The 43,447-nt window shown below is 54.9% G+C and carries 43 protein-coding genes and 1 pseudogene (1 of these 44 running past the window's edge); 31 read left to right on the plus strand and 13 right to left on the minus strand.

Annotated elements, in window-relative coordinates:
- Together QSV34_RS09560 and QSV34_RS09565 are read right to left on the minus strand one after the other, a co-directional pair.
- Positions 1-12 carry the beginning of an antibiotic biosynthesis monooxygenase family protein gene (locus QSV34_RS09560; protein ID WP_289154131.1) on the minus strand. It extends 336 nt beyond the left edge of the window, so only the first 12 of its 348 coding nucleotides appear in the window; its start codon is at positions 10-12; its stop codon lies off the left edge, out of view.
- Positions 13-278: 266 nt separating this feature from the next.
- Positions 279-1,628 carry a sodium-dependent transporter gene (locus QSV34_RS09565; protein WP_289154133.1) on the minus strand — a complete coding sequence of 450 codons (1,350 nt, stop codon included), beginning with the start codon at positions 1,626-1,628 and terminating at the stop codon, positions 279-281.
- 162 nt (positions 1,629-1,790) lie between these two features.
- Here QSV34_RS09565 and QSV34_RS09570 point away from each other — a divergent pair, with 162 nt between their 5' ends.
- From QSV34_RS09570 to QSV34_RS09595, 6 genes are all read left to right on the plus strand, one after another.
- Positions 1,791-3,443, plus strand: a complete 1,653-nt coding sequence (locus tag QSV34_RS09570; RefSeq protein WP_289154136.1) for an acetolactate synthase large subunit — start codon at positions 1,791-1,793, stop codon at positions 3,441-3,443.
- Positions 3,444-3,582: 139 nt separating this feature from the next.
- Positions 3,583-5,010: an aldehyde dehydrogenase family protein gene (locus tag QSV34_RS09575; RefSeq protein ID WP_289154139.1), complete on the plus strand. Its 1,428-nt coding sequence runs from the start codon at positions 3,583-3,585 to the stop codon at positions 5,008-5,010.
- Between the two features lie 85 nt (positions 5,011-5,095).
- Positions 5,096-5,920 carry an HDOD domain-containing protein gene (locus QSV34_RS09580; RefSeq protein ID WP_289154141.1) on the plus strand — a complete coding sequence of 275 codons (825 nt, stop codon included), beginning with the start codon at positions 5,096-5,098 and terminating at the stop codon, positions 5,918-5,920.
- Between the two features lie 55 nt (positions 5,921-5,975).
- Positions 5,976-6,395 carry a hypothetical protein gene (locus tag QSV34_RS09585; protein ID WP_289154142.1) on the plus strand — a complete coding sequence of 140 codons (420 nt, stop codon included), beginning with the start codon at positions 5,976-5,978 and terminating at the stop codon, positions 6,393-6,395.
- A gap of 146 nt (positions 6,396-6,541) precedes the next feature.
- A complete protein-coding gene (gene relB, locus QSV34_RS09590) occupies positions 6,542-6,754 on the plus strand; it encodes a type II toxin-antitoxin system RelB family antitoxin (RefSeq protein WP_289154143.1) in 213 nt (70 codons plus the stop codon).
- On the plus strand, positions 6,738-7,004 hold the full coding sequence (locus QSV34_RS09595; protein WP_289154145.1) for a type II toxin-antitoxin system RelE family toxin: 267 nt from the start codon (positions 6,738-6,740) through the stop codon (positions 7,002-7,004). The genes relB and QSV34_RS09595 overlap by 17 nt, the downstream gene beginning before the upstream one ends.
- Before the next feature lie 28 nt (positions 7,005-7,032).
- Here QSV34_RS09595 and QSV34_RS09600 read toward each other — a convergent pair whose 3' ends face one another.
- From QSV34_RS09600 to QSV34_RS09615, 4 genes are all read right to left on the minus strand, one after another.
- Positions 7,033-8,778 (minus strand): bifunctional lysophospholipid acyltransferase family protein/GNAT family N-acetyltransferase, encoded by a 1,746-nt coding sequence (locus QSV34_RS09600; protein WP_289154148.1) that lies wholly within the window; start codon positions 8,776-8,778, stop codon positions 7,033-7,035.
- Positions 8,779-8,934: 156 nt separating this feature from the next.
- Entirely contained in the window at positions 8,935-10,056 is a 1,122-nt protein-coding gene (locus QSV34_RS09605; protein WP_289154149.1) for an ATP-grasp domain-containing protein, read from the minus strand.
- Entirely contained in the window at positions 10,053-10,826 is a 774-nt protein-coding gene (locus QSV34_RS09610) for an NRDE family protein (RefSeq protein ID WP_289154151.1), read from the minus strand. Before QSV34_RS09610 ends, QSV34_RS09605 begins: the two co-directional genes overlap by 4 nt.
- Entirely contained in the window at positions 10,814-11,356 is a 543-nt protein-coding gene (locus QSV34_RS09615; RefSeq protein ID WP_289154153.1) for a DinB family protein, read from the minus strand. Before QSV34_RS09615 ends, QSV34_RS09610 begins: the two co-directional genes overlap by 13 nt.
- A 183-nt stretch (positions 11,357-11,539) precedes the next feature.
- Here QSV34_RS09615 and QSV34_RS09620 point away from each other — a divergent pair, with 183 nt between their 5' ends.
- The 7 genes from QSV34_RS09620 (at position 11,540) to QSV34_RS09650 (ending at position 18,373) form a co-directional block, all read left to right on the plus strand.
- Complete coding sequence (locus QSV34_RS09620) at positions 11,540-12,004, plus strand: hypothetical protein (protein WP_289154156.1); 465 nt, start codon at positions 11,540-11,542, stop codon at positions 12,002-12,004.
- An 86-nt stretch (positions 12,005-12,090) separates the two neighbouring features.
- Entirely contained in the window at positions 12,091-12,258 is a 168-nt protein-coding gene (locus tag QSV34_RS09625; protein WP_289154158.1) for a hemin uptake protein HemP, read from the plus strand.
- Between the two features lie 67 nt (positions 12,259-12,325).
- Positions 12,326-14,527: a TonB-dependent hemoglobin/transferrin/lactoferrin family receptor gene (locus QSV34_RS09630; protein ID WP_289154161.1), complete on the plus strand. Its 2,202-nt coding sequence runs from the start codon at positions 12,326-12,328 to the stop codon at positions 14,525-14,527.
- An 18-nt stretch (positions 14,528-14,545) separates the two neighbouring features.
- A complete protein-coding gene (locus QSV34_RS09635) occupies positions 14,546-15,679 on the plus strand; it encodes a hemin-degrading factor (RefSeq protein WP_289154164.1) in 1,134 nt (377 codons plus the stop codon).
- Positions 15,667-16,530, plus strand: a complete 864-nt coding sequence (locus QSV34_RS09640) for a heme/hemin ABC transporter substrate-binding protein (RefSeq protein WP_289154166.1) — start codon at positions 15,667-15,669, stop codon at positions 16,528-16,530. The genes QSV34_RS09635 and QSV34_RS09640 overlap by 13 nt, the downstream gene beginning before the upstream one ends.
- On the plus strand, positions 16,523-17,569 hold the full coding sequence (locus QSV34_RS09645; protein WP_289154168.1) for a FecCD family ABC transporter permease: 1,047 nt from the start codon (positions 16,523-16,525) through the stop codon (positions 17,567-17,569). Before QSV34_RS09640 ends, QSV34_RS09645 begins: the two co-directional genes overlap by 8 nt.
- 15 nt (positions 17,570-17,584) lie before the next feature.
- Complete coding sequence (locus QSV34_RS09650) at positions 17,585-18,373, plus strand: heme ABC transporter ATP-binding protein (protein WP_289154169.1); 789 nt, start codon at positions 17,585-17,587, stop codon at positions 18,371-18,373.
- 134 nt (positions 18,374-18,507) lie between these two features.
- On the opposite strand, the gene argF is transcribed toward QSV34_RS09650, so the two are convergent.
- Together argF and QSV34_RS09660 are read right to left on the minus strand one after the other, a co-directional pair.
- Complete coding sequence (gene argF / locus QSV34_RS09655) at positions 18,508-19,425, minus strand: ornithine carbamoyltransferase (protein WP_289154171.1); 918 nt, start codon at positions 19,423-19,425, stop codon at positions 18,508-18,510.
- Positions 19,422-20,597, minus strand: a complete 1,176-nt coding sequence (locus QSV34_RS09660; protein WP_289154173.1) for an acetylornithine transaminase — start codon at positions 20,595-20,597, stop codon at positions 19,422-19,424. The genes argF and QSV34_RS09660 overlap by 4 nt, the downstream gene beginning before the upstream one ends.
- 227 nt (positions 20,598-20,824) lie before the next feature.
- On the opposite strand from QSV34_RS09660, the gene grxD reads away from it, so the two are divergent.
- The 4 genes from grxD to QSV34_RS09680 all read left to right on the plus strand — a co-directional run bounded on the left by grxD (position 20,825) and on the right by QSV34_RS09680 (position 23,154).
- Complete coding sequence (grxD, locus tag QSV34_RS09665; RefSeq protein WP_289154174.1) at positions 20,825-21,160, plus strand: Grx4 family monothiol glutaredoxin; 336 nt, start codon at positions 20,825-20,827, stop codon at positions 21,158-21,160.
- Positions 21,161-21,293: 133 nt separating this feature from the next.
- Positions 21,294-21,896 (plus strand): peroxiredoxin, encoded by a 603-nt coding sequence (locus tag QSV34_RS09670; protein ID WP_289154176.1) that lies wholly within the window; start codon positions 21,294-21,296, stop codon positions 21,894-21,896.
- A 275-nt stretch (positions 21,897-22,171) separates the two neighbouring features.
- On the plus strand, positions 22,172-22,897 hold the full coding sequence (locus tag QSV34_RS09675; protein ID WP_289154177.1) for an AAA family ATPase: 726 nt from the start codon (positions 22,172-22,174) through the stop codon (positions 22,895-22,897).
- Between the two features lie 2 nt (positions 22,898-22,899).
- Positions 22,900-23,154, plus strand: a complete 255-nt coding sequence (locus tag QSV34_RS09680; protein ID WP_289154178.1) for a hypothetical protein — start codon at positions 22,900-22,902, stop codon at positions 23,152-23,154.
- 38 nt (positions 23,155-23,192) lie between these two features.
- Here the strand turns inward: QSV34_RS09680 and QSV34_RS09685 are convergent, their stop codons facing one another.
- Entirely contained in the window at positions 23,193-24,077 is an 885-nt protein-coding gene (locus QSV34_RS09685; RefSeq protein ID WP_289154179.1) for a helix-turn-helix domain-containing protein, read from the minus strand.
- Between the two features lie 238 nt (positions 24,078-24,315).
- Between QSV34_RS09685 and QSV34_RS09690 the strand changes: the two genes are divergently transcribed.
- Positions 24,316-25,233 carry an alpha/beta hydrolase gene (locus QSV34_RS09690; protein WP_289154181.1) on the plus strand — a complete coding sequence of 306 codons (918 nt, stop codon included), beginning with the start codon at positions 24,316-24,318 and terminating at the stop codon, positions 25,231-25,233.
- Positions 25,234-25,327: 94 nt separating this feature from the next.
- Positions 25,328-26,221 carry a nuclear transport factor 2 family protein gene (locus QSV34_RS09695; protein ID WP_289154183.1) on the plus strand — a complete coding sequence of 298 codons (894 nt, stop codon included), beginning with the start codon at positions 25,328-25,330 and terminating at the stop codon, positions 26,219-26,221.
- A 121-nt stretch (positions 26,222-26,342) separates the two neighbouring features.
- On the opposite strand, the gene QSV34_RS09700 is transcribed toward QSV34_RS09695, so the two are convergent.
- From QSV34_RS09700 to pyrC, 3 genes are all read right to left on the minus strand, one after another.
- On the minus strand, positions 26,343-28,649 hold the full coding sequence (locus QSV34_RS09700) for an NADP-dependent malic enzyme (RefSeq protein ID WP_289154185.1): 2,307 nt from the start codon (positions 28,647-28,649) through the stop codon (positions 26,343-26,345).
- A 466-nt stretch (positions 28,650-29,115) separates the two neighbouring features.
- Positions 29,116-29,736 carry a ribonuclease T gene (gene rnt / locus QSV34_RS09705; protein WP_289154187.1) on the minus strand — a complete coding sequence of 207 codons (621 nt, stop codon included), beginning with the start codon at positions 29,734-29,736 and terminating at the stop codon, positions 29,116-29,118.
- 286 nt (positions 29,737-30,022) lie between these two features.
- Entirely contained in the window at positions 30,023-31,057 is a 1,035-nt protein-coding gene (pyrC, locus tag QSV34_RS09710; protein WP_289154189.1) for a dihydroorotase, read from the minus strand.
- A 405-nt stretch (positions 31,058-31,462) separates the two neighbouring features.
- On the opposite strand from pyrC, the gene ccoN reads away from it, so the two are divergent.
- From ccoN to QSV34_RS09770, 12 genes and pseudogenes are all read left to right on the plus strand, one after another.
- Positions 31,463-32,938: a cytochrome-c oxidase, cbb3-type subunit I gene (gene ccoN, locus QSV34_RS09715; protein WP_289154190.1), complete on the plus strand. Its 1,476-nt coding sequence runs from the start codon at positions 31,463-31,465 to the stop codon at positions 32,936-32,938.
- Positions 32,907-33,560: a cytochrome-c oxidase, cbb3-type subunit II gene (ccoO, locus tag QSV34_RS09720; protein WP_502929009.1), complete on the plus strand. Its 654-nt coding sequence runs from the start codon at positions 32,907-32,909 to the stop codon at positions 33,558-33,560. Before ccoN ends, ccoO begins: the two co-directional genes overlap by 32 nt.
- 16 nt (positions 33,561-33,576) lie before the next feature.
- The gene (locus tag QSV34_RS09725; protein ID WP_289154193.1) at positions 33,577-33,759 is read left to right on the plus strand and encodes a cbb3-type cytochrome oxidase subunit 3; all 183 of its coding nucleotides are present in this window, start codon (positions 33,577-33,579) and stop codon (positions 33,757-33,759) included.
- A complete protein-coding gene (ccoP, locus tag QSV34_RS09730; RefSeq protein WP_289154195.1) occupies positions 33,759-34,673 on the plus strand; it encodes a cytochrome-c oxidase, cbb3-type subunit III in 915 nt (304 codons plus the stop codon). Before QSV34_RS09725 ends, ccoP begins: the two co-directional genes overlap by 1 nt.
- A 147-nt stretch (positions 34,674-34,820) precedes the next feature.
- Positions 34,821-36,239, plus strand: a complete 1,419-nt coding sequence (ccoG, locus tag QSV34_RS09735; RefSeq protein ID WP_289154197.1) for a cytochrome c oxidase accessory protein CcoG — start codon at positions 34,821-34,823, stop codon at positions 36,237-36,239.
- A 43-nt stretch (positions 36,240-36,282) separates the two neighbouring features.
- A complete protein-coding gene (locus QSV34_RS09740) occupies positions 36,283-36,825 on the plus strand; it encodes a FixH family protein (RefSeq protein ID WP_289154199.1) in 543 nt (180 codons plus the stop codon).
- Between the two features lie 10 nt (positions 36,826-36,835).
- Positions 36,836-39,241 carry a heavy metal translocating P-type ATPase gene (locus QSV34_RS09745; RefSeq protein ID WP_289154201.1) on the plus strand — a complete coding sequence of 802 codons (2,406 nt, stop codon included), beginning with the start codon at positions 36,836-36,838 and terminating at the stop codon, positions 39,239-39,241.
- A 118-nt stretch (positions 39,242-39,359) separates the two neighbouring features.
- A complete protein-coding gene (gene ccoS, locus QSV34_RS09750; RefSeq protein WP_289154203.1) occupies positions 39,360-39,521 on the plus strand; it encodes a cbb3-type cytochrome oxidase assembly protein CcoS in 162 nt (53 codons plus the stop codon).
- 46 nt (positions 39,522-39,567) lie between these two features.
- Complete coding sequence (locus QSV34_RS09755; protein WP_289154205.1) at positions 39,568-40,296, plus strand: sulfite exporter TauE/SafE family protein; 729 nt, start codon at positions 39,568-39,570, stop codon at positions 40,294-40,296.
- Between the two features lie 309 nt (positions 40,297-40,605).
- On the plus strand, positions 40,606-41,208 hold the full coding sequence (locus QSV34_RS09760; RefSeq protein WP_289154207.1) for a Yip1 family protein: 603 nt from the start codon (positions 40,606-40,608) through the stop codon (positions 41,206-41,208).
- 118 nt (positions 41,209-41,326) lie between these two features.
- Positions 41,327-41,710 (plus strand): lactoylglutathione lyase, encoded by a 384-nt coding sequence (gene gloA / locus QSV34_RS09765; protein WP_289154209.1) that lies wholly within the window; start codon positions 41,327-41,329, stop codon positions 41,708-41,710.
- A gap of 25 nt (positions 41,711-41,735) precedes the next feature.
- Positions 41,736-43,055, plus strand: a pseudogene (locus QSV34_RS09770) (YdgA family protein).
- A gap of 222 nt (positions 43,056-43,277) precedes the next feature.
- On the opposite strand, the gene QSV34_RS09775 reads toward QSV34_RS09770, so the two are convergent.
- A partial coding sequence (locus tag QSV34_RS09775) for a transposase (RefSeq protein WP_289151995.1) occupies positions 43,278-43,447 on the minus strand: 170 nt, incomplete at its 5' end.

Genomic DNA, 43,447 nt, shown 5'->3' on the forward strand with positions numbered 1-43,447 from the left:
GGCGTAGGTCATAGGGGGCGTTCTCAATTAGAGAGCTGTTGCTGCTGGAGCCCATTTTTTCTCTCAGCAAGGCACCGTGAGTGCCTTGTAGTTACTCTACATAAGCGAACGGTAACACCGCTGAGGGGAAAAATGGGCCCAGCCCTTCGGGTTGCGCCTGAAATGGCGCCATACTGTGTTATTCGTCGCTCATTTGGAATGACCAAACCACTCTCCTCATGCCTTGCCTGGCACCATTTCAGGCACAACAGCAATAACTCTCTAATTGAGAACGCCCCCTAGGCCCTCAGGCTATTGATAAAGGTGACGGCGATCAGCAGCGGGCAGACGTAGCGCACGTAGCCTGGCCAGATTTTCCAGAACAGGGTTTGCTCGGCCTGTTCCATACCCTGTTTAATTTCTTCCAGCACCTTATTGCGGTGCATCACCCAGCCGGCAAACAGGCACAGCACAATGCCCAGCAGCGGCTGGCTGTATTTGGTGGTCAGATCCACCACAAAACCAAAGGCCGCATCGCCGCCGAGAACGATAAGCGTACTGATGGCAAAAATGGCGCCGCCAATCAGCCAGGCGGCTTTCGGGCGTGGTTGGTTGTGGTTTTCCACCGTGTAGGCCACCGGTACTTCCAGCATGGAGATGGATGAGGTGAGGGCGGCGATGGTCATCAAGGCAAAAAATGCGAAACCAATAAACTGGCCGGTTCCCCCCATGGTGTCAAACAGGGCGGGAAGGGTCTGGAAAATCAGCCCTGGCCCGGCAACCAGGTCGCCGTTGCTGAAAATTTCCACACCGTTATTTTGCGCCACAAACATGGCGGGGATTATCAGCAGGCCGGCCATAAAGGCGATGCCGGTATCCACCACAGTAACAATGGCTCCTAGCTGGGGCAGGTTTTCCTGTTTGCTGATGTAGGAACCGTAGATCAGCATGGTGCCCACACCCAGGGAGAGGGAAAAGAACGCCTGACCCATGGCTTCTACCATGATGGTGGGGTTGGTGATCTGGGAAAAGTCCGGGTTGAGGTACAGCGCCAGGCCATCTGCAGCACCGTCTTGCAGCAGCACGTAAACAATCAGTGCCCCCAATAACAACAACAGGGATGGCATCAATCGACTGGACCACTTTTCAATGCCTTTTTCCACGCCGCGGCTGATCACCCAGATAGTAGCCAGAGCAAACAGCAGGGTAAAAAACAGGCTGCGGCTGGCGCTGCTTTCCACCAGCCAGCGGGCGGCGCCATCGCAGCCCAGGGCGGTGGCCACCGGCTCCGCCAGGTGAGCGATCATCCAGCCAGCGACGATGCTGTAAAAACTCAGGATCAGGCTGGCTATCAGCACTGCGTACAGCCCAGTAAATTTTCCGACGGTACGTGCACGATTGCTGCCAGCTATCTCACTGAGTGCGCCCACCATATTGGAGCGGGTGTGGCGGCCAATGACCAGTTCTGCCATCAGTGCCGGATAGGCGAGTACAAAAGCCAGCACGAAGTACAGCAGCACAAAGGCGCCACCACCGTTTTCCGCAGTATTGGTAGGGAAACCCCACACATTGCCGAGCCCCACTGCCGATCCGGCAGCGGCCATAATGAATCCAAAACGCGAAGAAAACTGGCCTCTTGCTGCTGCCATGGTCTACCCTCAAGATAATAGTTTTGCCGTATCATACCTATTCCGGGTAGGGGCCAACAGTTGAAAATAACTTTTAACAATGTTTACTGGTCAACTGTTGTGCAGGTTCTATGGCCATCCAAACGTCTTTCACATAACCACAGATAATTAAGAGAGCAACCCATGAAAGCATCCGACTTGTTTGTTAAATGCCTGGAAGAAGAAGGCATCGAGTACATTTTTGGTGTTCCCGGTGAGGAAAACGCCGACTTTATGATGTCTCTGGAACAGAGCGATCAAATTCGTTTTATTCTCACTCGCCACGAACAGGGTGCGGCTTTTATGGCGGAAATTTACGGGCGCCTGACTGGCGACCCCGCAGGCTGCCTGGGTACTTTGGGGCCGGGTGCCACTAACCTCATTACCGGTGTTGCCGACTCCAATATGGACCGTGCACCCATGCTGGTGCTCACTGGCCAGGGTGCTTCCACCCGCTTGCACAAAGAGTCCCACCAGGTGATGGATGTGGTGGGTATGTTCGAGCCAGTCACCAAATGGGCCACCCAGGTAATCCATGCCGACAGCATTCCGGAGATTACCCGCAAGGCGGTGCGCTTGGCGCGCACTGAAAAACCCGGCGCTGTGCACGTAGAGCTGCCGGAAGATATCGCCAAATGGGAAACCGACAAGAAGCCTCTGGCGGTGAAAAAATTCCGCCGCTCGGTGCCGGACGACAAAGCCATCGACCGCGCGTTTGAAAAGATCAAAAGTGCCAAGCGGCCACTGATTGTTGCCGGCAACGGCTGTATTCGCCGCCGTGCCAGCAAACAGCTGCGTATGCTCTGCGAAAAAACCGGTATCGGCGTGGTCAGCACGTTTATGGCCAAAGGCTGTGTGGACATGGATGCGGATTACTGCCTGTACACCATCGGCCTTGGCGCCAAGGATATTGTCTCCTGTGCGGTAGATGCTGCCGACCTGGTGATTACCATCGGCTACGATATGGTGGAATACCACCCGAGCCTGTGGAACCCGGACGGCGACAAGGAAATTGTGCACATCGACTTCCTGCCCGCCGAGATCGATGAGAGCTATCACCCGGAAGTAGAAGTAGTGGGCGATCTGGCCCACGCCCTGTGGATGCTCAATGAGCGAGTGGATGCCGCTGGTGCCCTGGAATTTGATCTTGACCAGCAAAAAGCCGTGCGTCGCGACATGTGGGCTGAATTTACCGCCCACAAAGACGACGACACCGAGAATTCAATTCGCCCTCAGAAGGTTCTCTGGGATTGCCGTCAAGTGATGGGGCCAGACGATATTCTGCTGTCCGACGTGGGCGCCCACAAAATGTGGATCGCTCGCCATTACCAGTGTCACGAACCCAATACCTGCCTGATTCCCAACGGCTTCTGCTCCATGGGCTTTGCTCTGCCGGGCGCCATCGCCGCTGCCCTGGTACACCCGGACAAGCGCATCCTCGCCATTTCCGGCGATGCCGGTTTTATGATGAATGTGCAGGAGATGGAAACCGCCCGCCGCCTCAACTGCAACCTGGTGGCCATGGTGTGGGAAGACAACGCCTACGGCCTGATTGCCTGGAAGCAGGAAAACGAATTCGGCAAACACACCGAACTGGATTTCGGCAACCCCGACTGGATTCAACTGGCCAATGCGTTTGGCTGGCACGGCCACTTTGTTGCCAACAGCCGCGACCTGGCCAGCTCCCTGGAAGCGGCCTTTAACGAACAGGGGCCAAGCCTGGTGGTGGTGCCTATCGATTATCGCGAGAACGGCATTTTGACCGAGCGGTTGGGTAAGGTGACTTGCTCGATTTGATCGAACAGGTCACTCCTGACTTTCCCTATGTCATCCTGAGGGAGCGTAGCGACCGTGAGGATCTCAGAGCCTTCAAGTGGTGAGATCCTCACGTCGGCTTCGCCTCCTCAGGATGACAATATTGAAGTAGATATTCCCTATGACTGACCACTTCCCCCCAATGATCCACGGCGCCACCGACAAGGGAGAGTCGTTGTCCGTTTCCTCCCCCTACAGCGGCGAGCACATTGCCACGGTGGCCCTGGCCGATGAACAGCAAGTGGAGCTGGCCCTGAATACTGCCTACGCCCTGTTTCGAGACCGCGACCAGTGGTTGCCGTTACAGCGGCGGGTGGAAATATTGGAAGCCACGGCGGTACTGATGGCCGAGCAGTTTGATGAACTGGCCAACGGCGCTGCCGAAGAAGGAGGCAAGCCGCTGCTGGATTCACGGGTGGAAGTGCAGCGGGCCATCGATGGGGTCAAACTCTGTGTGGAACACATTGCCCAGCATGCCGGTGGCGTGGTGCCGATGCCACTGGCAGATCGCATGGCCTTTACCCAGAAAGAACCCATTGGCGTGGTGGTGGCGGTCAGCGCCTTCAACCACCCCCTTAACCTGATTGTCCACCAGGTGGGCCCGGCCATTGCGGCGGGATGCCCGGTGATTGTTAAACCGGCTCAGGATACGCCACTGTCCTGTTTGCGTTTTGTGGAATTACTGCACCGGTCGGGTTTGCCGGAGCAGTGGTGCCAGGTGGCGATACCCAATTCCCTGGAATTGGCCACCGCTCTGGTAAGCGACAGGCGAGTGGGTTTCTTTTCGTTTATTGGCAGCGCCAGAGTGGGCTGGATGTTGCGCGGCAAACTGGCTCCCGGTACCCGGTGCGCTCTTGAGCACGGCGGCGCGGCGCCGGTTATCGTCGACGCCAGTGCCGACTTGGGCAAGTTGATTCCGGCGCTGTTAAAAGGGGGCTTTTACCACGCTGGCCAGGTGTGTGTGTCGGTGCAGCGGGTGTATGTGCCCAACGCGCTGTTGCAGAAAGTCGCTGAACAATTGGCTAAAGGCGCCTCCAAACTGGCGGTGGGCGACCCGCTGGCGGATGCCACCGAAGTGGGGCCGTTGATTCGCGCTGCCGAAGTAGAACGGGTTCACCAATGGGTTCAGGAAGCCGAGCAGCAGGGTGCGAAATTGAAAGTGGGCGGCCGTATATTGGGCAATAATTGCTACGCCCCCACTGTGCTGGTCAACCCGCCGGACGATGCCCAGGTGAGCACCCAGGAAGTGTTTGGCCCGGTGGTGTGCCTGTACGGCTACGACAAACTGGACGACGCCATTCGCCGCGCTAATAGCCTGGATGTGGCCTTCCAGGCGGCGGTATTCAGTCAGGATATCGACCGCGCCATGACTATCTGCCACTGGCTGGATGCCTCAGCGGTGATGATTAACGAACACACCGCCTTTCGTCACGATGGGATGCCGTTCGCGGGGCTGCGCCACTCTGGGCTTGGCGTGGGTGGCATAGGTCACACTATTGATGAAATGCAGATCGATAAAATGACAGTGATGCGCGTCACATCACACTGATTTTTCCAGCGCTGCTTCGTAGTCCGTTGCTTTATGGCTGTGCTAATCTAGCGAAATAATAATTAACAACAACGGATTGCCTGCCATGACCATCGACGAAATTTTTAAACGGGTTCAGCAACTGCCTCCCGGATTACCGCAAATCGCCCAGGAAATTCTGCTGGCGTTTGAAAACAATGCGGATGTAGACCTCAAAGTCATCGCTGACAAAATCTCCCAAGATCAGGTCATCGCCGCCAAAGTGCTGCGCCTGGCCAACTCCGCCTACTTTGGCGGTGCCCGCAATGTGGCCACCCTAGACCAGGCGGTGGTGTTACTGGGTATGTCGGCACTGCGCACCCTGGTGGTGGCATCCAGCGCCACTGGCATGTTCCCGGATATGCCCGGCTTCGATAAAGAGACTTTCTGGAAACACAGCTTCCAGGTGGCAAGCCTCTGCCAAAAACTGGCAAAAATCGCCGGGCTGGACGCCAACGTCGCCTTTATGTGCGGCATGCTGCACCGCATTGGCGACCTGCTGATTCGCATGGCCAACCCGTCATTGAGTGCCGACATCGATAGCTACGAAGAAATGGGCGCCTGCCGTGCCGAAAGCCAGAAAAATCTGATGGGTCTGGACTACGCCGAAGTGGGCGAAGCCCTGGCGCAACGCTGGGACTTCCCGGAAGTCATCCAGCACACCATCGCCCACCAACTGGAACCGCAACATTACGAAGGCGAAGAAAACTACGCCGCGCTGTTGGCCGTAGCCGATCACCTGCTGTGTTCAGTGGCGAAAGAGCTGGATGAAAGCGATGAAGAATACTACCCGGAAGCGGCGGCCAGATTGTTGGCGTTGTCACGAGATAAAGTGTTGGATCGGTTGGAAGAGGTGATGGAGGCTAGTGGGGAAGAGTTGGCGGTGGTTTGAGTTATTGATTATCCTACACCTATTGCTCATCAATCACTCTATCAAGGAAGATTTTATGAAAATTATTGCTCTGGGTTTTTCATTATTTTTAATGCAAGTTTTCCCCATGGGATGGGTAAGAGCTGTGCTGCCTTTAGGGGAGCTATTTTCCGGACTACCCAAATACATCCAGTACTTTACAAATTTAGCCATAGTGTTGGCCCTCCTTGGGACAGTAGTATTTTTCTTTTTGAGGCAATGTGAAAAAAGGTACAGATTGCCCGAAACCGTCCCTGGCCTGAAATGGATGGTGTTAGGCATTGGTCTCTATTGTTTATATGTACTTGTTTGGTCCATTGCCGCGTCTATACTTGGTGGTGGCTCTACATTTGTTTTCCTGCAATTTGCCAAGTACTTGCTAGTCCCGTCTAAAGTTTGTCTCCTGATAGGTTCTATTAAGGTCTTGCTGGCGTATCAGATTGCCAAGGTGGCCTAGTAGATATTGTCATCGCGAGCGTAGCGTGGCGATCTAACGACTTCGCTTTTAGGCGATCTACTATTTAAGAGTCATTGGATTACTTTACTTGAGCTACCCAACTGTTATGCTATACGTGTTTTACATGTATAGCAAAAGAGGTTGTCATGTTAGCTATTCGATTACCCAAAGACGTTGAGGATCGCCTGACGCAGCTTGCCAACAGAACTGGTCGCACCAAAACATTCTATGCACGGGAAGCTATTCTGGAGCATTTGGATGAGATGGAAGAAAGGTATCTGGCTATCAGCCGTTTGGAAAACCCCGGCAAGCGCTGGACATTAGACGAGATGGAGCAAGATATTGACCTGGAAGGTTGAATTTGACGATGCGGCCGCAAAGGAGTTGCGCAAACTCGACCGCCAAGCCCAAAAAGAAATCCTACGCTACTTTCGTGAGCGCATTACCACCGATGAAGATCCCCGCCGATTTGGTAAGCCTCTGTCCCGTGACTTGGCAGGGCTATGGCGCTACCGGGTTCGCAACTACCGAATGATCTGCCAGATTAAAGATGATGTTCTTGTGGTATTGGTGCTGACCGTTGGCCACCGCCGGGATGTTTACGGTTAACTGCCTGTCGCAATGACGGCTAAAGAAACTACTCTTCAGCCTGCCACTTCTCCATAAACCCTTTCGCCCCCTCTTTACCCAAATAGCGCTTTAAATACTTGCTGGGCATTTTGCGCATATCCACCAGAATGAGCCCGTCCAGTGAGTCGTTAAACACTTTGTTTACCGAAAAGCAGACAAACTTGCCGTTCAGGGACAGGTAGTGGCGCAGCAGGGTAGGCAGGCCTTTGTCTGGGTCGCAGCGGCCCACCAGTTTGTTGAGGGCGGAAACGTGTTTCAGAGATTTCAGCATCGCCTGTGACCAGGGCTTTTTCGACACTTTCAACGGCACAATGGGGTTTACGTCTTCCATGTACTCCTGATCCGCAGGGAATGCGGTAACCATGCTCTCGGCGATCAGTGCGCGGGCGAAGTTGGAGTATTCGCGGGAGATGCTCACCGCACCAAACAGGGTGTGGTATTGCGGGTTCTTTGCCACATATGCACCAATGCCTCGCCACAGTAAATCCAGCACCATGGGGTGGCGCTGGTATTCTGGGTAGACAAAGGAGCGGCCCATTTCCAGTGAACAACCCACTTTGTCCAGGTATTCGCGATCAAAGTTGAACAGGGTGCGAGCGTACAAAGCATCCATGCCATGTTCGTCGGCAATGGAGTGGGGATGGCCAATACGGTAGCCACCGGCAATGCGCTGTTCGTTTTTGTCCCAGATAAACAGGTGCAGGTAGTTGGGGTCGAAGCGGTCGGTGTCGATGGAGTTGCCGGTACCTTCGCCCACATCCCGGAAAGTGACTTCCCTGGCGATACCAATTTCCGTCATTACCGGGCCCAGGCGATCGTAGGGCACACAGTACACATCGAATGTATCGCTTTCGATCAGGCGAAATTCCGTCAGGGTTTGCAGGTGTTGATGGGCTTCACCGCCGGGTTCGGGGATTTTTGCAAACGTCAGGCCGGAAGGAGCGCTGGCGCGTTCGTATTGCAGGTTGAGAAAGTCCGTGGCCAGGCGCAGGTAGTCGGTAATGGCGCGCTCGTTTTCAAGGTGGCGCACTTCCGCCGGGGTAATGGGCTCGCCAATGGTCAGCGACAGAGTGCTGTTCTGCTTGTTGGTCAGCTCGCGGGGCAGCATGGCGGTGCGCAGTTTCGGGTGAATCAGGCCCAGTGAGTAAAACAGTTTGCTGTTGTAGCCACCCACGTGGATGGGCAGGCAGGTAGCGCCGCTGCGTTGCAGCAGTTTGCCCGCCAGGCGATTCCAGGGCTGGTCTTCAATACGGCGGTTGCGCACGTTGATGGCAGACACTTTGCCCGCCGGGAACATCAGCAGAGCGCCGCCTTCTTCCAGGTGGCGAGACACCTGGCGAATGCCGCGAATGTTTTCACGGGCGGCGTTTTCCGACAGCACGTTAACGCCCACAAAGATGGATTGAAATTCCGGGATGCGGGTAAGCAGTTCGTTGGTCAGTACTTTGATGTCCGGGCGAATAGCCATCAGCAGTTTGGTGATGGCAATACCTTCCAGACCACCCAGGGGGTGGTTGGCGACAATCAACAGAGGGCCGCTGCGGGGAATTTGCTCCAGGCTCTGTTCGCCGCCGGGGGTGTGCAGGCGAATGCCAAGGTAGTTGAGGGCAAAATCCAGGAATTCCTGGGTGTCGGCATTCTCCGGGCGCTGCTCGTAACAGGCCGCCAGGCGGTGCAGGCCAAGAATGCGCTCCACGGCAACCGCCATGGGGCGGCTTTTCAGGGCAATGCGAAACGGGTTGGTTGCAGTCATAGTGCGTTAACTCGCTTTCGGTTTATTTCTACTTTGTCATTGCGAGGAGTCTTTCCGTTTAAGGAAGGGCGACGCGGCAATCTCGTGACTTGGGCACTTTGTAGATGGAGATCGCCGCGCTGCGCTCGCGATGACGGTAATTCAATCTGTTTCCGGTCAATCTGTCTCAGGGTAGTGCTTCACCAGTGCCCGCTCATGTTGCCACGCTTTCCACAGCGCCAGAATACCCGGAGCAGGGAAGCCTCGCTGGCGGTTTTTGGCGCCGATGCGAAACAGTGAGCTGTACTGGAACAATAGTGCTTTCCAGGCGTCTCTGAGCTTGGCGCCACTGTCCCAGATGTGCAGTGATTCGGAACTGGCACCATTGATTTCAACAATTTCCAGGTCTTCACCGCGGGTCAGGCTGTCGGTATCGCGAAACTTGATATCCAGCCGGCCGTAATAAAACTCCGGCAACCCGCCGAGGATATCGTCCAATTTTTGCCGTAATGTGTCAGTGATGTACTCGCTGCCGTCGCGAAACACCGCTCCCCGGCAGTGGCTGGCGGAAAACACCAAGCGGTAGGGCTCGCCAGCGGCAATGACTTTGTCCAGCATCTCCCGGTGGCGTTCTTCATACAGGTGTTGCAGCTGACCGGCGCGAGGGTCGTTGGCCATCAATTCTGCCAGAGTGCTGCGACCGTCACCGGTTACGTAGGGGGTGTACTTCAGTGCCAGGGAAATGATTTCGCCCTGGGGTTGGTCAGGGTGACGAATGTAGAAAACCCCGGCTTCCGGCTCCCAGTTGGCCAGCTTCTGCAACATAAAGGTGCCACCCTGAGGATAGCTGCGCAGGTAGTCGGCCAATTCATCGTCGGTTTCCAGCAGGCATACGCCAGCACCGCGGCAGCCGAGATCCGGCTTGCCGACCAGAGGCAGTTGCAGGTCTTGCTCGACAAGACGTTTGTGAATATCCGCCAGATCGCTTTCAAAGTGCGCACCTGTGCGATGGGTAATAAACGGCAGGATATAGCGCTGACTTTCCACAGAAGCGGACGCCATCAGGTCGCTTTTGGAAAACCCCACCATGCCAGACATTTCCACGTTGGGGTTGGCAACCAGAGGCAGCGACAGGGAGCGATAGCGGATGGCCAGCCCCAGCCACTGAAAAATCACCGGCAGGTACACCAGCCAGGTGGGCCAGAACTCAAAATGTGATACCGCCTTGTCGCTGTGTTCCAGCTGCGGCATGCCTGGGGCCGTGTGACTGCTTTGTGACGATTGCGATGCGCTGTTCATGAGGCCAACGCACAGGCGCCATTGGTGGTCATGGTTTCCGCACTGGCTCTGTCCAGTTGCAGCGGTGCCGACAGTGGATTGCGGCAGGGGCTACCGTCGGCGTAGCGGATCGATACCTGATTGGGGTTCACTTCCACCACACACTGGCTCACGGTTTTGGCGTCGGCCCGGTGCATGCAGGGGGCGTGGGCCGGTGAGGGCGGTGGTAGGTGGGCGGATGCCTCGGCATCGTGGCAATCGTGGAAGGCCAACAGCTGTTGCAGATTTCGCGGGGCGCTGCGCAGGAACAGTTCGCGGCGATAATCACACACTTCCTGAGTTCGATAGGACGAGGAGGTGAGCGGGATTTCCGGCAAATGGCGAGTCAGGCTGACGGCGTCCCAGCGGTACTGCACCGGGCGCTGATTGGCTTCCATCAGCACCAGATCGAAGCCCCGGTAGTGGCTGGTGTTCAGTTGCTTAACAATCACTTCCGCCTCAGCAATGCTGCGACAGCCGGTTAACATCAGCACGATTTCACCGCGGCTGTGCACGTCGTCGCTGGGTGCACGATCGGCGGCGTAATAGTTGAGCAGGCAGGCCGTAAGGCCGTGCTCGTTCACCTGCAGCCAGCTGCCGCCAGCGTCAGTGTCCGTAGGAGACAGGTACAGGCTGCCGTCGTCAGCGGTTTTCAGCGCCGGGGGCAGGGCCCGCTGGCGGCTGTTGAGCTCGTCGCGATTAAATACCAGGCTATAGCTGTCCTGGTGCTGTATCCAGCTCAGCGTGCACATGCCTGTTCACTCCGGTATTTAAGGGTCGCGGGGGCAAAGCCGAAGTCGCTGCCGACCGTTTTGTCCTGTAAACGCATAATCAGTGCCATCAACGAGTGATGGTGGGTGGTGTGACCGTGAAGGAACACCAGTTCGCGGCCCAGGGTGGAATCCTGAGGCAAGGGGCTGCTATCCACACTGACGTTGATGATGGCTTTCACTGGGGTATCCATGCCTGGCAGTTGCTTGAGACCGTCGATAATACGGCCAACGGTGGCCTTGGCGTGGTCGCGGTTGGTCTCCACTTCCGGGTCGCGGTTGCGGTTGTCGTAATTCACTTCACCGCTGTCCACGCCCGCCAGCAACATCAGGTAGTGATCCAGTATGTGGCGGGTGTGGGCACCAAGGGAGGAGCTGTAATAGGGCTCGCGGGTGGCGGTGTAGGTTTGATCGTCCAGATCACTGATGATCGTGCGCAGGCTGTGCAGGATCAGAATGTTTTGATCAACCAAAATGTCTTGTTGTTGATTTTTCAGCAAAATAACTCGCATTGGCGGGCGATGCCCGCAGTTTTATTGCAGATGTTAAGCCTGTTCGACTCACGGCCTTGCAAATAATTCCATGGCAAAAAAACGGCGCACATTATACCTGTTGACCATTTCAGGTGCGACCGGGCGATTCAGTGCCACAGATAGTACACTGTAAAGAAATATCGACGTTTGACTGAGGTCATTATGAACAAAAAACTGGAATGGGTTCTGGTGGCGTTTATCGCCTTTGTATTTATCCAGTCGCTGTTTTTCAAGTTTGCCGAGTTGTTTGGCAACGAAGCGCCCTATGTGACGGTGTATATCTTCCAGCAGGTGGGTGACTGGATGATCAATGACCTGGGGCTACAGGCCATTGGCGAGGGCTTTAAGGCCAATGGTGGCCTGGTGATCGGCCTCACGGAACTGTTGGCCAGCATCCTGCTGATTATTACCGCTACCCGGTTTTACGGGGCGCTACTGGCGCTGGGGGTGATGTCCGGTGCCATTTTCTTCCATGTGTTAACGCCGTTGGGGTTGTTCCCCCCGTTGGAACCCTGTGCGGAGGGCGCTGATTGCCCGCGGGAATACGCACTTTTCTTTATGGCCTGTGGGGTGTGGTTGAGCGCCGCCTGGTTGGCCTGGATGCGGCGACCAGGGAATGTTGTCTGATCTGTGAGTAAAAAGTTATATCCGAGGGTTGACCTTTAAATTTTTATTGATAATAATTCTCATTATCAATATTGAAGAGGCTCACCATGGACATCGATTCAACCCACTCCCAAGCTAGGCAACTGCAAATTAAAAGTAATATCGTGTCCAGTGATGACTTGCTGGGCAATTCCGTCGTCATCATGATTCGCCATGGTGGCCACTTCTACCAATTGCGCAAAACCAAGCAGAACAAATTGATTCTCACCAAATAATTCCATTTTCTTCAATCAGCCACCCACCTTTGTGAGGCAGCTATTAAAACCCACCGAGAGAGGTTTTATGAGCTGTTCAATCACAGGGGTGGCCGCCTTGGCTGCCTTTACTTCTACACTATTTTCTACGGCAGTACAGGCTGACTCCAGCCCTGCGACAGAAGCTGGCCCCAGCAATGACACTGCGCTTTATGAAGAGGTGATAACCACTGCCACTCGCTTGAATCGAGGCGCTTCGGATGTGGCTGGAACCATATCGGTATTTTCCAAAGACGACATCGAACGGGAACTGGTGGCAGAGCTGGCGGATGTGGTGCGTTATCAGCCCGGCGTGTCCGTTGCCAATTCTCAGCGCGGTGGTAATCAGGGCTTTGTGATTCGCGGTATTGGCGGGGTACGAGTGCTCAACCTGGTGGATGGTATTCGCAGTGTCGACAATTATTTCTCCAACGGCCGTGACCTGTTTGAAACCGATGATCTGACCTCCGTGGAAATTATCCGTGGGCCGGCGTCTGCGCTCTACGGGGCTGATGCCTTGGGTGGGGTGGTGTTGCTCAATACCAAAGATCCGGAAGACTATTTGAGTCAAGATGAACAGCGCTACTTTGCCGCCAACTTTTCCAGTGACCAGTCCAGGGACGAGGGCAAGGTTGGCCTTGTGGGAGCTGCACAAGGGCGTTGGGGTGCCGGGCTGCTGCAATACACTCGGCGCCAGTTTTCCGAGCAGGAACTCAACAGCAGCGCCCGTTTCGACCCTCTGGAAGGTGTTAGCGATAACCTGTTGGTGAGATGGTCGCTGCCAACCGGTGACAATCACCGTGTGGTAGTGGCACTGGACAGCTTTCACGAGCGCAATGATTTTGAACTGGACTCTCAAGAAGTCAGAGGTGTTATCGAAGCCACTGGTGAGGATCGAAAACAGCGTAACCGTTTCAGTGTTGCTCACAATTGGACGCTGCAAAGCAGCTTGGCGGACAGCCTGGATACTCGTTTCTACTGGCAAGACAGCGAGGGTTTGCAAACTACTCGCCAGCGTCGCACCGGCTTTTCATTCGCCTCTGCCCCCACGGGCACCCCTGTACTGAGGGTTAGCGATTTTGAATTCAATCAGCAGGTACAGGGACTCGACCTGGTGGCGCACAAAGGGTTTAGCCAGGGGAATATTCAGCACACCGTGGTCTACGGTTTTACCTATGAAACTCTGGACACCGAGCGCCCTCGCAGCCGCACCGAAACCAATCTGACTACCGGTCAGCAAACCACCGATATCATTGCTTTTCCTTTCGCGCCTGCCGAAAGTTTTCCCAATAAAACCTTCCCGGATACCGAATCTACCCGCTGGGGACTGTACGGCCAGAATGAAATTGTCTTTGGCGACAGTGGCCTTACCGTGATTCCGGCGTTGCGTTATGACGCTCACAAGCTCACCGCCGACAGTCGTGGGGTGGTGGATACCAGCGCCTTGGGTGGTCGCCTGGCGCCATTGGATGAAGGTGAGCTGTCGTTGAATTTTGGCGCGCTCTACGCCCTTAACGATAACCTGACATTGTCCGTGCAGTACGCAGAGGGTTTTCGACCGCCCAACTACAGCGATGCCAACCAGTCGTTCGTCAATCGTGCCTTTGGCTACGCCGTGATTCCCAACCCCAACCTACAGCCAGAAACCAGCAAGGGCATTGAGGTCGGCTTAAAAGCCCGCTTTGACCAGGGTTTCGTGGATTTTGCCCTCTACCAAAACGACTACCGCAATTTTATCGACTCCGGTTTTTTGCGGGTAGATCAGGGTATTCGAGTTTTTCAGAACCGCAATATCGACTCGGTGGAGATACGCGGTGCTGAACTCAATGGCCAATGGTACCTGGCAGAAAGCTGGTCTTTGCGTGGCAGCCTGGCCTATGCCAGGGGCGACAACCACACAGAAGCCGCGCCCCTGGATTCCGTTGATCCGCTCAATGGGGTGCTGGGCCTGTCTTATGCCGAGCCCACCGGTTTATGGGGAGTTGAAACCCGCGTCAGTGCAGCCACTCGCCAGAAGCGCTTGGCAGATGATGGCAATACGGCGGGGGCTGGCTATGGCGTGGTGGATCTGATTGGCCACTATCAATTGGCCGACAACACCCTGCTGCGCATCGGTGCCTTCAATGTGTTCGACAAAGCCTATGCCCAGTGGAATGACCTGCGTGGCGTTGATGCCAGTGATGCCTCTGCCATCGCGTTAGCTCAACAGAGTGGTCGCCAATTACGTGCCAGTGTACGCGTGGAATTTTAATTTTCAGGAGATGGAACCGTGACAAGATCAGCCACAGCACAAACAGTTAAACAAAAGCCTGAATTTGAACGCTTGCAGCAGCAATACAAGGAATTGAAGCATCAGCAGCCGAAACTGCGGCCACGCAATGCCGCTGCGGTATTGCAGGTGTCAGAGGCAGAATTGTTGGCCTGCCGAGGGGATATCAACGCAGTGCGTCTCAGCGAGGACTGGCCCGGCATTCTTTCAGACGTGGCTGAGCTTGGCGACGTTATGGCACTCACACGTAATCAATACTGTGTTCACGAGCGTCACGGGGTGTACCACAACCTGTCCTTTTTCGGCTCTGAAAATGATGAAAAAGGCGAAAGCCCAACAATGGGTATGGCGCTCAACCCGGACATCGATTTGCGCTTGTTTCTCAGCCGTTGGTGTTTCGGTTTTGCGGTAACAGAGCCTCTGGAATTTGGAGAGCGCTACAGTTTGCAGTTTTTTGACCCCCAGGGTGTGGCGCTCCACAAGATTTACCTCACCGCCGCCAGCGATCTGTCGGCCTATCACCGACTGGTGTCTCGCCATCGAGCAGAGAGGCCACTGTGGCCTGATGTGTTGCCAGCAAAGCAACAGACACCCAGTAACGCGCCGACGGTGGTGGATATTTCCGCATTGGAACAGGACTGGCGCGCCCTTACCGATGTGCACCAGTTTTTCCCGATGTTGCGCAAGCACAAGGTGGAACGCCTGACCGCGCTGCAGCTTATGCCAGTGGATTTGGCCAATCAGGTGCCGTTGGGAACAGTGCAGGTGGCCCTGCAACAAGCGGCCTGCAAAGGCTGCGACATTATGGTGTTCGTTAGTAATCACGGCTGCGTGCAAATCCACACCGGTTCGGTAAACAACCTGCGTCAGGTAGGGCAATGGTTCAACGTATTGGATGAGCGCTTTAACCTGCATCTGGATGCCAGTGGTATTGATCAATGCTGGGTGACACGCAAACCCAGTAAAGACGGAGTCATTACCGCCATTGAAGCCTACGATGCCAATGGTGAGCTGGTGGTGCAATTGTTTGGCAGGCGCCAGCAGGGTGAGCCTGAGTTGGCGTTGTGGCGGGATATTGTGGTGGCCTGTGAGTGTGCCCTCAGCCCGGAAGGGGATTTCAGTTGCGCCAGTTAAGTTTCCCCTCATTGCTGATTGGTCTGCTGACTATGGCGGGTCAGGCATTTGCGGATTGCCCAGGGCGAGTGGTTAGCATTGGCGGCGATATTACCGAGATTGTCTACGCCCTGGAGCAAGAACATTGCCTGGTGGCTACGGACACCACCAGTGTTTACCCCGCCAAAACCGATGAACTGCCCAAGGTGGGATACCTGCGTGCTCTTTCAGTCGAGGGCATTGCCAGCCTGAAACCGGATTTGGTGATTGCCAGTGACAACGCCGGCCCGGCCACTATCTGGCCTCAACTGCAGACAGCGGGTATTCCGGTGGTTCGGGTAACGGCGCAGACCTCGTTGTCGGCGGTTGAGCAGAAAATTGAACAAGTGGCCGCTGCCTTTGGCATTTCCCAGCGCGGTGAACAGTTGGCAAATTCGTTTCGCAAGAGATTGCAGAGTACAGACGCAGTGCCTGGTAGGAATACCATGCCAGATTCGCCACAGGTGTTGTTTATTCTCGGCCACGGCGGTGGCACTCCCATGGTGGCAGGAGAGGACACCTCGGCGGCCACCATTATTCAGCTGGCCGGTGGCCGCAATGCCTTCTCGGGTTTTTCCGGTTACAAACCCATGACCGCCGAAGCGGTAGTACAGGCCAATCCAGATATTATTGTGGTGACTTCTCAGGGGCAGAAACAGTTGGGGGGAGTGACAGGTGTGTTAAATCTTCCCGGTATTAAGCTGACTGAGGCCGGTAAAAACCGTCGTGTGCTGGATTACGACGCTCTCTTGTTACTGGGTTTTGGTTTGCGCACACCCAGCGTTCTGGCGCAGATAAAAGCCGATTTTCAGGAGAGCGCTGAGGGTGAATAACGGCTCTGGTGCTTTGTTCTTTGCGCCACTTAAGAAAATGCCCGCACAGGGTGTGGCTGTCACACTGTTGTTATTGGCTGCAGTGCTGGCGCTGTTTAATGGCTCCATGTCTTTACCCTTCCAGGCGCTGCTTAGTGGCTCAAGTGACGGTCAGAGCTTTGCCATAGAGCAAGCGGTGCTCTGGCATATTCGCCTGCCCAGAGTAGTGCTGGCGATACTGGTTGGTGGCAGCCTGGCCTATGCGGGTGCCGCCATCCAGGGGTTGTTTCGCAACCCGCTGGCGGAGCCGGGGCTGATTGGTGTCGCCAGTGGCAGTGCACTGGCGGTAGGCCTTTATATTGTTTTCCTCGATGGCGTGTTGTCCGGCTATTGGGCGCTGTACGGCCTCAATCTGTTTGCTTTTGCCGGGGGCTGCATTGCCAGCTTTCTGGTGCTTAAAGTGGTGCGTCATTGGGCCGCCGGGTCGGTGACGGTGCTCTTGTTGGTGGGGTTGGCATTTAATGCCATCACCATGTCTGGCAACGGTTTACTGACTTTTATCAGCGATGATCAACAACTGCGCACCATGACCTTCTGGACGATGGGCAGTTTGGGGCGGTCAGAGTGGGGATCGGTAGTCGCCAGTGCCACGCTGATGATTCCGGCCCTGTTTTGGCTGCGCCGCTATGGGGTTGCTCTCAACCTGATGCAACTGGGGGAGCGGGAAACTGAGTACAGTGGTTTTGATGTGCGCCGTATCCAGCGTAACGTGATAGTGGCGAGCGCGGTTTTGGTGGGCGCGGCGGTGGCTGCTGCAGGCATTATCGGTTTTGTGGGCTTGATCGTCCCCCATCTGGTACGCCTGGTGTGGGGAGCAAACCATCGTACTTTGCTGCCGCTGTCCTTTCTATTGGGGGGCGCGTTGCTGGTGTTTGCAGATACCGGCGCCCGTACGTTGATCTCCCCGGCCGAATTGCCAGTAGGGGTGGTGACCAGTTTGCTCGGTGGGCCATTTTTTCTGTGGCTGTTGATTTCCCAATTTCGCAAAAACCGCTTGTAATCAGGAGGCAATAATATGATTGCGCTAAAAGACGTGGGTGTTTCTGTGGGCGGCAAAGATTTACTGACTTCCGTGTGGGCGGAGTTGCCGCGAAATGCGTTGACTGCCATTATCGGCCCCAATGGCGCGGGCAAAAGTACGTTGTTGAATGCAATGGCAGGAGGCATTTCACCCACCAGTGGCAGCGTGGCCTTCGACGGTTTTCGGCTCGCCAATATGCGTCGTTTTGAATTGGCTCAGCGTCGCGCGGTGTTATCGCAAAACCTGGAGTTGCCATTTCCACTCAAGGTAGAGGAAGTGGTGGCATTGGGGCGCGCGCTAAAAGCGGATACGGAAGTTCAGCAGCAAAGGGTTATCGCTGCGGCTCTTGAACGGGCGCGGGCCAGTGAGTTGGCCGAACGGGTATTCAGTACTCTTTCTGGTGGTGAGCGCCAACGCGTACACTTTGCACGGGTACTGGCGCAACTGTGGGAGCCTATTGAGCGAGGTGAGCCGGCAACTTTATTGTTGGACGAACCCACCAGCGCCATGGACATGCATCATCAACACCTGCTTTTGGAGCAATTGCAGAAATTGGCGCGCAATGGGCTAACGGTTTGTTGCGTGTTGCACGATCTCAATTTGGCAGCATTGTTTGCGGACCATGTATGGGCCCTGAAAAACGGCCGCTTACACGCCAGTGGGCCAACAGATGAGGTGTTTGATGACCGCCTGTTGAGCGATATCTACGAAATGCCCCTTGTAACCATCAACCACCCGCAGCGAGCCAGCCAGGTAGTGGTGGCTTATGCCATGACGGGGTGATGGTTAGTATCAAAAAAATGCTTGTCATTGCGAGGCCGAAGGCCGCGGCAATCTCGTTCAAATTGGCAGTGTGCTGATGGAGATTGCCACGGCTTTCAGCCTCGCAATGACGGCGAGTAATAGGCAGCAGAGGTTTACTGTAACAAAAACTCCATCAACGCCTTCTGGGCGTGCAGTCGATTTTCGGCCTCATCCCACACCACGGAAATATTACCGTCTTCAATCAATTCGCTGGACACTTCCATATCCCGGTAAGCGGGCAGGCAGTGCATAAACAGGGCGTCATTGGCGGCCAGTGACATCAGGTCGTGATCTACCATATAGCCTGCAAACGCCTGCTCGCGAGCTTTTTTCTCGTCTTCCTGGCCCATGGAGGCCCAGGTATCGGTAACCACTAAATCAGCGCCAGCCACGGCTTGTTTGGGGTCGCGGGTGAGTTGGATGCGAGCGGCGTGTTTTTCCAACAGTTCGCTGTTGGGCTCGTAACCCTCGGGGCAAGCGATATTCAGTTGAAAGTCCAGCAGGTCAGCGGCGTTGATGTAGGAGTGGCACATATTGTTGCCATCACCCACCCAGGCGACGGTTTTGCCTTGCAGAGAGCCACGGTGCTCGGTGTAGGTTTGAATATCCGCCAGCAGCTGACAGGGGTGGTAATCGTCGGTCAGGGCATTGATCACCGGCACCTGCGAGTATTCCGCAAAACGTTCCACCTTGGCGTGTTCGAAGGTTCGGATCATCACGATATCGGTCATGCGAGAGATAACCCGGGCGGAATCTTCAACAGGCTCGCCGCGCCCCAGTTGGGTGTCGTTGGAAGACAGAAACAGGGCGCTGCCTCCCAGCTGCGCCATGCCCGCTTCAAAGGAGGCTCGGGTGCGAGTGGAGGATTTTTCAAAAATCATCGCCAACACTTTTCCTTCTAAGGGCTTGCCAGCGGTGCCCGCGCGATGCTGGGCTTTCATTTCAATGGCGCGCTCGATAATACGCTGCAGTTCATCCCGGTTAAGGTCTTGCAGGGTCAGGAAATGGCGTGGTTTGGTTGTGAGCGTCATGATGAAAACTCCTCAATCAGGGTAACCAGGGTATCGACCAGCAAGCTGGCTTCGTTGTCTGTCAGGTTCAGTGGTGGCAGCAGGCGTATAACTCGCTCTGCAGTAACGGTAATCAACAGTCCTTTTGCAGCGGCAGCAGCGACCAGCTGGGCGCAAGGGTGGGTCAGCTCTATGCCGATCATCAAGCCTTTGCCGCGTACTTCAACAAAGTGAGGGCATTGGCTCAGGCGTTCTCGCAGTTGATGTTGCAGCTGTTCACCGAGCTGTGCGGCGCGCTCTGCCAGGTTATCTTTTTGCAACGTGTCCACTACGGCTAAACCGACGCTGCAAGCCAGTGGATTGCCACCAAAAGTGGAGCCATGGCTGCCCGGTTGCATCAGCTGTGAAGCCTTGCCAGAGGCCATGCAAACACCAATAGGTACGCCGTTACCAAGCCCTTTGGCGGTGGTCAGTACATCCGGAAGGATGTCCGCGTGTTGGTAAGCAAAGTACTTGCCGGTACGGCCATTGCCGGTTTGAATTTCATCCAGCATCAACAGCAGGTCGTGGTTGTCACACAAGGTGCGCAATTGTTTCAGGTAATCGTCATTTGGCGTGTGAATACCGCCTTCTCCCTGAATGGGCTCCACCAGTACAGCAACGATGTTGGGGTTGCTTTTAACCGCAGCTTCCACGGCATCCGCGTCGCCAAATGGCACTCGTACAAAGCCGTCCAGGCAGGGGGTAAAGCCCAGCTGTACTTTGGGGTTACCAGTGGCGGTGAGTGTAGCCATGGTGCGGCCGTGAAAGGCGTTGTCCATCACCACGATGGTGGGCACGGCAATGCCTTTGTTGTTGCCGTGCAGGCGCGCCAGTTTAATGGCGGCTTCGTTGGCTTCGGCACCGGAGTTGGCAAAAAACATATTGTCCATGCTGGATAGGGCGCGCAGCTTTTCCGCCAACTGCTCTTGAGGTTGCAGGTTGTACAGGTTGGAGGCGTGAACTAAAGTGGCCGCTTGTTCAGACAGGGCCGCTGTCACCGCTGGGTGCGCGTGGCCCAGGCCGCACACGGCAATGCCGGAGATGGCATCCAGGTATTTTTTGCCCTGGTCGTCCCACAGCCAGCTGCCGCTGCCTTTGGTAACGGTGATGGCGCGGGTGCCGTAGTTGTTCATTAATGCATTGCTCGCCACGCTGGACTCCTGTGAGCGGGAAAACCGCACATCATATAACAGTGCAGCAAGCGGTGGAATGGTGGATACGGTGTAGAAATACTCCGGGCTGGGTAGGGTTTGCTGTAGGCAAATAGTCTTGAAAAACTTGTGGTTTTTCGCATCTGCCCAATGGAGTAGAATCAGCGGCCTTCCAGCCCGTTCGGTACGAGCTCAGCCCGAAGTAACAAGCCAGAGGTAACAAGCCCATGGAAATTATGGATACCATCCGCGATCAGGTCGAAAGCAACGACGTGATCCTTTATATGAAAGGCTCCCCCAATCAGCCTCAATGTGGTTTTTCCGCGCGCACCGTGCAGGCACTGATGGCCTGTGGCCAGCGCTTTGCCTATGTGGATGTGCTTTCCAACCCGGAGATTCGCACTAACTTGCCGAAATTCGCCAACTGGCCAACCTTTCCACAATTGTGGGTGAAAGGTGAGCTGATCGGCGGCTGTGACATCGTCACTGAGATGTACGAAAAGGGCGAGCTGAAAGAGCTGGTCACCGAGGCGACCGCCGATGCTGAAAACGGCGATAGCTGAGCTATTATTGGTATAGCGTAAATTAATGAGATTTTATAAAAGGTTTGAGTAAAATTTATCACTCAAATTGATTACAGCGCTGCTCCACAGGGAGTGGCGCACATTTTTGATATCTACTGTACAGGAGAACCCCATGGGCGTTTTAGTAGGCAAACAAGCACCGGACTTTACCGCAGCGGCAGTGCTGGGCAACGGCGAAATCGTTGGCGATTACAACCTGGCAGAGTCCATCAAGGGCAAGAAGGCTGTGATCTTCTTTTACCCGCTGGACTTCACTTTCGTATGTCCTTCCGAGTTGATCGCTTTCGATCACCGCTACGAGGAATTCCAAAAGCGCGGTGTTGAAGTGATCGGTGTTTCCATCGATTCTCAGTTCAGCCACAACGCCTGGCGCAACACTGCCGTTAACGATGGCGGTATCGGCCCGGTGAAATACGCTCTGGTTGCCGACGTAAAACACGAAATCTGCCAGGCTTACGACGTAGAAGCCGACGCTGGCGTTGCTTTCCGTGGCTCCTTCCTGATCGACGAAGACGGTGTGGTTCGCCACCAGGTAGTTAACGACCTGCCTCTGGGCCGCAACGTAGACGAAATGCTGCGCATGGTTGACGCCCTCAACTTCCACCAGGAACACGGCGAAGTATGCCCCGCTGGCTGGAACGAAGGCGATGCGGGCATGACCGCTTCCGGTGAAGGCGTTGCCGCTTACCTGAGCGAGAACGCTGACAAGCTGTAAGCCATAGCTGTTTTGCACAAATAAAAACCGGGCCTTTTGCGAGGCCCGGTTTTTTTGTGCTTTAGCGGCGGATTACGCTAACGCTAATCCGCCCTACGTTGTTAGTTGTAACCTGTAGTCTGCAAAGTTAGCACGAACCCGTAGGGGGGATTAGGCGAAGCCGTAATCCACCGCATTGCCTGCATCTGACATCTAGCCTGTAACTGTAGAGCGCTCTAGTTTTGTGGCTATCCATATGTAAGACTGTGGCTATGAAAGGAATCCTGTAACGAGCTATGAAAACCGGTTCACCGTTTCTGCACAGCATTATCGGATGCGAAGAAAAATTCGATCGCAGCCGCTACCCATTCAATATCCCGGCATTTTCCGCTGGCATAAATATTCAGCTGGATAAACGAGTTACCTTTCTGGTGGGCGAAAACGGCAGCGGCAAATCCACACTGCTTGAAGCACTGGCTGAGTGTTGCGGGTTTAATCCGGAAGGCGGCAATCGCGACCACCACCGTGCCAGTTTTGCCGAGCGTTCTGAATTGGCACAGGCGTTGAGTCTGTCCTGGTTTCCCAAAACTACAGAGGGATTTTTTCTCCGAGCGGAGAGCTTTTTCAATTTCGCCACCTATATTGAAGGCGTATCAGATTTGCGTGCCTACGGGGGCAAATCCTTGCATCGGCAATCGCACGGCGAATCTTTTCTGGCGCTGTTTGAAAACCGCTTTGAGCAGGGTTTTTATATTCTCGACGAACCGGAAGCGGCCTTGTCTCCCCAGCGTCAGTTGACCTTTATGAGTATTATTCGCCAGCTGGAAGCCCCTGGCGATGCCCAGTTTTTAATTGCCACCCACTCACCGATTTTACTGGCTTATCCTGACGCCAAAATTATCAGCTTTGATGATGGGGCAATACGCGAGATTCAGTATCAGGAAACGGACCACTACCAGCTCACTAAGGGCTTTCTGGAGTCACCGGAGCGGTATTTTAAGTGGTTGTTTGATGAGGGCTAAGAATGGCTTACGCAAAAATTGCCTTTTGCCATGATGGTGGACTGTTTGCAGTTATTCATTCGCTGCTGGTCAGCGAAGGCGTAGACTCTCTGGATATGATGGCTGGTGGTCATGTGACAGTTGCTGGAGCTGATCAGGGTTACTACGTGGCAGTGGCACGGGAACAACAGAATGTGGCTTGTGAACTGTTGCGTGACCGTGGCTTTGAGTTGAGCAGTATTTGCTGTAATCCAAATATGCAGTTCAGGATGGCTTGAGCTGGAGTGGGATCAATACCACTTCTGGATTTTTGATGTTAAAGCGCATTCTGCTTACGCCATAATTTCGGTGTGGCATCATTAAACTGCTTAAAAATACGCGTTAAATGCGCCTGATCCGAGAAACCGCAGCTCAGCGCAATATCGAAAAGCGGCTTCTTTGTGTTGGCAATCATCTCCGCCGCTCGCTCAACTCTGTAGCGCATCAAAAACTGGTACGGTGTGTCGCCAATCACCTGCTTAAACAATCGTGAGAAGTGGGATGACGACATGCCGATGTCCCGGGCCAAATCGTCAATTTGAATCGAATCGCCAAAATGGTTGGCGACAAAATCCAGCACCCGCTTGTAGTGCTTGGCGGTAAATTTGTCCGAGTAAGTAATATCATCGCTGCGGTCATCTCCATACTTGTTAACAAGTTTGACCAAAAAGACTCGCGCCAGGCTTTCAAACATCACATCGGAACTTGAACCTTCCAGCTGCAGGGCATCAAGCAGCATAACAGCGGCATTGGCAATGTCTTCGTCTTTGAAGTGGGGCAGGTCGAGAAGCTGCTGATCGGTTAATAAGCGGCCCAACTCACTCTGGGTAAATGTTTCAAGTTTACCCGGCTCCAGAGTAACCACAATGCATTTTGAGCGCGCATGCCAGCGCCAGCCACTTTCCAGGCCAGCGGGGGTAACCACGATGTCGTGCTTGCTGAATGTGAAATCCCTGTGTTGACCGCCACGCCAGTTTTCCAAGCGGTGAGGTTCGTCCTTCAGGTTAATCAGTATGTGGTGCTGGCTGAATGCCTGTGTCGCCATGCTGTCGGGTTCAGCTTCAAAATACTCCAGCGACAGGAGTTCACCGGCACTTTTGCGCACTTGATCACCGGAGCGCAGTAGGGGTTCTGACGGGTAACTGTCCTGATAATTACTCATGCTTGAAAGATAACGCGCAGAGCAGGAATCTTCAAAAAATAAGCAGCCTTTTCCTATAACGGTTTGCGCCGGATTGATATTTTTCTCCCCGGTCATAAAACGGGAGAGCGCAACCATGAACAGCCTCAAAAAAATCATTCTGTGTGCCACAGCTGTGGGCGTATTGACTGCCTGCGGTGCTAGCGACACCGCTTTCCAGTCGTCAGAAACATCAACAAGTTATGTGAAGGAGGTTCCAATGAGCCAATTTATCAACCTGCAAAACACCGCAGACTCTGCCGATATCACCAAAGAGTTCGTCAGCTTCGACAGCAATGGGGTTACCTTAAAAGGTGTTATTTATAAGCCAGCTGAGCTGAAGGGCGTCGCCCCTGCGGTTATTGTCACCGGCGCGTGGACGACGGTGAAGGAGCAAATGCCCGGCACTTACGCTCGTGAACTTGCGGAGCGTGGATTGGTGGCATTGGCCTTTGACTTTACCGGCTGGGGTGAAAGTGGCGGTGATCGCCGTTACGTGGAAGACCCCACGGTAAAAACCACCGATATTCTCGCCGCTACCAGCTACATGGCAAGCCGCAGCGATGTAGATGCTACGCAGCTTTCTGGTCTGGGTATTTGCGCCTCTTCTGGTTATATGGCCGCCGCGGTAGCAGACAGCTCCCAGCTTTCCAAATTGGCTCTGGTGGCTCCCTGGTTGCATAACCCGGAAATGGCTGAAGCCATCTACGGTGGCTCAGACGCCGCCTCTGGGCTGATTGCAGCCAGCGAAGAAGGCGAAATTGCCGACAGCTCTGTCGTTCTTACCGCAGCCAGCACGACGGACAATACCGCACCGATGTTTGAAGCACCTTATTACACCGAGGAGAACCGTGGCTTGATCCCGGCGTACGACAATCAATTCAGCGTGTTGACCTGGAAGCCTTGGTTAACTTATGACGGTTTAGCCTCTGCTGAGCGTTTGGGCAAACCTGTTTTATTGGTGGGGTCGTCGGGTATGGCGTTGCCTGCAGGGGCAGATCACTTTGAGCAACTGACTGAGGCGCCACTCAAAAAGTTGTGGTTCGGCGATGAGGTTTCTCAATTCGATTTCTATGATCGCCGCGATGTTGTGGCTGAAGCCTCCGATGCGGTGGCGGCGTTTTTTAAGGGGCAATAGTGTGTCAATAAAACCGATGATCACTCTGTTCGCTGTGATGACTTTGCTTATGGCTTGCAGTAACCAACCAGAACGTCAGCCTCAAAAGGAAGCAATGATGATTACCCCCGATCAAGCGGCTGTAGCCGGTATTGTTGAAAGCGTCGGTCTTCTGGCGGATCGCAGCGAGTACGATGCCCTGGCTCGCCTCTACGCGGATGAGTTTACCTTGGATTATTCGTCTTTAAACGGCCAGGCTCCTGCCACCAAAACCCCTGAGCAATTGATGTCTGAATGGGCCAGTGTGTTGCCGGGTTTTGATCGCACCCGTCATGGCCTTTCTAACGTACAGGTGAGTGTGAATGGTAATAACGCCACAGCGACTGCGGATGTTATGGCCTATCATTGGGTCGATGACCTTTTCTGGCAGGTAGATGGCAGTTATGACTACAAACTCGCCAGGCAAAATGGCCAATGGAAAATCACCTCAATGACCTTCAATCTTGAAGGTGAGCAAGGCACCCGAGAGGTGTTCGGGCCGGCAATGGCTGCGGCTGGCAGCAAGCTCTTGCCCGGCAACAGCGGTGGTATTGGTGAGCGCAACAAAGCCACGGTTCGTATTTTTTTCAAGTATCTGGAACAGGAAGATATCCCCGCTTTGGTGAATTTGTTTGCTGAAGATGGCGTGCAAATTAACCCGTACACTGGCGGCGTATTTCCCTCTGGCGCTGTGGGGCGGGAAGAGTTGTTGAAATACTGGGCACCGGTACCTGGTTATTTCGATGGCATGATTTTTCCTGTTGAAGAAATTTTAGCCACGGAAGACCCCAATATAGTTTTCGTTCGCTATCAGGGAAAGATGAAGCTTAAGAACGGTGCGGGCATTTATGAAAATAAATACTACTCGACTTTCCGTTTTAATGATGAAGGTAAGATTACCGAGTACGTAGAAATTTTTGATCCTGTTGTTGCTGCGCGAGGTTTTGGATTGCTGGATCAACTCAAATAGTTCTCGGTTGTTTTCAGATGGTCTCTGATTAATCAGGAACCACAAAAAATGCCAGCATAGTGCTGGCATTTTTTGTGCGGTCGATTTCCCGCTTGCGCGAAGATAACTGTTTTAAACCGCCTCAAACCTCGCAAGCATTATCCTTGCAGTAATGCTCCATATCCACTGCGGTCAGCGCGGTCATATTGAAAATGCCGCGTGAGGTCACGGACGGAATCACAATGTGCGCCGGTTTTTTCAGGCCGGTGAGGAAGGGGCCGATCAGCAGGGCGTCGGTAAAGGAGCGCACCAGCCCCAGGGCGATATTGGCGGCGTCCAGGTTGGGCATCACCAGCAGGTTGGCGCTGCCGCTGAGGTTGGAGCCGGAGAAGGCCTCGTTGCGGTTTTGCGGGTTGAGGGCACTGAGGGCGTGCATTTCGCCGTCCAGTTCAACGTCCGGGAATTCCTCTCGTAGAATGGCGGCCGCTTTGCGCATTTTCTTGGCGGAAGGGGCGTTGGAGGTGCCGAAGTTGGAGTGGGACAGCAACGCCACTTTGGGCTTGATGCCAAACTGGCGCACAAACTCAATGGCAGCCTTGGTCTTAATGACAATTTCCTCGACGGTGGGGTCTACAGTGAGGAATGAGTCGGTCATAAAAACAGGGCCGGAAGGTAGTAGCAGTGCCTGTACGGACGAAATGTGCTGGCCTTGCTCTTTGGTGCCCAGAACCTGGTAGATGTCCCGCAGGTGGCTGAGGAAACGGCCCACTTTGCCGCAGATCATGCCGTGAGCTTCACCCAGTGACACCATCACCGCTGCCAGTGCAGTGGCGTTAGTGGTCATCAGAGATTTGGCGCCTTCCACAGACACGCCCTGGCGACCGGTCATGGTGTGGTAGTGCTGCCAGTAGCGCTCGTTGTTGTCGGCGTCTTTGGGGTTGAATACGTCGATGTCTTTGCCGGGCTTGAGGCGCAGGCTGAGGCGTTGAATTTTGTCTTCAATGACTTCCGGGCGACCAAGAATAACCGGGCGGGCGACATCTTCATCCACTACCGCCTGTACCGCCAGCAATACGTCGTCGTTTTCACCTTCGGCGTACACCAGGCGGCGTTTGGGGCCACGCTTGGCTGCCTGGATAACTGGCTCCATAAACAGGCCGGCGCGGTTAACGAATTCGTGCAGGGATTTTTTGTAGGCATCCAGGTCTTCAATGGGGCGGGTGGCAACGCCACTGTCCATGGCGGCCTGAACCACGGCGACTGGCAGCTCCTCCACCAGGCGCGGGTCGAAGGGCTTGGGAATCAGGTAGTCGGGGCCGAATTTCAGGTCTTCCCCGGCGTAGGCTTCCGCTACTACGTCGGTGGCTTCTTTCATGGCCAGGTCGGCGATGGCGCGCACGCAGGCCATTTTCATTTCTTCGTTAATGGTGCTGGCGCCGCAGTCCAGAGCGCCGCGGAAGATGAATGGGAAGCAGAGTACGTTGTTCACCTGGTTGGGGTAGTCGGAGCGGCCGGTGGCGAGGATGGCGTCCGGGCGCACTTCCTTGGCTTCTTCTGGCAGAATTTCCGGAGTGGGGTTGGCCATGGCCAGAATCAGCGGGTCGCGGGCCATGGTTTTCACCATGTCTGGCTTCAGTACACCGGGGCCGGACAGGCCCATAAATACGTCGCAATCCACCATGGCATCAGCCAGGGTGCGGGCGTCGGTGTTGGCGGCCAGTTTTTCCTTCCAGGGGTTCATGTTTTCAGGGCGGCCTTCGTATACCACGCCGCCGCGATCCACCAACAGCAGGTTTTGCTTGCTCAGGCCCATGCTGATCAGCAGTTCCACACAGGCGATACTGGCGGCGCCGGAGCCGGATACAACCAGTTTGATGTCTTCGATTTTCTTGTCGACGATGCGCAGGCCGTTGTACACCGCAGCGGCAGCAACGATGGCGGTACCGTGCTGGTCGTCGTGGAACACAGGGATGTTCATGCGTTCGCGCAGCTTGCGCTCTACCAGAAAGCATTCCGGCGCTTTGATGTCTTCCAGATTAATGCCGCCAAAGGTGGGTTCCAGAGCGGCGATGGTGTCCACCAGTTTGTCTACGTCGGTTTCGTCCACCTCAATATCGAACACATCGATATTGGCGAATTTTTTGAACAATACCGCTTTACCTTCCATCACCGGCTTGGAAGCCAATGGGCCGATATTGCCGAGGCCCAGTACGGCGGTACCGTTACTGACTACGGCTACCAGGTTGCCGCGAGAGGTGACTTTGGCGGCGTAGTTGGGGTCGGCAACGATTTCCTCGCAGGCGTAGGCCACACCGGGGGAGTAGGCCAGGGACAAATCCCGCTTGTTGGCCAGGGATTTGGTGGGCTGGATTTCCATTTTCCCCGCTACCGGGTGGGTGTGGTAGTGCAGGGCACTTTCTTTTAGGGAATCGTTATTAGTGTCGGACATGGCCTACCCCATTGATAATGTTGACGATCATTCTTCGAATTTTGCGGCGAATTATCACCGAACGAAAAAGCGTAATTGTGTCACTAAATAACAGTGTAGTTTAGCGTTTGAGGGTTTTTATTCCCATTAAAGGGATAGCTTCCAGTTATGGTTTGCCTACCCTTAGGGGGTGCTCTCAATTAGTGAGCTGTTGCTGCTGGAGCTCATTTTTTCTCTCAGCTAGGCACCGTGAGTGCTGTGTAGTTGTTCTACATAAGCGAACGGTAACACCGTTGGGAGGAACTTTCTTATTTAAAGTAAGTGGGCCCAGCCCTTCGGGTTGCACCTGAAATGGCGCCATGCTGTGTTATTCGTCGCTCATTTGGAATGACCAAACTACTCTCCTCATGCCTTGCCTGGTGCCATTTCAGGAGCAACAGCAATAACTCACTAATTGAGGGCACCCCCTATGTGTTAATCCGCTAATTTATATCAGCCAGCCACCCAATTCACGCCAGCGATTGACGATGGTGCAGAACAATTCGGCGGTGCGCTCTGCATCGTACGCGGCGGAATGTGCTTCACGACCGCTGAATTCGATATTGGCGGCTTCGCAGGCTTTTGCCAGTACGGTCTGGCCATAGGCCAAGCCCCCAAGAGTGGCGGTATCAAAGCAGGTAAAAGGGTGAAACGGGTTGCGTTTGATGTCGCAACGCGCCACCGCCGAATTGACAAAGCCGAGGTCAAAGTGGGCGTTGTGAGCCACCATAACTGCTCGTTTGCAGTTGTGGGACTTCACCGCTTTGCGGACTTTCTGGAATATTTGGTTGAGGCCTTCGCACTCCTCCAAAGCGTTGCGCTCCGGGTCGTTGGGGTCGATGCCGGTAATCTCCAGGGCGGCCGGTTCGATATTGGCGCCGGCAAAGGGCTCAATGGCGCAGCAGACGGTTTCATCCGGCAGCAGCCAACCGTCTTCGTCCACCGCCAGAGTGACGGCGGCAATTTCCAGCAAGGCGTCACGATCTTTGTCGAAACCGCCGGTTTCCAGGTCCACCACTACCGGTAGAAAACCGCGAAAGCGCTCTGAAAGGGGAGTGTGCTGGTCCATCAGGCTATTCCAGTTAGGGTCTGTTGACGTTTCATATCCACCTCTGCTGAGAGCGATTTTTGCGCTCAACAAGGCGTAAAGAGTGCTGTGTAGTCATTCTACATAAGCGATTTACAACGCAGTGGAGCGCAAAAATAGCCTCAGCCCTTCGGGTTGGGGCTGAAAAGGCGCCCCTCGTTGTTGCTCGTCGCTCATTTGGAATGACCAAACTACTCTCCTCGCGCCTAGATGGGCGCCTTTTCAATCGCCAACAGTGGCGGAGATGAAGCGTCAACAGACCCTAGTCTCACGATTGTAATTTCCACTGTAATGTCTGCCCGGCGGCCAGGGGTACCAGGGTGTCGTTGCCAAGCGGCGCAGTGTCGGCAACTTGCCAGGGGTCGCGGGCCAAGGTGATGGTGCTCTGGTTGCGCGGCAGGCCGTAAAAATCCGGGCCATAGTGGCTGGCAAAGCCTTCCAGTTTGTCTAGAGCCCCGGCTTGCTCAAAGGCTTCAGCGTACAGCTCGATGGCGGCGTGGTTGCTGTAGCAGCCGGCGCAGCCACAGGCGTTTTCCTTGTTGTTCTTGGTGTGTGGGGCGGAGTCGGTGCCCAGAAAAAACTTGCCGCTGTCGCTGGTTGCGGCCCGAATCAGCGCCTGTTGGTGCACATCCCGCTTCAGGATAGGCAGGCAGTAATAGTGCGGGCGAATACCGCCCACCAGCATATGGTTGCGGTTGTAGAGCAGGTGTTGCGGGGTGATGGTGGCTGCCAGGTTAACATCGCCCTGGGCCACAAATTCTGCACCCTGACGGGTAGTGATGTGTTCCAGTACCATTTTTAAACCCGGGAATCGCTGGCGCAGACCCACCAGGTGACGATCGATAAATACTGCTTCGCGGTCGAATATGTCGATGTCGGCATCGGTTACTTCGCCATGCAACAGCAGGGGGATGCCAGCTTTTTCCATGGCTTCCAGAGCCGTGTATGTCTTGGCCAGATCGGTGACACCGGAATCGGAATTGGTGGTGGCACCGGCGGGGTAGTATTTAACCGCTTTGATAAAGTCGCTGCTGGCAATGTCGGCAATGTCGTCTGCGCTGGTGTTGTCTGTCAGGTAGATAACCATCAGTGGTTGCCACTCGCTGCCCGCTGGCAGCTGGGCGAGAATGCGCTCCCGGTATTCGGCGGCCTGTTCTGCCTTGACCACCGGTGGCACCAGGTTGGGCATGATGATCCCCCGGTTAAAACAGCGTGCGGCATCGGGCACGGTGGTGGTTAAGGCCTCGCCATCGCGCAGGTGCAGGTGCCAATCGTCGGGGCGGGTGATGGTGAGGGTTTGCATGGCGATTCTCTAATTTGTGTCTATATTTATGTGTGGCAGCGGGCAAGGATAGGTGGCGAATGCTACCGGAAAGTGTGCGGCTTTTATACATGCACATCCATGGGCCAAAGGTTATAGGCAGTGTTTATTTTATGAACGAGATTGTCTGTGAATTTCTATGTGACAGGGGTAAAATGCCGAATTCGCTCCCAGCGCTATCTGCCAGGTAGTTAAAAAATTACCAATAAAAGTTGGCGGCCCATCTACACTTGATGTGTGTCAACTACCGCAGGTACCCCCAAAGTGATAATGGGCGCGGCTACCAGAACGACTATATTAATTAACTAAAATCTGGGCATGTCAGGGGAATATCTACTGCTTCTGCGCCCGGAATTCTAAATTGTAACGACAACCATAGGTAATCTGATGAGCAATGTTGCGACTGCCGGCGACCAGCCGGTGCACGACAGCGAAGCCACAGGCCAGTATTACACCGGTGTGGTAAAGGCTTTCGCCATCATGACGGTGGTTTGGGGTGTAGTGGGAATGGCGGTTGGTGTGCTGTTGGCGGCTCAGCTGGTATGGCCCGACCTCAATAACCTGCTGCAGCCCTACACACACTTCGGTCGCTTGCGCCCGTTACACACCAATGCGGTGATCTTTGCATTTGGTGGTTGTGCGCTGTTTGCCACGTCCTATCACGTTGTGCAACGCACCTGTCGCACCCGTCTGATCTCCAATGGCGCTGCCTGGTTTACCTTCTGGGGTTGGCAGCTGGTTATCCTGGCGGCAGCTATTACTCTGCCCATGGGCTTTACCTCCTCCAAAGAATATGCGGAACTGGAATGGCCCATTGATATCGCCATTACCATTGTCTGGCTGGTATACGCCTACGTGTTCTTTGGCACCATCATGAAGCGCACCATCAAGCATATCTACGTGGCTAACTGGTTCTACGGCGGTTTTATCCTCACTGTTGCCATGTTGCATGTGGTGAACAGCATGGAAGTACCGGTAAGCATGTGGAAATCCTACTCCGTGTACTCCGGTGCCATCGATGCCATGATCCAGTGGTGGTACGGCCACAACGCGGTGGGCTTCTTCCTGACCGCGGGCTTCCTGGGCATGATGTACTATTTTGTTCCCAAGCAGGCTGAGCGCCCGGTGTACTCCTATCGTCTATCTATCGTGCACTTCTGGGCGTTGATTGCTCTGTACATCTGGGCTGGCCCTCACCACCTGCACTACACCGCTCTGCCAGACTGGACCCAGACCCTGGGTATGGTGATGTCACTGGTGCTGTGGGCGCCTTCCTGGGGCGGCATGATCAACGGCATCATGACTCTGTCCGGAGCCTGGACGAAACTGCGTACCGACCCGACCCTGCGGTTCCTGGTGGTGTCCCTGTCGTTCTACGCCATGGCCACCTTTGAAGGCCCGATGATGGCCATCAAGTCAGTGAACGCCATGTCTCACTACACCGACTGGACCATCGGCCACGTGCACTCCGGTGCTCTTGGTTGGGTGGCGATGATCTCCATCGGTGCGGTCTATCACCTGATTCCGGTACTTACCCAGCGCAAGGAAATGTGGAGCGTGCAGCTGATTCACGCCCACTTCTGGCTGGCCACCATCGGCACCGTGTTGTACATCGCCTCCATGTGGGTAAACGGCCTGATGCAAGGCTTGATGTGGCGCGCCTTCAACGACGATGGCACCTTGACCTACCGTTTTGTGGATTCAGTGGAAGCCAGCTACCCCGGTTACTTCGTACGTCTGTTGGGCGGCGCGATGTTCCTGGCGGGTATGCTGCTGATGCTCTACAACCTGTATCGCACCGTTTCTGATAAAGAGCCAGAGCAGTCATCAGATGCTGCGGCTGCACCAGGCCAGCCGGCGTAAGGGGAGAAGAACTGTGAAACACGAAATTGTAGAAAAAAACATCGGTTTGATGGCGGTACTGGTAGTGATTGCGGTCAGCTTTGGCGGCTTGGCCCAGATCGTGCCCCTGTTCTTTTCCGATGAGACCACCAAGCCCATCGACGGCTTGAAACCACTGCCGGCACTGGCTCTGGAAGGACGCGATATTTATATCCGCGAAGGCTGTAATGTCTGTCACACCCAGATGATTCGCCCGTTCCGTGCTGAGACCGAGCGCTACGGTCACTACTCTCTGGCCAGTGAGCACGTTTACGAGCACCCCTTCCTGTGGGGCTCCAAACGTACCGGGCCAGACCTGGCCCGCGTCGGCGGCCGATACAGTGACGAGTGGCATCGCGCTCACCTGTACAACCCGCGTGATGTTGTGCCGGAGTCCAATATGCCGGAATTCCCCTGGCTGTTTGACAACGTGCTGGATGGCAAGCTGACTGGCAAGAAGATGGAAGCACTGCGTTCTGTAGGCGTTCCCTACACCGATGCCGACATTGCCGGTGCCCGCGACGCGGTAAAAGGCAAGCGTGAGATTGATGCGGTTGTCGTTTACCTGCAGCAACTGGGCACACTGCTCAAGCAGAAGCGCTGATAACGGGGATAGATAAGTGGATCAGGGCACCCTGCAGGGGATAGGCACCATACTGGCAATGCTCGCCTTTGGCGGCGTAATTTGGTGGGCACTGAGCCCACATAAAAAGAAAGATTTTGAGGAAGCTGCGCAATTGCCTTTTGAAGAAGGTGAATTGGATGGCGATTCACAAAGTGACGAGAAGAGGCAAGACCTATAATGAGTACCTTTTGGAGTATTTGGATATCGGTCATTACCATCATTGTTCTCGGTGGTTGTACTTGGCTGCTGTTGGCAAACCGCAATGTGGAGTTGAGCGACGATCAGGCTCACTCGGGCAAAGCACCCACCACAGGGCATGTTTACGATGGTATTGAAGAGTACGACAACCCGCTGCCGGCCTGGTGGTTCTGGAGCTTCTTGCTGTCAGTGATTTTCAGCGTTGTCTACCTGGTGTTGTTCCCGGGTATGGGCAATTTTAAGGGTGTTCTCAACTGGACTCAGGAAAACCAGTGGCAGGCGGAAATGGACAAGGCCGAGGAGCAGTATGGGCCGATTTATGCCCAGTTTGCCAACACCTCGGTTACCGAATTGGCCCGCGACCCCATCGCCCTGAAAATGGGCCAGCGCCTGTTTGCCGATAACTGCGCCATTTGCCACGGAATCGATGCCAACGGCAGCCACGGCTTCCCCAATTTGGCGGACAAAGACTGGTTGTTTGGTGGCGAGCCGGAAACCATTGAGGCCACCATTGCCCACGGCCGCCAGGGTGCCATGCCAGCTTGGGGTGAAGTGATTGGCGAGGAAGGCGTAGTCAACGTATCCGAATACGTTCTCAGCCTCAGCGGTGAAGAGCACGATGCCGAACAGGCCGCCGCTGGTAAAGCTGTATTTGACGCCACCTGTACCACCTGTCACGGCCCCGATGGCAAAGGCATGCAGGCTCTGGGTGCGCCCAACCTGACCGACAAAATCTGGGTGTATCGCGATCACCGTTATCCGCTGCGCTTGAGCATTCGTCACTCGGTGCGCAGTGGCCGCAACGGCATGATGCCTGCCCAGCAGGATCTGCTGCGCCCGGAGAAAATCCGCCTGCTGGCCTCCTACGTATTCAGCCTGACCGCAGACGATTAAAGATTAGTAAACAGGGCGAAAGCTGCGCTTTCTTGCAGGGCGGGCTTTCTCCCTTACAGGTTACAGGGGTGAACTTCCTGTAACCTGTTTCCTGTAGCGCGCAGCGCGCCCTGTAACCTCGCTTTTTGTAGTAGTCAGGGATATTGCATGACTGAGTTTCACCACAAGCCCACCCAAGTTGAACAGGCCCAGGAAGAAGAGGTTGTCAAAATTGTCAGCCTCTATCAGAGTGCCGACAAAGTCTATGCTCGCAAAGTAAAAGGGCTGTTTTCCAGCATACAGCGATGGAGTTGGTTGCCGCTGTTGGGGGCGTACTTTCTGCTGCCCTGGATTCAGTTCGACGGTCGCCAGATTGTCTGGTTTGACCTGATAGAGCGCAAATTTTACGTATTCCATTGGGTGTTCTGGCCGCAGGATTTTATGCTGCTGGCCTGGCTGCTGATTATCGCCGCCTTTTCCCTGTTTGCGGTGACCGTGGCAGTGGGCCGGGTGTGGTGTGGCTTTACCTGCCCGCAAACCGTGTGGACCCTGATGTTTATGTGGGCGGAGAATGTCTGCGAAGGGGATCGTCTGAAGCGCATCAAGCTGGATCGCGCGCCCTGGAATGCGGACAAACTGCTGCGCAAATCCGCCAAGCAAGCCATCTGGATTGCCATTGCCTTTGTCACCGGCCTCACCTTTGTAGGCTACTTCAACCCTATTCGCCAGCTGACCGTAGACCTGTTTACCTTCAGTACCGAATTCCAGCCATTGTTCTGGACGCTGTTTTTTACCGGCGCCACCTACATGAACGCCGGCTTTATGCGCGAACAGGTGTGCAAATACATGTGCCCCTATTCCCGCTTTCAGAGCTCCATGTACGACGAAAATACCCTGCTGGTTTCCTACGACCAGAAACGGGGTGAAGGTCGTGGGCCGCGTAAAAAAGGCGTGGATTACCGCGCCAATGGGCTGGGTGATTGTGTGGATTGCACCCTCTGTGTGCAGGTGTGCCCGGTGGGTATCGATATTCGTGACGGTCTGCAGTATGAATGCATCAACTGCGGTTACTGTGTGGATGCCTGTAATGCGGTGATGGACAAAATGGAATATCCTCGCGGCCTGATTCGCTTTACCACAGAAACCGAGTTGCAAGAGAAGAAGGTGCGCATCTGGCGGCCCAAACTGCTGGGCTACATTCTCGGTGTACTGATTATGTCGACCGCCTTTGTATACACCATGGCGACTCGCATTCCGGTGGAAGTGAACGTGCAGCGGGATCGCAACGCATTGTTCCGCTTTACCAGCAACGGCGAGCTGGAAAACGCCTACACCCTGAAAATCAACAATATGGGTACCGAGGATCGCACTTACCGGATACTGGTGGCGGGGGACTACGAATTTGATATCAAGGGCAACAGGGAAGTGCTGGTTAAAGAGGGAGAAGTGCACCATACCCTGATAAAATTGCGCCTCGACCCCCTGGCCCTGCAAGTGCCCAATGCGGATATCGTATTTACCGTGGAAGCCATTGACGACCCGGAAGTACGTGATACACAGGAAAGCCGGTTTATAGGGCCTAGATGACAACGCAACACTTTGTCATCCTCATGCGGCTGCGCCGTTCAGGATGACAAAAACAATCGAATACACCATGCAAAAAATCATCGATACAAAACCCTGGTACCGCCAGTTCTGGCCCTGGCTGATTGTCGCCCTGCCGGCCACTGTGGTGGTGGCCGCTATCCTCACCGTGCGCCTGGCACTGCACAGCGCCGACGATATGGTGGTGGACAACTACTACAAAGACGGCAAAGCCATCAACCAGCGTCTGGAGCAGGATCAGCGGGCGACCGCGCTGGGCCTGGTGGCCGAGTTGAGTTTTAACTTCGACAGTGGCCTGCTCAACGTCAGCTTGTCTGGTGACGATATGCCACAGGCGTTGCGCCTGCAGCTGATGCACCCCATGGAGGCAGACAACGACCGGGAAATCGTTCTCCAGCAGCAGGGGCAGGGCAGCTATCGCGGCGACCTGGGTCAGCGCCTGCAACACCGCTATCTGCTGCGTTTGCTCCCCGAAGGTGCTTCTGAAGACAGCGCGGCGGAGTGGCGTTTAAATGGCGAGATCGATTTTAATCGCGGCCAGGGAGCGGTGCTCATTGCCGATCAATGAGCTGTAAATTGTGACTACCAGCTGTTACCACTGCGGCCTGGATGTGCCGCCAGATTGCCACTTCCCGGTGACCATCGAAGGCATCGAGCAACCCATGTGCTGTCCCGGCTGCCAGGCGGTGGCCATAGCTATTGTCGATGGTGGTCTCGGCAACTTCTACAAATACCGTTCCCAGCAGCAGACCCGCCCGGAAGAGGGTGTCGACAACCGTTTTGCCGCCTACGACCTGCCTGAAGTCCAAGAGGAGTTTGTCCACCATCTGGATGACGGCCAGCTACAGGTAGAGCTGTTGGTGGAGGGCATTACCTGTGCGGCCTGTTCCTGGCTGATTGAGCACCACTTGCAACGCATTGCCGGCGTGTCTGCCGTGCGTGTCAATGTCACTACCCATCGCTGTTGGTTGTCTTGGAACAACAGCCAGGTGCCGCTCAGTCGTTTGCTTTCCGCTCTTCAGGAAATTGGTTATCGCGCCCGCCCGGCGGGAGATGAAGAAGTGCGAGCCAACCGCAAGCGCGAAAACACTCGCGCCCTGCAGCGTCTGGGGGTGGCCGGCATTGGCATGATGCAGGCGGGCATGTTGGCCATTGCCTTGTACGCCGGGGCGTTTGATGGCATCGAACATCAGTGGCAGCAACTGCTGCGTTGGGTCAGCCTGGTGGTTGCCACGCCGGTAGTACTGTTTGCTGCGGCACCATTCTTTCGCGCTGCCTGGCGCAGCCTGAAGAGCTGGCATCTGGTGATGGATGTGCCGGTGTCACTGGCCATTGGTGGCGCTTATCTGGCCAGTGTGTGGGCAACCGTCAGTGGTTCTGGCGAAGTCTATTTTGACTCCGTTTCCATGTTTACCTTTTTCCTGTTGCTGGGGCGCTACCTGGAGATGCGGGTGCGCCACCGCAACGAACAGCGCATGGAGGGCTTGGGCCAGTTGCTGCCACCGGTGGCGCGGCGGGTAGATGACCAAGGTGAGCATTCCGTGCCGGTTAAGGCGTTGCAGCCGAGAGATTTTGTCAAAGTAGGCCCCGGCGACATCATTCCCTGCGATGGTGTGGTGGTGGATGGCCACAGCAATGTGGTGGAAGCGGTGCTTACCGGTGAGCAGAGCCCGGTGGAAAAAACACGTGGCGATGCCGTCAGTGCTGGCACCGTCAACAGTGAAAACCCGCTGCTGATTGAGGTGCAGGCGGTTGGCAAGCGCACGCGTCTGTCAGCCATCCTGCAATTGGTTGCACGAGCGCAGCTGGAAAAGCCCCGCCAGTTGGCATTGGCAGATCGCCTGGCCGGTTACTTTGTCGGCTTTGTGTTGCTGGTGTCGGCGGCCGTGGCCTGGCACTGGTATCAACAGGCGCCGGAAAAAGCCCTTTGGGTGACGCTGTCAGTATTGGTGGTCACATGCCCCTGTGCTCTGTCACTGGCTACCCCCACCGCATTGGCAGTGGCTACCCACGGTTTGCGCCAGCGCGGCCTGCTGGTCAGCCGGGGTCATGTGATGGATGGGCTGCTGAAAATCAAACGGGTGGTGTTTGATAAAACCGGTACCCTCACCACCGGTGAGATGAAGGTGGCCAAGGTGATTTCCCGCAGTGGTGCGCCGGAGCAAAAGATACTCGCCATAGCCGCCGCCCTGGAAGCGGGTTCCCGCCACCCCATCGCCCGCGCCTTTGATGAATGCGATGGTGGCCTGATGGCCACAGCCATTGATAACCGCATTGGTGCGGGAGTGAGTGGCATTGTTGATGGTGTGCGCTACGCCATAGGCCGGGAGCAGTACATTACCGAGTTGTTTGGCCGCAGCGATGAGTTACCAGAGGCCCCCGCAGGTGGCGAAGTGTGGTTGCTGTTGGCCAGTGAGTCGAGAATCCTGGGCTGGATTCTATTGCGTGATCAGTTGCGCCCGGATGCCGCCGATGCGGTGGCTCGCTTACAGACCAACGGCGTACAGGTGGAGTTGCTCAGTGGTGATCGCCCGGTGGCGGTGGCTGCGCTGGCTTCCCAGTTGGGCATCAGCCATTGGCAGGGGGGGATTTCCCCGGAGGAAAAACTCGCCCATGTACGCCAGTTGCAGACCCAGCAGCAGCCGGTGTTGATGGTGGGTGATGGTATCAACGATGTGCCAGTGCTCAGCGGCGCCGATGTGTCGGTAGCCATGGGTGATGCAGCGGATATTGCCCGCATTCATGCGGACAGTATCCTGATGTCCAGCGAGATTGGCGTGCTGCCGCAATCTTTGACCTTTGCTCACTTTACCCACCGTATAATTCGCCAAAACCTGGGCTGGGCATTGGCGTATAATCTGTTGGCTTTGCCACTGGCAGCGCTGGGGCTGGTACCGCCTTGGGCGGCGGCCATTGGCATGTCTGCCAGTTCGCTGGTGGTGGTGTTGAATGCACTGCGGTTGTCGCGAGGTGCGAGAAGGTGAGTTGGGTACTGGTTGCTGTGACTCGCCGTAAACCCTTCCATGGGGGCTCGAGGCCAGCATCCGTGCTGGCCACGGTCACAGCAACCAGTACCCAACTCACCGGAATAGGTTCTTTGGTATGGCTAGCCTTTACTTGTTAATCCCCATTACCATCCTGCTGCTGCTGATCGCAGTCGGCGTTTATTTCTGGGCGGTAAAAAGTGGCCAGTACGATGACCTGGATGGTGAGGCGGAGCGAATCTTGTTTGACGATGAGCCAGAGGGCGAAGACAAGCAGTGAACCCCGTCTCCCGTCTCCCGTTTCCCGTCTCACATCTCCCGTAGCAATGATTGATACGGCGGTATTGGCCGGTCTGGTGGCCATGGGTGTATCCAGTGGTGCCCACTGCATTGGCATGTGCGGTGGCATTGCCGCAGCGCTGGGGTTTGCGGTTGATCCGCAACGCACTTCCCTTGGCCAGAGGCTGCCGGTGCTGCTGAGTTATAACCTGGGCCGGGTGGTGAGTTACAGTGTCGCCGGTGCCCTTGTGGGGTTGCTGGGTGAGCTTAGTCGCCAATTGCACAGCAATATGATGGTGATATTGCGCACTCTGGCAGCTGTGTTGCTGGTGATGATGGCATTTTACCTGGCGGATTGGTGGCGAGGCCTGGTGCGCCTGGAAAAGCTCGGGTCAGGTTTCTGGCGGTTGTTGCAACCATTGGGGAGCAAGTTAATGCCGGTGCGCACACCTGGCGGCGCATTGTTGCTGGGGATGGTGTGGGGGTGGTTGCCCTGTGGTCTGGTTTACAGTGCCCTGGCCCTGGCGGCTACGACAGGTAATCCGGCGGGGTCGGCATTGGGCATGGCTATTTTTGGCCTGTTGACCATTCCCGCCATGCTGGCCGGCGGCATATTTTCTGACCAGGTGAAGCGCTGGCTGCAAAACCGCACCTTGCGTACGGTAATGGCTTTGCTATTGCTGGGCTTTGCCGGTTGGGTATTCTGGACCGGTGCAGGGCATGTGCTGGCCGGGGATCATAGTGAGGGAGATTTACACTGCCTGCCTTGGCATTGACCCCATTATTAGGTCATCCCCGCGAAAGCGGGGATCCATTTCGGTAAATGCTCGAAATGGTGGATTCCCGCCTGTGCGGGAATGACGCAGAAGGTAAATGGGCAATACGTCAACGTCTAGTGGCCTTGTCGTCACTGCTTTTCAGTTGACATTGGTCAAGGGCTGCTGTTGACTGCCGTTGGATAATTACCTCGTTGTAGGTAGGGCGAAAAATCGGCTTTGCTAGAGATTTAATGGCCAAGAACAACTATTATTAAGAGATGCGCTGAACAGCCATCGTAATCTATCGAGTTTGTTGGGGAGTAACCTATGTTTAACCATATTCCGGGCCTGTTGTTTAACCCTCGCCAGGAGTGGAAAAAGATTGCCCACCTGTCCGATGAGGCGCTGAAACGCCAGCTGCCGTACTTCATCGTCATGGCACTGATTCCCGCTGTGGGCTTTTACTACGGAACCACTCAGGTGGGCTGGTCCATTATCGGCGACAAGGTGTACCGCATCACCGAATCCAGTGCCTTGCCACTGACGGTATTGTTCTACGCCGCTATTGTCGGCTCGGTATTGGCAGTGGGTTACATTATTCACTGGATGTCGCGCACTTATCGCGGTGACTCCTTCCGTATCAAAGACTTTGTGCTGGTTGGTTACGCCATGACTCCGGTGTTTATTGCCGGTGCATTCAGCTTTTATCCGATTTTCTGGCTCGACATCATTATCGCTACTGCAGCCTGTAGCTACATGATCTATCAGCTTTACGTGGCTATTCCCTTGTTGCTGCACGTACCCGAGGAGCGCGGCTTCCTGTTTGCCAGCGCGGTGATGATGATGGTGCTGGTGCTGGCTGTAGTTATTCTCGGTGCTACCGTGATTCTCTGGGAATTGGGCGCTATGCCGGTCTTTATAGACGGATAGTTTATAGATAGACAGCTTTTAACATTGCCGATCGCTGGTGCTTGCCATAAGATCGAGCGATGCCAAAGCCGGGCAGTTGCCCGGCTTTTTTGTGTCAGGGAATTTGTTGGGGAAAATCGTGCGTTTACTACACACCATGCTGCGGGTTGGCGATTTGGAACAATCCATCTCCTTTTATTGCGATGTACTGGGCATGAGCCTGCTGCGTCGTAAAGACTATCCCGATGGCCGTTTTACCCTGGCCTTTCTCGGCTACGGACCGGAATCCGAAAACACCGCACTGGAACTGACCCATAACTGGGATACTGATAGCTACGAAAAGGGTACCGGCTTCGGCCACCTGGCGATCGCCGTACCCGATGTGTACGCTGCCTGCGAACAGATTCGCGCCAAGGGCGGCCGCGTAGTGCGCGAAGCCGGGCCCATGAAACATGGCACCACGGTGTTGGCGTTTGTGGAAGATCCGGACGGCTATCAGATCGAACTGCTCTCTGAAAAATAACTTTTTAATCAAGGAAAAAGGGAATATGAAAAAACTGTTTATTGTTGTTTTGCTGCTGGTTGCGGTTGCCGTACTCGGCGGCCCCATGCTGACCGCCAAGGTGGCCAAAGACGGCTTGGAACAACAGGTGGCGCAGATCAATGAAATACCTGGCTACAGCGCCGAATTGGTGAATTATGACAAAGGCTGGTTTAACGCCACCACCCAACTGCGTATTGGCATTGACGAGACGATGTACGCCGGCACTCCTGGCACCAGCAACATCGGGGATCTGTCGTTACTGTTCGATATGGATATCGCTCACGGTCCGCTGCTGCTGGGTGACGAAGTGGGCGTTGGCCTGGTGTCTTCCAGCGGTACCTTGAACGAAGACAATATGCCCGCTGTAAGCGAGTTTCGAGAAAAAGCCGGTCTGGATACCCTGGTAACTTACCGTCAAGTCACCGATTTGTTGGGTGTCAGCCACTACACATCCGAAATTCCGGCGTTTGAAGCCAGTGATGCCAACGGGCGCATTGCGTTTGGCGGCATGGATATCGCCGGTGACTACGATTTGAAAGCCAACACCATGACCGGCAAAGGCACCATCGGCTAGCTGGAAATATCCGGTCAGGGTGCCACCGTTGTGTTTGAACCCATGCAGATGGATTTCGACATGGAAATCCTCAACTGGATGGTGCAATTGGGTAGCCAGAACTTTGTGATGCCAGGCATGAAGGTTTACCAGGGCAACAGTGCCGATGGTGAGCCGATGGCATCGTTCAGCAACGCCAAGTTGTTATCCAATGCGGACAGTGATGGCGAAGGCTCCATGGGCATGACCATGACCGTGGCGATGGAAACTCTGAGCGCTCAGGGCATGGAATTGCAGGATTTCAACCTGGATATCGCCTTTGAAAAAATCAGCCTGAAAGCCATTGAGCAATTTGGTCAGCTGTACAAAGATGCCATGGCCAATGCCGCCGACCCGGAGCTGGCGCAAATGCAAATGGCTATGGGCAGCACCGCACTATTACCTGCGCTGCTGGAAAATTCCCCGGTATTTGCCATCCCCGATTTGAGCTTCAAGCTCAACGGTGAGCCACTTAATGCCAATGCGCGTATAGCAGTTAATGCAGAAGGGTTGGATACCTCTACTGTGATGATGAATCCCCAGCCCTTGCTGCAAAAGCTGGTAGCCAACCTGAATCTGGAAGTCAGTGATGTCCTGATGCAGCAATTCGGAATCATGCTCGGTCCCCAGGCAGCCATGCTGCAAAAGACCGAAACCGGTCATCAGCTGAAATTTGAAATGAAAGACGGTGCCGCCACCCTCAATGGTCAACCACTGCCGCCTCTCTTTTAAAACCCGATTGATTCTGTTTCCACTGAACGGCCAGCAATTTGCTGGCCGTTTCAGATCGCTGACAAACCCCGGCATTTTTGCTGGGGTTTGTTGTTTCTGGGCATTGCTAACCCAAAAGCCGGAGAGTCTCTCGAATCTAGGTTGAGCCTCGCAAACACCGCACTGAGGTATTTACAGAGGCTAAGCAAGGGGTTTGGAGTGTAGAGAGGGCTCAATAGAGGCTCAGGCCGCCATCTGAGCAATTTTCTTGATGTTTTGGGCAGTTGCAGCCATCAGACACTGACCAGCCACTCTATTAAGCCTGGTGTAGCGAGCATATCGATAACCGTGTAGTTGTTTAGCATCAGCGAAGCTGCGTTCAACTGTCTCCTGCCGGCGCCTGTAAATCTCTT

The sequence above is a fragment of the Porticoccus sp. W117 genome (assembly GCF_030341905.1).
Classification (GTDB): Bacteria; Pseudomonadota; Gammaproteobacteria; order Pseudomonadales; family Porticoccaceae; genus SCSIO-12696.

Coding starts and splice junctions, on each gene's coding strand:
- grxD (WP_289154174.1), top strand. CDS start 20,825: ATGGAAATTATGGATACCATCCGCGATCAGGTCGAAAGCAACGACGTG.
- QSV34_RS09610 (WP_289154151.1), bottom strand. CDS start 10,826: ATGTGCACGCTGAGCTGGATACAGCACCAGGACAGCTATAGCCTGGTA.
- QSV34_RS09650 (WP_289154169.1), top strand. CDS start 17,585: ATGATTGCGCTAAAAGACGTGGGTGTTTCTGTGGGCGGCAAAGATTTA.
- QSV34_RS09570 (WP_289154136.1), top strand. CDS start 1,791: ATGAAAGCATCCGACTTGTTTGTTAAATGCCTGGAAGAAGAAGGCATC.
- argF (WP_289154171.1), bottom strand. CDS start 19,425: ATGACGCTCACAACCAAACCACGCCATTTCCTGACCCTGCAAGACCTT.
- rnt (WP_289154187.1), bottom strand. CDS start 29,736: ATGGACCAGCACACTCCCCTTTCAGAGCGCTTTCGCGGTTTTCTACCG.
- QSV34_RS09565 (WP_289154133.1), bottom strand. CDS start 1,628: ATGGCAGCAGCAAGAGGCCAGTTTTCTTCGCGTTTTGGATTCATTATG.
- QSV34_RS09700 (WP_289154185.1), bottom strand. CDS start 28,649: ATGTCCGACACTAATAACGATTCCCTAAAAGAAAGTGCCCTGCACTAC.
- ccoP (WP_289154195.1), top strand. CDS start 33,759: ATGAGTACCTTTTGGAGTATTTGGATATCGGTCATTACCATCATTGTT.
- QSV34_RS09695 (WP_289154183.1), top strand. CDS start 25,328: ATGATGATTACCCCCGATCAAGCGGCTGTAGCCGGTATTGTTGAAAGC.
- QSV34_RS09740 (WP_289154199.1), top strand. CDS start 36,283: ATGACAAAAACAATCGAATACACCATGCAAAAAATCATCGATACAAAA.
- QSV34_RS09605 (WP_289154149.1), bottom strand. CDS start 10,056: ATGAACAGCGCATCGCAATCGTCACAAAGCAGTCACACGGCCCCAGGC.
- QSV34_RS09620 (WP_289154156.1), top strand. CDS start 11,540: ATGAACAAAAAACTGGAATGGGTTCTGGTGGCGTTTATCGCCTTTGTA.
- QSV34_RS09630 (WP_289154161.1), top strand. CDS start 12,326: ATGAGCTGTTCAATCACAGGGGTGGCCGCCTTGGCTGCCTTTACTTCT.
- QSV34_RS09675 (WP_289154177.1), top strand. CDS start 22,172: ATGAAAACCGGTTCACCGTTTCTGCACAGCATTATCGGATGCGAAGAA.
- QSV34_RS09600 (WP_289154148.1), bottom strand. CDS start 8,778: ATGACTGCAACCAACCCGTTTCGCATTGCCCTGAAAAGCCGCCCCATG.
- pyrC (WP_289154189.1), bottom strand. CDS start 31,057: ATGCAAACCCTCACCATCACCCGCCCCGACGATTGGCACCTGCACCTG.
- ccoG (WP_289154197.1), top strand. CDS start 34,821: ATGACTGAGTTTCACCACAAGCCCACCCAAGTTGAACAGGCCCAGGAA.
- QSV34_RS09670 (WP_289154176.1), top strand. CDS start 21,294: ATGGGCGTTTTAGTAGGCAAACAAGCACCGGACTTTACCGCAGCGGCA.
- QSV34_RS09680 (WP_289154178.1), top strand. CDS start 22,900: ATGGCTTACGCAAAAATTGCCTTTTGCCATGATGGTGGACTGTTTGCA.
- QSV34_RS09760 (WP_289154207.1), top strand. CDS start 40,606: ATGTTTAACCATATTCCGGGCCTGTTGTTTAACCCTCGCCAGGAGTGG.
- QSV34_RS09585 (WP_289154142.1), top strand. CDS start 5,976: ATGAAAATTATTGCTCTGGGTTTTTCATTATTTTTAATGCAAGTTTTC.
- ccoN (WP_289154190.1), top strand. CDS start 31,463: ATGAGCAATGTTGCGACTGCCGGCGACCAGCCGGTGCACGACAGCGAA.
- QSV34_RS09575 (WP_289154139.1), top strand. CDS start 3,583: ATGACTGACCACTTCCCCCCAATGATCCACGGCGCCACCGACAAGGGA.
- QSV34_RS09755 (WP_289154205.1), top strand. CDS start 39,568: ATGATTGATACGGCGGTATTGGCCGGTCTGGTGGCCATGGGTGTATCC.
- relB (WP_289154143.1), top strand. CDS start 6,542: ATGTTAGCTATTCGATTACCCAAAGACGTTGAGGATCGCCTGACGCAG.
- QSV34_RS09690 (WP_289154181.1), top strand. CDS start 24,316: ATGAGCCAATTTATCAACCTGCAAAACACCGCAGACTCTGCCGATATC.
- QSV34_RS09625 (WP_289154158.1), top strand. CDS start 12,091: ATGGACATCGATTCAACCCACTCCCAAGCTAGGCAACTGCAAATTAAA.
- QSV34_RS09685 (WP_289154179.1), bottom strand. CDS start 24,077: ATGAGTAATTATCAGGACAGTTACCCGTCAGAACCCCTACTGCGCTCC.
- QSV34_RS09615 (WP_289154153.1), bottom strand. CDS start 11,356: ATGCGAGTTATTTTGCTGAAAAATCAACAACAAGACATTTTGGTTGAT.
- ccoO (WP_502929009.1), top strand. CDS start 32,907: ATGCTGCGGCTGCACCAGGCCAGCCGGCGTAAGGGGAGAAGAACTGTG.
- ccoS (WP_289154203.1), top strand. CDS start 39,360: ATGGCTAGCCTTTACTTGTTAATCCCCATTACCATCCTGCTGCTGCTG.
- QSV34_RS09580 (WP_289154141.1), top strand. CDS start 5,096: ATGACCATCGACGAAATTTTTAAACGGGTTCAGCAACTGCCTCCCGGA.